44 protein-coding genes, 1 pseudogene and 1 CRISPR repeat array (1 of these 46 running past the window's edge) are annotated in these 57,671 nt (G+C 56.3%); of the genes and pseudogenes, 31 read left to right on the top strand and 14 right to left on the bottom strand.

The genetic code is table 11. From position 1 onward, the window contains the following. Window positions 1-255, top strand: partial view of a type I-F CRISPR-associated endoribonuclease Cas6/Csy4 gene (gene cas6f / locus ACMWKK_RS10740; RefSeq protein ID WP_181663671.1) — the 3' portion only. It extends 300 nt beyond the left edge of the window; 255 of the gene's 555 nt are visible here — the last part of the coding sequence; its start codon lies beyond the left edge, outside the window; its stop codon occupies window positions 253-255. Window positions 256-276: 21 nt separating this feature from the next. Here the strand turns inward: cas6f and ACMWKK_RS10735 are convergent, their stop codons facing one another. From ACMWKK_RS10735 to trxB, 7 genes are all read right to left on the bottom strand, one after another. Beyond that, window positions 277-750 carry an RES family NAD+ phosphorylase gene (locus ACMWKK_RS10735; protein ID WP_112781225.1) on the bottom strand — a complete coding sequence of 158 codons (474 nt, stop codon included), beginning with the start codon at window positions 748-750 and terminating at the stop codon, window positions 277-279. Beyond that, window positions 747-1,190 carry an antitoxin Xre-like helix-turn-helix domain-containing protein gene (locus ACMWKK_RS10730; protein ID WP_112781224.1) on the bottom strand — a complete coding sequence of 148 codons (444 nt, stop codon included), beginning with the start codon at window positions 1,188-1,190 and terminating at the stop codon, window positions 747-749. The genes ACMWKK_RS10735 and ACMWKK_RS10730 overlap by 4 nt, the downstream gene beginning before the upstream one ends. A gap of 239 nt (window positions 1,191-1,429) precedes the next feature. After that, window positions 1,430-1,997: direct repeats of the CRISPR family, unit length 28 nt; unit sequence GTGCACTGCCGTATAGGCAGCTTAGAAA. A 164-nt stretch (window positions 1,998-2,161) separates the two neighbouring features. Continuing rightward, the gene (gene infA, locus ACMWKK_RS10725; protein WP_002211347.1) at window positions 2,162-2,380 is read right to left on the bottom strand and encodes a translation initiation factor IF-1; all 219 of its coding nucleotides are present in this window, start codon (window positions 2,378-2,380) and stop codon (window positions 2,162-2,164) included. Window positions 2,381-2,664: 284 nt separating this feature from the next. Continuing rightward, on the bottom strand, window positions 2,665-3,369 hold the full coding sequence (gene aat, locus ACMWKK_RS10720) for a leucyl/phenylalanyl-tRNA--protein transferase (protein WP_045327275.1): 705 nt from the start codon (window positions 3,367-3,369) through the stop codon (window positions 2,665-2,667). Window positions 3,370-3,414: 45 nt separating this feature from the next. Further along, window positions 3,415-5,136 carry a heme ABC transporter ATP-binding protein/permease CydC gene (cydC, locus tag ACMWKK_RS10715; RefSeq protein ID WP_112781223.1) on the bottom strand — a complete coding sequence of 574 codons (1,722 nt, stop codon included), beginning with the start codon at window positions 5,134-5,136 and terminating at the stop codon, window positions 3,415-3,417. After that, window positions 5,136-6,902 carry a heme ABC transporter permease/ATP-binding protein CydD gene (gene cydD / locus ACMWKK_RS10710; protein WP_112781222.1) on the bottom strand — a complete coding sequence of 589 codons (1,767 nt, stop codon included), beginning with the start codon at window positions 6,900-6,902 and terminating at the stop codon, window positions 5,136-5,138. Before cydD ends, cydC begins: the two co-directional genes overlap by 1 nt. 114 nt (window positions 6,903-7,016) lie before the next feature. Then, a complete protein-coding gene (gene trxB / locus ACMWKK_RS10705) occupies window positions 7,017-7,985 on the bottom strand; it encodes a thioredoxin-disulfide reductase (RefSeq protein WP_112781221.1) in 969 nt (322 codons plus the stop codon). Between the two features lie 544 nt (window positions 7,986-8,529). On the opposite strand from trxB, the gene lrp reads away from it, so the two are divergent. The 10 genes from lrp to ACMWKK_RS10655 all read left to right on the top strand — a co-directional run bounded on the left by lrp (window position 8,530) and on the right by ACMWKK_RS10655 (window position 22,528). Beyond that, on the top strand, window positions 8,530-9,024 hold the full coding sequence (lrp, locus tag ACMWKK_RS10700; protein WP_000228469.1) for a leucine-responsive transcriptional regulator Lrp: 495 nt from the start codon (window positions 8,530-8,532) through the stop codon (window positions 9,022-9,024). Window positions 9,025-9,159: 135 nt separating this feature from the next. After that, window positions 9,160-12,831, top strand: a complete 3,672-nt coding sequence (locus ACMWKK_RS10695) for a DNA translocase FtsK 4TM domain-containing protein (protein WP_112781219.1) — start codon at window positions 9,160-9,162, stop codon at window positions 12,829-12,831. Window positions 12,832-12,959: 128 nt separating this feature from the next. Continuing rightward, the gene (gene lolA / locus ACMWKK_RS10690) at window positions 12,960-13,574 is read left to right on the top strand and encodes an outer membrane lipoprotein chaperone LolA (protein ID WP_032639238.1); all 615 of its coding nucleotides are present in this window, start codon (window positions 12,960-12,962) and stop codon (window positions 13,572-13,574) included. A gap of 9 nt (window positions 13,575-13,583) precedes the next feature. Continuing rightward, the gene (gene rarA / locus ACMWKK_RS10685; protein WP_045327269.1) at window positions 13,584-14,927 is read left to right on the top strand and encodes a replication-associated recombination protein RarA; all 1,344 of its coding nucleotides are present in this window, start codon (window positions 13,584-13,586) and stop codon (window positions 14,925-14,927) included. 92 nt (window positions 14,928-15,019) lie between these two features. After that, entirely contained in the window at window positions 15,020-16,312 is a 1,293-nt protein-coding gene (serS, locus tag ACMWKK_RS10680) for a serine--tRNA ligase (protein WP_048994017.1), read from the top strand. Between the two features lie 211 nt (window positions 16,313-16,523). Then, a complete protein-coding gene (dmsA, locus tag ACMWKK_RS10675; RefSeq protein ID WP_112781218.1) occupies window positions 16,524-18,968 on the top strand; it encodes a dimethylsulfoxide reductase subunit A in 2,445 nt (814 codons plus the stop codon). Between the two features lie 10 nt (window positions 18,969-18,978). Further along, window positions 18,979-19,596 carry a DMSO/selenate family reductase complex B subunit gene (locus ACMWKK_RS10670; protein ID WP_112781217.1) on the top strand — a complete coding sequence of 206 codons (618 nt, stop codon included), beginning with the start codon at window positions 18,979-18,981 and terminating at the stop codon, window positions 19,594-19,596. Window position 19,597: 1 nt separating this feature from the next. After that, a complete protein-coding gene (locus ACMWKK_RS10665) occupies window positions 19,598-20,461 on the top strand; it encodes a dimethyl sulfoxide reductase anchor subunit family protein (RefSeq protein ID WP_045327260.1) in 864 nt (287 codons plus the stop codon). 274 nt (window positions 20,462-20,735) lie between these two features. Then, complete coding sequence (locus ACMWKK_RS10660) at window positions 20,736-21,884, top strand: MFS transporter (protein ID WP_112781216.1); 1,149 nt, start codon at window positions 20,736-20,738, stop codon at window positions 21,882-21,884. A 122-nt stretch (window positions 21,885-22,006) separates the two neighbouring features. After that, the gene (locus ACMWKK_RS10655) at window positions 22,007-22,528 is read left to right on the top strand and encodes an anti-virulence regulator CigR family protein (RefSeq protein ID WP_112781215.1); all 522 of its coding nucleotides are present in this window, start codon (window positions 22,007-22,009) and stop codon (window positions 22,526-22,528) included. A gap of 35 nt (window positions 22,529-22,563) precedes the next feature. Here ACMWKK_RS10655 and pflA read toward each other — a convergent pair whose 3' ends face one another. From pflA to ycaO, 4 genes are all read right to left on the bottom strand, one after another. Continuing rightward, the gene (pflA, locus tag ACMWKK_RS10650) at window positions 22,564-23,304 is read right to left on the bottom strand and encodes a pyruvate formate lyase 1-activating protein (protein ID WP_112781214.1); all 741 of its coding nucleotides are present in this window, start codon (window positions 23,302-23,304) and stop codon (window positions 22,564-22,566) included. A gap of 202 nt (window positions 23,305-23,506) precedes the next feature. Then, window positions 23,507-25,789 (bottom strand): formate C-acetyltransferase, encoded by a 2,283-nt coding sequence (pflB, locus tag ACMWKK_RS10645; protein ID WP_023332542.1) that lies wholly within the window; start codon window positions 25,787-25,789, stop codon window positions 23,507-23,509. A gap of 51 nt (window positions 25,790-25,840) precedes the next feature. Next, on the bottom strand, window positions 25,841-26,698 hold the full coding sequence (gene focA, locus ACMWKK_RS10640) for a formate transporter FocA (protein ID WP_008499974.1): 858 nt from the start codon (window positions 26,696-26,698) through the stop codon (window positions 25,841-25,843). 406 nt (window positions 26,699-27,104) lie between these two features. After that, the gene (ycaO, locus tag ACMWKK_RS10635; protein ID WP_112781213.1) at window positions 27,105-28,865 is read right to left on the bottom strand and encodes a 30S ribosomal protein S12 methylthiotransferase accessory factor YcaO; all 1,761 of its coding nucleotides are present in this window, start codon (window positions 28,863-28,865) and stop codon (window positions 27,105-27,107) included. Between the two features lie 127 nt (window positions 28,866-28,992). Here ycaO and ACMWKK_RS10630 point away from each other — a divergent pair, with 127 nt between their 5' ends. From ACMWKK_RS10630 to ACMWKK_RS10570, 13 genes are all read left to right on the top strand, one after another. Beyond that, the gene (locus tag ACMWKK_RS10630) at window positions 28,993-29,685 is read left to right on the top strand and encodes a DUF421 domain-containing protein (RefSeq protein WP_112781212.1); all 693 of its coding nucleotides are present in this window, start codon (window positions 28,993-28,995) and stop codon (window positions 29,683-29,685) included. Window positions 29,686-29,847: 162 nt separating this feature from the next. After that, the gene (gene serC, locus ACMWKK_RS10625) at window positions 29,848-30,936 is read left to right on the top strand and encodes a 3-phosphoserine/phosphohydroxythreonine transaminase (RefSeq protein WP_406542791.1); all 1,089 of its coding nucleotides are present in this window, start codon (window positions 29,848-29,850) and stop codon (window positions 30,934-30,936) included. Window positions 30,937-31,005: 69 nt separating this feature from the next. After that, the gene (aroA, locus tag ACMWKK_RS10620; protein WP_112781210.1) at window positions 31,006-32,289 is read left to right on the top strand and encodes a 3-phosphoshikimate 1-carboxyvinyltransferase; all 1,284 of its coding nucleotides are present in this window, start codon (window positions 31,006-31,008) and stop codon (window positions 32,287-32,289) included. A gap of 185 nt (window positions 32,290-32,474) precedes the next feature. Continuing rightward, window positions 32,475-33,158, top strand: coding sequence for a (d)CMP kinase (gene cmk, locus ACMWKK_RS10615; RefSeq protein WP_045327246.1), 684 nt, complete (start codon window positions 32,475-32,477; stop codon window positions 33,156-33,158). A 111-nt stretch (window positions 33,159-33,269) separates the two neighbouring features. Then, entirely contained in the window at window positions 33,270-34,943 is a 1,674-nt protein-coding gene (gene rpsA, locus ACMWKK_RS10610) for a 30S ribosomal protein S1 (RefSeq protein ID WP_008499966.1), read from the top strand. 170 nt (window positions 34,944-35,113) lie between these two features. After that, window positions 35,114-35,401 (top strand): integration host factor subunit beta, encoded by a 288-nt coding sequence (gene ihfB, locus ACMWKK_RS10605; protein WP_008499965.1) that lies wholly within the window; start codon window positions 35,114-35,116, stop codon window positions 35,399-35,401. Window positions 35,402-35,614: 213 nt separating this feature from the next. Beyond that, entirely contained in the window at window positions 35,615-37,879 is a 2,265-nt protein-coding gene (locus tag ACMWKK_RS10600) for a ComEC family protein (RefSeq protein ID WP_112781209.1), read from the top strand. A gap of 36 nt (window positions 37,880-37,915) precedes the next feature. After that, window positions 37,916-39,664, top strand: coding sequence for a lipid A ABC transporter ATP-binding protein/permease MsbA (msbA, locus tag ACMWKK_RS10595; protein WP_045327241.1), 1,749 nt, complete (start codon window positions 37,916-37,918; stop codon window positions 39,662-39,664). Next, the gene (gene lpxK / locus ACMWKK_RS10590) at window positions 39,661-40,638 is read left to right on the top strand and encodes a tetraacyldisaccharide 4'-kinase (protein WP_112781208.1); all 978 of its coding nucleotides are present in this window, start codon (window positions 39,661-39,663) and stop codon (window positions 40,636-40,638) included. The genes msbA and lpxK overlap by 4 nt, the downstream gene beginning before the upstream one ends. Before the next feature lie 44 nt (window positions 40,639-40,682). Continuing rightward, window positions 40,683-41,912 carry a winged helix-turn-helix domain-containing protein gene (locus ACMWKK_RS10585; RefSeq protein WP_112781207.1) on the top strand — a complete coding sequence of 410 codons (1,230 nt, stop codon included), beginning with the start codon at window positions 40,683-40,685 and terminating at the stop codon, window positions 41,910-41,912. 45 nt (window positions 41,913-41,957) lie between these two features. Further along, on the top strand, window positions 41,958-42,140 hold the full coding sequence (gene ycaR / locus ACMWKK_RS10580) for a protein YcaR (RefSeq protein WP_006174474.1): 183 nt from the start codon (window positions 41,958-41,960) through the stop codon (window positions 42,138-42,140). Continuing rightward, the gene (gene kdsB, locus ACMWKK_RS10575) at window positions 42,137-42,883 is read left to right on the top strand and encodes a 3-deoxy-manno-octulosonate cytidylyltransferase (protein WP_045327236.1); all 747 of its coding nucleotides are present in this window, start codon (window positions 42,137-42,139) and stop codon (window positions 42,881-42,883) included. The genes ycaR and kdsB overlap by 4 nt, the downstream gene beginning before the upstream one ends. A 138-nt stretch (window positions 42,884-43,021) precedes the next feature. Then, window positions 43,022-43,915 (top strand): YcbJ family phosphotransferase, encoded by an 894-nt coding sequence (locus ACMWKK_RS10570; RefSeq protein WP_045327234.1) that lies wholly within the window; start codon window positions 43,022-43,024, stop codon window positions 43,913-43,915. Here the strand turns inward: ACMWKK_RS10570 and elyC are convergent. Further along, window positions 43,892-44,671, bottom strand: coding sequence for an envelope biogenesis factor ElyC (gene elyC, locus ACMWKK_RS10565; protein WP_112781206.1), 780 nt, complete (start codon window positions 44,669-44,671; stop codon window positions 43,892-43,894). The two genes, ACMWKK_RS10570 and elyC, sit on opposite strands and share 24 nt — an antisense overlap. 124 nt (window positions 44,672-44,795) lie before the next feature. Between elyC and cmoM the strand changes: the two genes are divergently transcribed. From cmoM to ACMWKK_RS10530, 7 genes are all read left to right on the top strand, one after another. Continuing rightward, window positions 44,796-45,575, top strand: coding sequence for a tRNA uridine 5-oxyacetic acid(34) methyltransferase CmoM (gene cmoM / locus ACMWKK_RS10560; RefSeq protein WP_023311004.1), 780 nt, complete (start codon window positions 44,796-44,798; stop codon window positions 45,573-45,575). Window positions 45,576-45,578: 3 nt separating this feature from the next. Then, complete coding sequence (mukF, locus tag ACMWKK_RS10555) at window positions 45,579-46,901, top strand: chromosome partition protein MukF (RefSeq protein ID WP_041910621.1); 1,323 nt, start codon at window positions 45,579-45,581, stop codon at window positions 46,899-46,901. Then, a complete protein-coding gene (gene mukE / locus ACMWKK_RS10550; protein WP_008499954.1) occupies window positions 46,882-47,586 on the top strand; it encodes a chromosome partition protein MukE in 705 nt (234 codons plus the stop codon). The genes mukF and mukE overlap by 20 nt, the downstream gene beginning before the upstream one ends. After that, window positions 47,586-52,037 (top strand): chromosome partition protein MukB, encoded by a 4,452-nt coding sequence (gene mukB, locus ACMWKK_RS10545; RefSeq protein WP_045327228.1) that lies wholly within the window; start codon window positions 47,586-47,588, stop codon window positions 52,035-52,037. The genes mukE and mukB overlap by 1 nt, the downstream gene beginning before the upstream one ends. Window positions 52,038-52,215: 178 nt before the next feature. Next, window positions 52,216-54,039, top strand: a complete 1,824-nt coding sequence (gene ldtD / locus ACMWKK_RS10540) for a L,D-transpeptidase (protein ID WP_112781205.1) — start codon at window positions 52,216-52,218, stop codon at window positions 54,037-54,039. A gap of 174 nt (window positions 54,040-54,213) precedes the next feature. Then, window positions 54,214-54,765 (top strand): YcbK family protein, encoded by a 552-nt coding sequence (locus ACMWKK_RS10535; protein WP_045327223.1) that lies wholly within the window; start codon window positions 54,214-54,216, stop codon window positions 54,763-54,765. A gap of 20 nt (window positions 54,766-54,785) precedes the next feature. Next, window positions 54,786-55,433, top strand: a complete 648-nt coding sequence (locus ACMWKK_RS10530; RefSeq protein WP_112781204.1) for an MBL fold metallo-hydrolase — start codon at window positions 54,786-54,788, stop codon at window positions 55,431-55,433. Between the two features lie 49 nt (window positions 55,434-55,482). Here ACMWKK_RS10530 and aspC read toward each other — a convergent pair whose 3' ends face one another. Both aspC and ACMWKK_RS10520 read right to left on the bottom strand, forming a co-directional pair. Next, the gene (gene aspC / locus ACMWKK_RS10525) at window positions 55,483-56,673 is read right to left on the bottom strand and encodes an aspartate transaminase (protein WP_045327220.1); all 1,191 of its coding nucleotides are present in this window, start codon (window positions 56,671-56,673) and stop codon (window positions 55,483-55,485) included. Between the two features lie 184 nt (window positions 56,674-56,857). After that, window positions 56,858-57,553: pseudogene (locus tag ACMWKK_RS10520) on the bottom strand (porin); the annotation flags it as partial. Window positions 57,554-57,671: the final 118 nt, after the last annotated feature.

The raw sequence follows: 57,671 nt of genomic DNA, 5'->3' as shown, positions 1-57,671 counted from the left end.
CAGGTGAAAAGCAGCGCGCAGAGGCTTCTGCGACGTTCGGTTAAAAAAGGATGGTTAACAGAGGAGGAGGCGCAGCAGCGTCTTCTGACGATGCAGGAGGCGAGGACGGATCTGCCCTGGCTTAACGTGCGCAGCCTCTCTACGGGCCAGTCTTTTAAGCTCTTTATCCGCCACGGGGATGTGCTCTCTGCGCCTGTCTCGGGGACATTTACGACCTACGGGCTCAGCGCTTCGGCAACGGTTCCCTGGTTCTGAGACGCATAACCGCATCCGCATTCAGGGTGCGGTTTTTTCCGCCAGCCGGACATCAAATATAAAGGGCAGTTGCTGTACTGAGTTCAGCGCCGTGTGGAACGCCGGATGTAAGGGGTTAAGGATGGCGTTGTTCTCATAAGGGATGATGCAGGACGGTAAGATAAGCGCGAGGGCGCTGTTAGCCTGTAACCATCCGGTTCCCAGATCCATCGTGGATACCGGCGCTGGATTTTCCTGCCAGTCGTCGGGGAGCCACGCTTTATCCAGGTAATCAATCTGGTCATCCGGGATATCGATGCTGAAAAGCTGGTACTGATTCAGCACGCTATCTTTCCGAACGTGCACCAGAATCTCCAGTGAGGCCAGCGAGATGGACGTGGACACATATACGGCAGGATGCCCTTTATGGTTCCAGCGTCCGCCATACTGGTTTGCACCGCTTCCGCTCCACGCTTCGCTGGCATAGCGTCCCGTCACCAGACGATAAAAAATCATGCGAACACGCCATGTTCGAGTCGACCAATCAAGTCGGTGACTTCCAGGGCACCGGTTTCCGTCGCGATCAGGTCGACAGGGGCAACATTTCCCAGCCCGCGCACCGAAGCCTGCAGCCAGTTCCATGCCTCTTCTTTACTGCCAAAATAGCCAACGGCAGCATCCAGCACCCGCACGAAACGGGCCACGCGTTCGCTTTCATCCGGCGTCAGCGTCCGTCCCGCGCTTTTGCGGCGGGCCACGTTACGTTCGTTAATTCCGGTGACGCGCAAAATGTCCGCTTTCGACATCGCCGTCCACTCATGAATGTTGTCGAGGACGCTGACGGGTAATCCCTGATTGAGAAACTCAATCAGCCGCATCCCCCTGTTTGCAGGTAAACCGGCGTAGCGCCAAAGCGCGTTATCAGCAGGTTGCTGGGCGGGGATCCATGTTCTCATGTTACCTCCGGATTGATGTCATTTGTCATGGTTAAGTATAGTCATTTGTCAGGTAGAGTGGAATGGCGTTTTTTTATACTGGGTGGTTTGAGAGAAGAAGGGGGTTTGACCCTAATTTTTAGAGTGTTTGTAATGCATTGATATTAAATGGATATTTTGAGAGGGTAAAAAAGAGGGTAAAAGAAGGGATTTTAGCTTTTTTTGTATGAAAATCATAATGGTGTGGAGATATTATTTCAGTGCACTGCCGTATAGGCAGCTTAGAAAAGGCACTTCAGCCGCTACTGGATGACGGACGGGTGCACTGCCGTATAGGCAGCTTAGAAAACGCAGCCAGTGGCGGCGGCCTACGATATCGAGTGCACTGCCGTATAGGCAGCTTAGAAATCCCCGCGCGGCCTCGACGTACACCGCAGCATGTGCACTGCCGTATAGGCAGCTTAGAAATTTGAGCTGTATGTCAGCCTCCGTATCAAAGAGTGCACCGCCGTATAGGCAGCTTAGAAATCACGGTCGCGAGCTTTCGGAGACCTGTTATTGTGCACTGCCGTATAGGCAGCTTAGAAACTTTAAATCCATCGTCGCATAGACGGGAGGGAGTGCACTGCCGTATAGGCAGCTTAGAAAGGTCGTGTCGATGCATCCACCGTTCGGGCCAGGTGCACTGCCGTACAGGCAGCTTAGAAAAGAGAGGCTTGAACATCCTGCTGGTGGCTGCTGTGCACTGCCGTAGAGGCAGTTTAGAAAGCCCAATGAGCAACATCGACAAACGCGCTTTTGTGCACTGCCGTACAGGCAGCTTAGCAAAATAGAAAATAAGGTCTCTCCCCCTTACTTTCTAAACTGTCGAACAGACAGCCTGAAACGAACCGCCAATTAATTGTTCAAATAATCAACTGCACCACAAAAAAATAAGACCGGGAAAATCCCGGCCTTATTTAATATTCATCTGCCATTACAGGCGAAAACAATTAGCGACTACGGAAGACAATGCGGCCTTTGCTCAGGTCGTACGGGGTCAGTTCAACAGTCACTTTGTCGCCCGTCAAAATGCGGATGTAGTTTTTGCGCATTTTACCGGAGATGTGCGCAGTTACCACGTGACCGTTTTCCAGCTCTACGCGAAACATGGTATTAGGTAACGTATCAAGTACGGTACCCTGCATTTCAATATTGTCTTCTTTGGCCATCTAATCCTCTGGGGTATCACTACCAAGTTTTGAACCGGCAAGATAATGCCGAAATTCATCAATTAAGTAAAGAATTGCGCGATTAAAACGCAGCAAAACAGTTTCGGCGCATTGCCCAAGCGTCACGGTACAACCGAACAGGAAGCGCATTCGTAAAGGGGAGACGACAGGATAAACGTCAGGACGTTATCTGAAGCGAGGGTCCCAAACGGCGGCGGGGCAACAGGCAGAAGCTACTCTGCGGCGTAATTATAACACCCTCACAAAAAATATGCGGAAAACATTTAGGCATTGGGCACAAAGAGCGTTTTCGGTATCCAGAAGTCGCGCGGGAGCTTCTCCTGACGGCTGGCATCCAGCTGTTCGATGTACTGGCGTCGCGGGATTTCAACAGCGCCCAGCGAGGCCGTGTGCTCGTTGAGCACCTGACAATCGATCAGGCGTCCGCCGCGCTGGGCAAACGCCTCGCAGAAGACCAGCAGCGCGGTTTTCGAGGCGTTAACCGCACGAGAAAACATTGATTCACCACAAAACAGCGTCCCCTGCGCCACGCCGTACATGCCGCCAACGAGCGCTGCGCCTTCCCACACCTCGATAGAGTGGGCGTAGCCAAGCTCATGAAGCTGGTGGTAGGCGGTAATGATATCGCGGGTTATCCACGTCCCTTCATAGCGGTCTTCGGCACAGCCTTCAATGACCTGACCAAAAGCGTGATTGAGGGTAACGCGATAGGGTGATTTGGCATGGAAACGCTTCATGCTGCGGCTCAGGTGAAACTGCTCAGGCCACAGCACGGCACGCGGATCGGGGGACCACCATAAAATCGGGTCGCCGGGGGAAAACCACGGAAAGATACCGCGCTGGTACGCCATTAAAAGCCGAGCGGGACTGAGGTCACCGCCCAGGGCCAGCAGCCCATTGGGCTCACGCAGCGCCCCTTCCGGAGAAGGGAACGCAATGTTATGACGAGAAAGCTGGACCAGGCGCATGACAGCAAAACTCCAGTACGCGAGTGAAGACGCTACAAATATAGTCTACAGACGCTGTTTAAACTGGTAGTAGCGACCCTGTTTCGCCAACAGCTCTGCGTGATTACCTTGCTCAATAATGTGCCCGTTGTCCATCACAATTATCCGATCAAAACTCGCCAGTCCACGCAGGCGATGCGTGACCATCAATACGGTTTTGCCCGTCATGACATTGGCCAGTAAATCAAGGATTTGGCTCTCGGTTGTGGCGTCCAGCCCTTCGGTGGGCTCGTCGAGCAGCATCAGCGGTGCATCGTGCAGCAGCGCGCGCGCTATCGCCAGACGGCGCAGCTCACCGCCGGAGAGCTGGCGGCCGCCTTCGCCCAGCCAGGCGTTCAACCCATCGTCCTCAAGCAGTTTTTGCAGGCCGACCTGTTCAAGCACGGCGCGAAGCGCATCGTCAGAGGCCTCTGGTGCGGCCAGCAGCAGGTTGTCGCGCAGCGTGGCGCTAAACAGATGCACGCGCTGTGGAACGACGCTGACGGTCTTGCGCAGGGCCTGCTCGCTGAAATCAGTCAGCAACGTATTATTGAAACGAATCTGACCGCGCTGCGGATCCCAGGCGCGGGTCAGCAGCTGCAGCAGCGTCGATTTACCGCAGCCGGTACGGCCGAGGATCGCTATCCGCTGACCTGCATTGACCGAAAGGGTGATGCCGTCCAGCGCGTTCTGCGCCTGCTTGTCATAGCTGAAGGTGACATCTTCAAGCGTCAGCGCAACCTGCGCGGGTACAGCGGTCTGCCCGGCGCTGAACGTCACTTCAGGCTCCTGCTCGGCAATTTGCGTGATGCGCAGGGCGGAGGCGATCACCTGGCCCAGATGCTGGAAGGCACCCGTCACCGGGGCCAGCGCTTCAAACGCGGCCAGCGCGCAGAAGACGAAAAGGGCGATAAGGGGGCCCGGCTGGGTATTTCCGCCGATATCGCCGGAAGCCAGCCACAGCATAGCAATGACCGCCACGCCGCCGATTAACATCATCAGCGCCTGAGAGAAGGCCGTCAGCTCCGACTGGCGGCGCTGGGCCTCATGCCAGTTCAGCTCCGTACTTTCCATGCGGGCGCGGTAGCGCTTGCTGGCGCCAAAAATGGTCAGCTCTGCCTGTCCCTGAAGCCAGGAGGTCAGCTGCTGGCGGTAGTCCCCGCGCAGGCGCGTCAGGTTTTCCCCGGTGGATTTTCCGGCGCGGTAAAACAGCGGCGGCAGAATAATGAGCGTCAGCAGCATGATCCCGCCGAGCGTCAGCGCAACGGGAACATCGAGAACAGACAGCCCCAGCGTAACCACCACAATCACCACAAACGCGCCCACGATCGGGGAGATCACGCGCAGATACAGGTGATCCAGCGTGTCGACATCGGCAACGACGCGGTTAAGCAGCTCGCCCTGACGAAAACGCGCCAGCCCGGCAGGGGAGAGGGGCAGCAGCTTGCTGAAGGTGTAGATACGCAGGTGCTGCAGCACGCGGAAAGTGGCGTCGTGGCTGACCAGACGTTCGAAATAGCGTCCGGCCGTGCGGGTGATGGCGGTACCGCGAACGCCTGCCGCCGGAAGCATATAGTTGAAGCTGTATAACCCGGCGAACCCCGCGACGGCAGAGGCCGACAGGAACCAGCCGGAAAGCGTGAGCAGGCCGATGCTGGCGAGCAGCGTGACAATCGCCAGCACAATCCCCAGCGTCAGCATCCATTTGTGGCGTTTATAGAGCGCCAGATAAGGCAGCAGAGCACGCATCAGATGTCCTCCTGACGGTTCGCCAGCAGGGCGGCAAACGGCCCCTGCGCGGCAACGAGAGAGGCGTAATCGCCTTGCTCAACAATACGACCATTCTCCATGACCCAGATCTGGTCCCAGTCGGCAATGCCCTCCAGCTGATGGGTGACCATCAGGGTGGTTTGCTGCCGGGAGGCGGCGTTCAGGGCCTCCATTACGCGCTGCTCGCTGTGGGCGTCCAGGCTGGCGGCGGGCTCGTCCAGCAGCATCAGCTGGCATGGGTTGAGCAGCGCGCGGGCAACGGCCACACGCTGCGCCTGACCGACCGACAACCCGGCTGACTGGTCGCCGACCACGGTATCGACGCCCTGCGGGAGCAGCGGCAGAAACTCGCTGACCCAGGCGCGGTCGAGAACCGATTGCAGTTCATCTTCACGCGCGTCCGGGCGCGCCAGCAGGACGTTTTCACGCAGCGTAGCGGCAGGAAGCTGCGGGTTTTGCCCGACCCAGCTGAGCTGTTTGCGCCAGGCGTCAGGATCGAGGTTGCGCAGTTCGGTTTTGTTGATCCGCAGCGAGCCCGTGTAGGCCATAAAGCCGGATAGCGCGTTCAGCAGAGAACTTTTCCCGGAACCGCTGGTGCCGACGAGCACCACGCGCTGTCCGGCAGGTAAGGTAAAGTTCAGCGGACCGGCGAGCACTTTGCCTTCGGGCGACAGAATGGAAAAGTCCTGCGCTTCAATGGTCACGGGTTCATTAGCGTTCAGCGTCACGTCACCCCGCTCCGGGTGGGCCAGCGGCGTTTCAAGGAACGTTTTCAGGCTGTCGGCAGCGCCAACCGCCTGCGCTTTGGCGTGATAGAAGGTCCCCAGATCGCGAAGCGGCTGGAAAAACTCCGGGGCCAGGATCAGCGCCAGGAACCCGGCGGAAAGGGTCACCGCCGTGCCGTAATGGCCGAAATCCAGCGCGCCAAGATAGGAGAAGCCGAAGTAGACCGCCACGAGGGCAATCGACAGCGAGGTAAAGAATTCCAGAACGCCGGAAGACAGGAAGGCGAGGCGGAGCACCTCCATGGTGCGCTGACGGAAGTCCTGCGATGCCCGGCGAATGTTTTCGGTTTCCGCTTCACCGCGGCCAAAAATGCGCAGCGTCTCCATGCCGCGAAGGCGATCGAGGAAATGGCCGCTCAGGCGACCCAGTGCCAGGAAGTTACGGCGGTTGGCATCCGCCGCCCCCATGCCGACCAGCGCCATAAACAGCGGGATCAGCGGGGCGGTGCCTATCAGAATCAGCGCCGCCATCCAGTTCACCGGGAAGATGGCGATGACGATCAGCAGCGGAACGAACACGGCAAGCGCCATTTGCGGCAGGTAGCGCGCGTAGTAGTCGTGCATATCGTCAATCTGCTCGAGGATCAGCGTCGCCCAGCTTCCGGCAGGTTTCCCCTGGATCCACGCGGGCCCGGCTTCCTGAAGCCTGTCGAGCACCTGACGGCGGATCTCGTAGCGGATATGCTGTCCGGCGTGAAACCCGACGCGCTCACGCAGCCACACCACCCAGGCGCGCAGGATAAAAACCAGGATCAGGACAATAAAGGGCAGCAGGAGCGCTTCGCGCGGGATGTTCTCCATGATCATGTGATTAAGAATGCGGGCCAGCAGCCATGCCTGGGCAACAATCAACAGACCGCTAACGAACCCCAGGAGACGGGAAATCATAAGCCAGCGGCGGGAAATAACGCTTTGCTTTTTCAGCCAGCGTGTTAACTCTTGTTGACGGGTTTTTTCCATTGCGTACTTTGCAGGTGACGTTATTAGAAATTGGGCAGCGCAATGTTACAACGGGGAGACAATAAAGGCGACTTATCGCCGCCTTTATTTACGTTTGTTACTGACTTGTAAAGATTATTTGCCTTGTTCAGCCAGCCCGTCGAGGTAGCGCTCAGCGTCCAGCGCGGCCATGCAGCCGGTGCCCGCAGAGGTGATCGCCTGACGGTAGATATGGTCCATCACGTCGCCAGCCGCGAACACGCCCGGGATGCTGGTCTGGGTCGCGTTACCGTGAATGCCGGACTGCACTTTGATGTAGCCGTTTTCCAGCTCCAGCTGGCCGTCGAAGATGGCGGTGTTCGGGCTGTGGCCGATCGCCACAAACAGACCCGCCACTTCCAGCGTTTCGACCTTATCGGTGTTCTGGGTGTCACGGATGCGCAGACCGGCAACGCCCATCTGGTCGCCCGTCACCTCTTCCAGAGTACGGTTGGTGTGCAGCACGATGTTGCCGCTTGCCACTTTATCCATCAGACGCTTGATCAGGATCTTCTCCGCGCGGAAGGTCTCGCGACGGTGGATCAGGTGCACCTCAGAGGCAATGTTCGCCAGGTAGAGCGCTTCTTCCACCGCGGTGTTACCGCCGCCGATGACCGCGACCTTCTGATTGCGGTAGAAGAAGCCGTCGCAGGTGGCGCAGGCAGAGACGCCGCGGCCTTTGAACGCCTCTTCGGATGGCAGACCGAGGTAACGGGCAGAGGCGCCGGTGGCGATGATCAGCGCGTCGCAGGTGTATTCGCCGCTGTCGCCCGTCAGGCGGAACGGACGGTTCTGCAGATCGACCTTATTGATGTGGTCGAACAGAATTTCGGTTTCGAATTTCGCGGCATGCTCGTGCATACGCTCCATCAGCAGCGGCCCGGTCAGGTCGTTCGGGTCCCCTGGCCAGTTTTCCACTTCGGTGGTGGTGGTCAGCTGACCGCCTTTTTCCATGCCGGTGATGAGTACCGGGTGCAGGTTAGCGCGTGCAGCGTAGACCGCTGCGGTGTATCCCGCAGGTCCAGAACCAAGGATTAGCAGCTTACTGTGTTTGGCCGTGCCCATGAGATCCCCATTGTTGTTGGCAGACATTTGGCTGGATTGTAGGGAATTTGTTGCCGTAAAAAAAGAGCACAGCAATTTTGATATCAATCCGTGTAATAGCCACAGACGATGAATGATGCGCTATAACATCACGTTTTCTCCTGAGAAGTGGTCGTTTGTAAGGCAATAAAATGAGGATTAATACCCCAGCGTAATGAATATCCGGCATGTTGTACTAAAAAACGATGTTTTGCTTTGACAATCCCCTGCGCTTTTGCGAAAACATTCAAGGAAGAAAAAAAACCGCGTTAACCGTATGCCGCATAGGCATGCACGTAAATGCCATTTTTACCGGGTCAGTGAAATCTACGCATGGCGTGGACAGACGCCATACGTGATGTCGGTGACGGCCTTCGGGCAACGGTCTTCTTACCAACAGAACCCGAATCCGCATCGCGTCTAATACAAAATCAGGCGATGTGATGACTAACGGGTACAGGCTCTGAACAGTGATGTGCACAGGGTCCAGGCAGGAGTAGGGAAGGAATACAGAGAGACAATAATAATGGTAGATAGCAAGAAGCGCCCTGGCAAAGATCTCGACCGTATCGATCGTAACATTCTTAATGAATTGCAAAAGGATGGGCGTATTTCCAACGTCGAGCTTTCAAAACGTGTGGGACTTTCCCCGACGCCGTGCCTTGAGCGTGTGCGCCGACTGGAAAGACAGGGTTTCATTCAGGGCTATACGGCTCTGCTGAACCCGCATTATCTGGATGCCTCACTTCTGGTATTTGTTGAGATTACTCTGAATCGTGGTGCGCCGGATGTGTTTGAGCAATTTAACGCCGCTGTACAAAAACTTGAAGAGATTCAAGAGTGTCACCTGGTTTCCGGTGATTTCGACTACCTGTTGAAAACCCGTGTGCCTGATATGTCCGCCTACCGTAAGCTGCTGGGTGAAACCCTGCTGCGTCTGCCAGGCGTGAACGACACCCGTACTTATGTGGTGATGGAAGAGGTCAAACAGAGCAATCGTCTGGTTATTAAGACGCGCTAACACGGAACAGGTGCAAAATCAGCGTAGTTTGATTACACTCCTGTTAATCCATACAGCAACAGTGCCGGGGAGCCCCGGCGCTGTTGTCCGTTTTAGCAAACAGGCAGGATATGCCTGATACCTGGAGAGCCTTTCTTGAGCCAGGAATACACTGAAGACAAAGAAGTCACACTATCGAAGCTAAGCAGCGGACGTCGTCTCCTCGAGGCTTTGCTGATCGTTATTGCCCTTTTTGCCGTCTGGCTGATGGCAGCCTTACTCAGTTTCAACCCCTCAGATCCTAGCTGGTCACAAACTGCATGGCATGAGCCCATCCATAATTTAGGCGGCGTCCCCGGTGCCTGGCTTGCGGACACGCTGTTTTTCATTTTCGGTGTGATGGCCTATACGCTTCCCGTGATTATCATAGGCGGATGCTGGTTTGCGTGGCGTCATCGTCAGAACGACGATTACATCGACTATTTCGCCGTGTCGCTGCGCCTGATTGGCGCGCTGGCGCTGATCCTCACCTCCTGCGGGCTGGCCGCAATTAATGCGGATGATATCTGGTACTTCGCCTCAGGCGGGGTCATCGGCAGCTTATTAAGTTCTGCGCTGCAACCGATGCTGCATAGCAGCGGCGGCACGCTGGCGTTGCTGTGCATCTGGGCGGCCGGTCTGACGCTGTTTACCGGCTGGTCCTGGGTGAGCATTGCCGAGAAAATCGGCAGCTTTATCCTCACCATTCTGACCTTCGCCAGCAACCGTACCCGCCGTGACGATACCTGGGTTGATGAAGAAGAGTACGAAGATGACGAGGAGGATGACGCGCCTGTGCAGCGTCGCGAGTCTCGTCGTGCCCGTATTCTGCGCGGCGCGCTGGCGCGCCGTCAGCGTGTTGCGGAGAAATTTGCCAACCCGCTGGGCCGTAAAACCGATGCGGCGCTCTTCTCCGGTAAACGCATGGATGAAGACGAGCAGGTGGCGTATCGCGCTGCGGGTGTCGCCGTCGATCCTGACGATGTGCTCTTCTCCGGCAGCCGGGCCACGCCGGGTGATTTCGACGAATACGATCCGCTCTTAAACGGCCACTCGGTCACCGAACCGGTTGCCGCAGCCGCAGCCGCGACGACCGCTGCGCAGGCGTATGCCGCGCCTGTCGACGCCGTGACGCCATCCGCGCCGGTGTCGCCGCCGGAGTCCGTTATTCAGCAGCCTCAGGTTGACTGGCAGACCGCGCCAGGCGTTCATACGCCGGAGCCGGTTATCGCGCCTGAACCTGAAAGCTACATCCCAGTTCAACAGGAGCAGTGGCAGCAGCCTTATCAGCCGCCGCAGCCTGAGTATGAACCGCAGCCATATCAGCAGCCTGTTGCTCAGCCTTATCAGGAATATGTCCCTGAGCCGGTCGAGCCTGTGCAGCCTTATGCCGCACCGCAGCCTGAACCTGAAATCGTGGAAGAGGTGAAGCCTGCGCGTCCACCGCTGTACTATTTTGAAGAGGTCGAAGAGCGCCGTGCGCGTGAACGCGAGCAGCTGGCGGCCTGGTATCAGCCTGTGCCTGAACCGGTACAGGAGCCGGTGACGAGAACGTCTTCTGTTTCAGTGCCACCGAACGACCCGACGCCTGCCGTTGCCCCCGTAGCGGAAAGCGTGAAGCAGGCTACTGCGGCCGCTGCCGCGGCAGCACCTGTCTTTAGCCTGGCAACGGGCGGCGCGCCGCGTCCTCAGGTGAAGGAAGGCATTGGTCCACAGCTGCCTCGCCCTAACCGCGTTCGCGTGCCAACCCGTCGCGAGCTTGCTTCTTATGGTATCAAGCTGCCTTCCCAGCGTATGGCCGAAGAGAAAGCGCGCGAGTCTGAGTATGAAGACGATGCCGATGACATGCAGCAGGACGAGCTGGCCCGCCAGTTCGCCGCGCAGCAGAATCAACGCTACGGTGAAGACTATCAGCACGATGAACCTGTGGTGGAAGACGAAGATGACGCGGCAGAGGCCGAGTTAGCGCGCCAGTTTGCCGCCACCCAGCAGCAGCGCTATTCCGGTGAACAACCGGCTGGTGCAAATCCGTTCTCGCTGTCTGATTTCGAATTCTCGCCGATGAAGGATCTGGTGGATGATGGCCCGAGCGAGCCTTTATTTACCCCGAGCGTGATGCCGGAAGCAGAGCCGGTGCGCCAGCAGCCAGCGCCGCAGGCCTACGCGCAGCCGCAGCAGCCTGTTCAACAGCCGTATGCACAACCGCAGCAGGCGCCGCAGTTCCAGCAGCCTGCACCTCAGCCGCAGGAGAGCCTGATTCACCCGCTGCTGATGCGTAACGGCGACAGCCGTCCGCTGCAGCGTCCAAGCACGCCGCTACCGTCTCTGGATCTGTTAACGCCACCGCCGTCAGAAGTGGAACCCGTTGATACCTTCGCGCTGGAGCAGATGGCGCGTCTGGTGGAAGCCCGTCTGGCTGACTTCCGCATTAAGGCGGACGTGGTGAACTACTCGCCGGGTCCCGTTATCACCCGTTTCGAACTGAACCTGGCGCCGGGCGTGAAGGCCGCGCGCATTTCCAACCTGTCCCGCGACCTGGCGCGTTCGCTGTCGACCGTTGCGGTGCGCGTGGTGGAAGTGATACCGGGCAAACCGTACGTGGGTCTTGAGCTGCCGAACAAGAAACGTCAGACCGTCTACCTGCGTGAAGTGCTGGATAACACCAAATTCCGCGATAACCCATCTCCGCTGACCGTGGTGCTGGGTAAAGATATCGCCGGCGATCCGGTGGTGGCCGATCTCGCGAAAATGCCTCACCTGCTGGTGGCGGGTACCACCGGTTCCGGTAAATCCGTCGGCGTGAACGCCATGATCCTCAGCATGCTCTACAAAGCGCAGCCGGAAGATGTGCGTTTCATCATGATCGACCCGAAAATGCTTGAACTGTCGGTCTACGAAGGCATCCCGCATCTGCTGACCGAAGTCGTGACCGACATGAAGGACGCTGCCAACGCGCTACGCTGGAGCGTCAACGAGATGGAGCGCCGCTACAAGCTGATGTCTGCGCTGGGCGTGCGTAACCTGGCCGGCTATAACGAGAAAATCGCCCAGGCGATGCGTATGGGGCGTCCGATTCCGGATCCTTACTGGAAGCCGGGCGACAGCATGGATGCCCAGCATCCGGTGCTGGAAAAACTGCCTTACATCGTCGTGCTGGTTGATGAATTCGCTGACCTGATGATGACCGTCGGTAAAAAAGTGGAAGAGCTGATTGCCCGTCTGGCGCAGAAAGCGCGTGCGGCCGGTATTCACCTTGTGCTGGCGACCCAGCGTCCTTCCGTGGACGTGATTACCGGTCTTATCAAAGCGAACATTCCGACGCGTATCGCCTTTACCGTATCAAGTAAAATTGACTCCCGCACCATTCTTGACCAGGGCGGCGCTGAGTCGCTGCTGGGTATGGGTGATATGCTCTATTCCGGCCCGAACTCCACCTCTCCGGTGCGCGTCCACGGTGCGTTCGTTCGCGATGAGGAAGTTCACGCCGTCGTGCAGGACTGGAAGGCGCGCGGTCGTCCACAATACGTTGACGGCATTACCAGCGATACGGAAAGCGAAGGCGGCGGCGGTGGCTTCGACGGCGGTGAAGAGCTGGATCCGTTATTCGATCAGGCGGTTAACTTCGTTACCGAAAAGCGCAAAGCGTCCATTTCTGGCGTGCAGCGCCAGTTCCGCATCGGCTATAACCGTGCAGCGCGCATCATCGAGCAGATGGAAGCGCAGGGCATCGTGAGCGAGCAGGGGCACAACGGCAACCGCGAGGTGCTGGCGCCGCCGCCGTTTGATTAACCTTCAGCGATTGCAAAGAAGGGTAAATCAGCCAAAATTAAGCATTTTCTTCTGTCGCCTGCCTGCGGGCAGGTCCAGAATAGAAGACGGAAACCCCATATCGGGAAGACGTATTTTAAGGAATAACAATGAAAAAAATCGCCATCGCCTGTGCATTACTCACCAGTTTTGTCGCCAGCAGCGTCTGGGCTGATGCGGCTAGCGACCTTAAAAGCCGACTGGATAAGGTAAGCAGCTTCCACGCCAGCTTCACGCAAAAAGTGACTGACGGCAGCGGCAACGCGGTGCAGGAAGGTCAGGGAGATTTGTGGGTTAAACGCCCGAATCTGTTCAACTGGCACATGACCCAGCCGGATGAAAGCATCCTGGTGTCAGACGGTAAAACCTTATGGTTCTTCAACCCGTTCGTTGAGCAGGCTACGGCGACCTGGCTGAAAGATGCCACCAGCAATACGCCGTTTATGCTGATTGCCCGTAACCAGGCCAGCGACTGGCAGCAGTACAATATTAAACAGACGGGTGACGAGTTTGTCCTGACGCCGAAAGGCAGCAACGGCAACCTGAAGCAGTTCACCATTAACGTAAGCACCAACGGTACCATTAATCAGTTCGGCGCGGTTGAGCAGGACGATCAGCGCAGCAGCTACCAGCTCAAGTCTCAGCAGAACGGCGCCGTGGATGCATCGAAATTCACCTTTACCCCGCCGCAGGGCGTAACGGTGGATGACCAACGCAATAAGTAAGAGGCGTGAGTGAGCAACCTGTCGCTCGATTTTTCGGATAACGCGTTTCAACCTCTGGCCGCTCGTATGCGGCCAGAAAATTTAGCGCAGTACATCGGCCAGCAGCACCTGCTGGCTGCCGGTAAGCCATTGCCCCGGGCCATTGAGGCCGGGCATCTTCACTCCATGATCCTCTGGGGGCCACCCGGCACCGGCAAGACCACACTTGCAGAAGTGATTGCCCGCTATGCCAACGCGGACGTTGAACGCATCTCGGCGGTGACCTCCGGCGTGAAGGAGATCCGTGAAGCGATCGAGCGTGCGCGGCAGAACCGCAATGCCGGACGGCGCACCATCCTCTTCGTGGACGAAGTCCACCGCTTCAACAAAAGTCAGCAGGATGCCTTCCTGCCGCATATTGAAGACGGCACGATCTTCTTCATCGGTGCGACCACCGAAAACCCGTCGTTTGAGCTGAACTCGGCGCTGCTTTCCCGCGCGCGCGTTTACCTGCTCAAATCGCTGACGACCGAGGATATCGAAAAGGTTCTCACCCAGGCGATGGACGACAACGCGCGCGGTTACGGCGGGCAGGATATCGTTCTGCCTGACGAGACGCGTCGGGCGATTGCGGAACTGGTCAACGGCGATGCGCGTCGGGCGCTGAACACGCTGGAGATGATGGCCGATATGGCCGAAGTCGACGATGCCGGAAAGCGGGTGCTGAAACCGGAACTGCTCACCGAAATAGCCGGGGAACGCAGCGCGCGTTTCGATAACAAAGGCGACCGTTTTTACGACCTGATCTCGGCGCTGCATAAGTCCGTGCGCGGCAGCGCGCCGGATGCGGCGCTCTACTGGTACGCGCGTATTATCACGGCGGGTGGCGATCCGCTCTACGTCGCGCGTCGCTGTCTGGCGATAGCCTCAGAAGATGTCGGTAATGCCGATCCGCGCGCCATGCAGGTCGCGCTGTCGGCCTGGGACTGCTTCACCCGCGTTGGACCCGCGGAAGGCGAACGCGCCATTGCGCAGGCCATTGTCTATCTGGCCTGTGCACCGAAAAGCAATGCGGTTTATACCGCATTCAAAGCCGCAATGTCCGACGCCCGCGAACGGCCGGACTACGATGTGCCGGTTCACCTGCGTAACGCGCCGACCAAACTGATGAAAGAGATGGGGTATGGGCAGGAGTACCGTTACGCTCATGATGAACCCAATGCCTACGCCGCCGGGGAAGAATATTTCCCGCAGGAGATGGCACAAACGCGCTATTATCGCCCCACAAACAGAGGTCTTGAAGGCAAGATTGGTGAAAAGCTCACCTGGCTCGCCGGACAGGATCAAAATAGCCCTATAAAACGCTACCGTTAGTTCAGTCGTTGCGGTAATGTTTGCAATTGTATCCTTGTGGCCGCAGGCTGTGGTCACATTTCCTATTTTAATTCGATAAGCACAGGATAAGCATGCTCGATCCCAATCTGCTGCGTAATGAGCCAGACGCAGTCGCTGAAAAACTGGCACGCCGGGGCTTTAAGCTGGATGTAGATAAGCTGCGCGCTCTTGAAGAGCGTCGTAAAGTTCTGCAGGTACAAACTGAAAATCTGCAGGCAGAGCGTAACTCTCGATCGAAATCCATCGGCCAGGCGAAAGCACGCGGGGAAGATATTGAGCCATTACGCCTGGAAGTGAACAAACTGGGTGAAGAGCTGGATCAGGCGAAAGCCGAGCTGGATGTTCTTCAGGCCGAAATTCGCGATATTGCCCTGGCTATCCCGAACATTCCTGACGACAGCGTGCCTGTCGGTAAAGATGAAAACGACAACGTTGAAGTGAAACGCTGGGGCACGCCTCGCGAGTTTGACTTCGAGGTGCGCGATCACGTGACGCTGGGCGAAATGCACGCGGGGCTGGACTTTGCGGCCGCGGTTAAGCTGACCGGCTCCCGCTTCGTGGTGATGAAAGGCCAGATTGCCCACCTGCACCGCGCGCTGGCGCAGTTCATGATTGATCTGCACACCGAGCAGCACGGCTATAGCGAAACCTACGTGCCGTATCTGGTCAACCACGATACGCTGTACGGTACGGGCCAGCTGCCGAAATTTGCTGGCGATCTGTTCCATACCCGTCCGCTGGACGAGGAAGCTGACAGCAGCAACTACGCGCTGATCCCAACCGCGGAAGTGCCGCTGACTAACCTCGTGCGCGATGAGATCATCGACGAAGACGATCTGCCAATCAAGCTGACCGCGCACTCTCCGTGCTTCCGTTCTGAAGCAGGATCTTACGGTCGCGACACGCGCGGTCTGATCCGTATGCACCAGTTCGATAAAGTTGAAATGGTGCAGATCGTTCGTCCTGAAGAGTCCATGGACGCGCTGGAAGAGATGACCGGCCACGCTGAGAAAGTGCTGGAGCTGCTGGGTCTGCCGTACCGTCGTATGGCACTCTGCACCGGTGATATGGGCTTTAGCGCCTGCAAAACCTTCGATCTGGAAGTGTGGGTGCCTGCGCAGAACACCTACCGTGAGATCTCCTCCTGCTCTAACGTCTGGGATTTCCAGGCGCGCCGCATGCAGGCTCGCTGCCGCAGCAAGTCAGACAAGAAAACCCGTCTGGTGCATACCCTGAACGGTTCGGGTCTGGCCGTGGGACGTACGCTGGTTGCCGTGCTGGAAAACTATCAGCAGGCGGATGGCCGTATTGAGATCCCTGAAGTGCTGCGCCCATACATGAAAGGCCAGCAGTACATTGGCTAATAATTTGTCATAAAACAAAAAAGCGCCTCAGGGCGCTTTTTTTATGCCTTTGATTTGATACGAAGCAATAACCTCTCCCACTAAAGTAGTAATACTCCTCCGAATGAAAGCCAGCATAAAAAGCTGAAAACGAAGAAATTCGTTATATATAAAACTATATAGCGGCTTGCGCCGCCTCTCTTTTCTTTGTGAGCAACCAAAGTGAGTTTCTATGAAAATCAACGCGCCTGAAGAATTACTGGCTGCCGAGGTCACTCGCCGTGGGTTGATGAAAACCACGGCAATTGGCGGCCTGGCCATCGCCAGCAGCGCCTTCACGCTCCCCTTTGCCCGACTGGCGTCAGCGGCGGATGCGTTATCTCCAGCCTCAGCACCGGAAAAAGTGGTCTGGAGCGCCTGTACGGTAAACTGCGGTAGCCGCTGCCCGCTGCGTATGCACGTGGTGGATGGCGAAATTAAATATGTCGAAACCGACAATACCGGAGACGATAATTACGAAGGGCTGCACCAGGTTCGCGCCTGCCTGCGCGGCCGCTCCATGCGTCGCCGCGTCTATAACCCGGATCGCCTGAAGTATCCGATGAAGCGCGTCGGTAAGCGTGGAGAAGGGAAGTTCGAGCGCATCAGCTGGGACGAAGCCTACGACATCATCGCTACCAACATGCAGCGTTTGATCAAAGAGTACGGCAACGAGTCCATCTACCTGAACTACGGCACCGGGACGCTCGGCGGCACGCTGACCCGCTCCTGGCCACCGGGAAAAACGCTGGTGGCGCGCCTGATGAACTGCTGCGGCGGTTATCTCAATCACTACGGCGACTACTCTTCCGCGCAGATTGCCGCTGGTCTGAACTATACCTACGGCGGCTGGGCGGACGGCAACAGCCCGTCCGATATCGAAAACAGCAAGCTGGTCGTCCTGTTCGGAAACAACCCGGGCGAGACGCGCATGAGCGGTGGCGGGGTGACCTACTACCTCGAACAGGCGCGCGCTAAATCCAATGCCCGCATGATCATTATCGATCCGCGCTATACCGACACCGGTGCAGGGCGCGAAGACGAGTGGATCCCCATCCGTCCCGGTACCGATGCGGCGCTGGTCTCCGCCCTGGCGTGGGTGATGATCACCGAAAACCTCGTCGATCAGCCTTTCCTGGATAAATACTGCGTCGGCTATGACGAGAAAACCCTGCCAGCCAGCGCGCCTGCCAACGGCCATTACAAGGCCTATATCCTTGGCCAGGGCAGCGACGGCGTGGCAAAAACGCCGGAGTGGGCCTCCACCATCACCGGCATCCCGGTCGAGCGTATTGTTCAGCTGGCGCGTGAGATTGGCTCCGCGAAACCGGCCTACATCAGCCAGGGCTGGGGCCCGCAGCGTCATGCGAACGGTGAAATCGCGACCCGCGCCATCTCCATGCTCTCCATTCTGACCGGTAACGTCGGCATTCACGGTGGTAACACTGGCGCGCGCGAAGGCTCATATGAGGTGCCGTTCGAACGTATGCCGACGCTGGATAACCCGGTTCAGACCAGCATCTCTATGTTTATGTGGACCGATGCGATTGAACGCGGCCCGGAAATGACCGCCCTGCGCGACGGCGTGCGCGGCAAGGATAAGCTGGACGTGCCGATCAAGATGATCTGGAACTATGCCGGTAACTGTCTGATCAATCAGCACTCAGAAATCAACCGTACCCATGAAATCCTGCAGGATGACAAGAAGTGCGAGATGATTGTGGTCATCGACTGCCACATGACCTCCTCGGCGAAATATGCCGATATCCTGCTGCCGGACTGCACCGCTTCTGAGCAGATGGATTTCGCGCTGGACGCCTCCTGCGGCAACATGTCCTACGTGATCTTCACCGACCAGGCCATCAAACCGCGCTTCGAGTGCAAAACCATTTATGAAATGACCTCGGAGCTGGCGAAACGTCTTGGCGTTGAGCAGCAGTTTACCGAGGGACGTACTCAGGAAGGGTGGATGCGCCATCTGCATGAACTCTCCCGCAAGGCGATCCCAGACCTGCCGGACTTTGACACCTTCCGCAAGCAGGGAATGTACAAACAGCGCGATCCGGAAGGGCACCACGTGGCGTATAAAGCGTTCCGTGAAGATCCGCAGGCGAACCCGCTGACCACGCCGTCGGGCAAAATCGAAATTTACTCCGAAGCGCTGGCAAAAATCGCGTCGACCTGGGAGCTGCCGGAAGGGGACGTCATCGATCCGCTGCCGATCTACACGCCGGGCTTTGAAAACTATAACGATCCGCTGACGGCGAAATTCCCGCTGCAGTTGACCGGCTTCCACTACAAAGCGCGCGTGCACTCTACCTACGGTAACGTCGACGTGCTGAAAGCCGCCTGCCGTCAGGAGATGTGGATCAACCCGATGGATGCCAAAGCGCGCGGTATCAGCAATGGCGATCGCGTACGTATCTTCAACGGACGCGGTGAGGTGCACATTGAGGCTAAAGTGACGCCGCGCATGATGCCCGGCGTGGTGGCGTTAGGGGAAGGGGCCTGGTACAGCCCGGATGCCAACCGCATCGACCAGGCGGGCAGTATTAACGTGCTGACCACGCAGCGTCCGTCGCCGCTGGCGAAGGGCAATCCATCCCACACAAACCTTGTTCAGGTTGAAAAGGTTTAAGGAGTAACCGATGACAACCCAGTATGGATTTTTCATTGATTCCAGCCGTTGCACCGGTTGCAAAACCTGCGAGCTGGCCTGTAAAGATTACAAAGATCTCACCCCGGACGTGAGCTTCCGCCGCATCTACGAATACGCCGGGGGCGACTGGCAGGAAGATAACGGCGTCTGGCATCAGAACGTCTTTGCCTATTACCTGTCGATTGCCTGTAACCACTGCGAAGATCCGGCCTGTACCAAGGTTTGCCCGAGCGGTGCGATGCACAAGCGCGAAGACGGTTTTGTGGTGGTGGATGAAGATGTCTGTATCGGCTGCCGCTACTGCCATATGGCCTGCCCATACGGCGCCCCGCAGTACAACGCCGCTAAAGGCCATATGACCAAGTGCGACGGTTGCCACACCCGCGTCGCGGACGGCAAAAAGCCGATCTGCGTCGAGTCCTACCCGCTGCGCGCGCTGGACTTTGGTCCCATTGAAGAGCTGCGCCAAAAACACGGTCAGCTTGCCGCAGTGGCGCCGCTGCCGTCTGCGCACTTCACGAAGCCGAGTATTGTGATTAAACCTAACGCCAACAGCCGTCCTACAGGTGACACCACCGGCTACCTGGCAAACCCGAAGGAGGTGTGAGATGGGAAGTGGATGGCATGAATGGCCGCTGATGATCTTCACGGTCTTTGGTCAGTGCGTGGCGGGCGGCTTCATTGTGCTCGCGCTGGCGCTGTTAAAAGGGAACCTCAATGCCGAACAGCAGCAGCGTTTAGTGTTGAGCATGTTTGGCCTGTGGGTGCTGATGGGGATTGGCTTTATCGCTTCTACGCTGCACCTGGGTTCACCGATGCGCGCGTTTAACTCTCTGAACCGCGTGGGGGCATCGTCCCTCAGTAACGAGATTGCCAGCGGGGCAATTTTCTTTGCCGTCGGTGGGCTGGGCTGGCTGCTGGCCGCGTTGAAGAAGCTGCCGGCGGGCCTGCGCAGCCTGTGGCTGATCGTAACCATGGTTCTGGGCGTGGTGTTCGTGTGGATGATGGTGCGCGTCTATAACACCATCGACACCGTACCAACCTGGTACAGCGTCTGGACGCCGATGAGCTTCTTCCTGACGATGTTTATCGGCGGGCCGCTGCTCGGCTACCTGCTGTTGCGCGTGGCGGGCGTAGACGGCTGGGCAATGCGTTTGCTCCCCGCGGTTTCGCTGCTGGCGCTGGTGGTGAGTGCGATAGTCGCCCTGATGCAGGGGGCCGAGCTGGCAACTATTCACAGCTCTATCCAGCAGGCTTCTGCCCTGGTGCCGGACTACGGTGCTCTGATGGCCTGGCGCATCGTTCTGCTGGTCGCCGCGCTGGTATTCTGGATCGCTCCTCAGCTCAAGGGCTATCAGCCCGCGCTGCCGCTGCTGTCACTGGCTTTTGTGCTGGTCCTGGCGGGTGAGCTGATTGGCCGCGGCGTGTTCTACGGGTTGCATATGACTGTAGGTATGGCTGTCGCCAGCTAACGCTGCTTTTGGTTATATCAAGCCGGGCCTGAGTGCCCGGCTTTTTCTTTTTCGATCATGAAATTTTTCGACTGTCGTTTTGTTTTAATTTTACCCATTAATAAATGAAAACAGAGACATAATTAATATCTATAGCAGGCGTGGCATTAGCAGGATAAGTTTTTTAAATCGACAGGGAACATATTGTGCGAGGCGGCTAAATCCGTGGATTGACTTTGTTTTTGCCAGTGGCATGATGCGCACGAAATCTGAACTTCCGCACGGTTTTTAATCCATGACCACCTATAACCGGCCAGTGCTGCTGTTGCTCTGTGGCCTGCTTTTGTTGACCCTGGCGATCGCAGTGTTAAATACGCTCGTCCCGCTGTGGCTCGCCCATGAAAACTTACCGACCTGGCAGGTGGGTATGGTCAGCTCGTCCTTTTTTACCGGCAACCTGCTGGGTACGCTGGTGACCGGTAACCTGATTAAACGCTTTGGCTTTAATCGCAGCTATTATCTGGCTTCGCTGATTTTCGGTGCCGGATGTGCCGGGCTGGGACTGATGGTCGGCTTCTGGAGCTGGATGGCATGGCGCTTTATCGCTGGCGTAGGCTGTGCGATGATTTGGGTGGTGGTTGAAAGTGCGCTGATGTGCAGCGGTACTTCCCGCAACCGTGGACGCCTGCTGGCTGCGTATATGATGGTTTACTACGTCGGCACCGTGCTGGGGCAACTGATGGTCAGCAAGCTGCCAACCGACCTGATGAGCGTTCTGCCGTGGGTGACGGGCATGGTGCTGGCCGCGATCCTGCCGCTGCTCTTCACGCGCATTGTGAACCAGAACAGCGAGCATCAGGAAGCGACTCACGTCTGGCCCATGCTGAGACTGCGTCAGGCGCGTCTGGGCGTTAACGGCTGCATTATCTCCGGGATTGTACTCGGCTCGCTCTATGGCCTGATGCCGCTCTATCTGAATCATCAGGGCGTCAGCGATTCCGGCATCGGTTTCTGGATGGCGGTCATGGTGAGTGCGGGTATTGTCGGACAGTGGCCGATTGGCCGCCTGGCGGACCGCTTTGGCCGTCTGCTGGTGCTTCGCGTTCAGGTTTTCGTGGTGATCATGGGCTGTCTTGCCATGCTCAGCAACGCCGCGATGGCGCCTGCGCTGTTCATTCTCGGGGCGGCCGGCTTTACGCTCTATCCGGTGGCGATGGCCTGGGCCTGTGAGAAAGTCGAGCATCATCAGCTGGTGGCAATGAACCAGGCGCTGTTGCTGAGCTATACCATCGGCAGCTTATTAGGGCCGACGTTTACCGCGATGCTGATGCAGAATTACTCCGATAATTTACTGTTTATCATGATCGCCAGCGTGTCGTTTATTTATCTCTTAATGCTGCTGCGCAAAGCGGGCGAGCATCCAACGCCTGTGGCACATGCCTGATTAAATAAAAGCCTGTCAATGACAGGCTTTTTTGTCCCCATCACAACTCAGAGTTTTACTTATTGTGTGTTTATTGCGCCAGACGATAATTCATGTGAGTCCTACCACTTAAGGCAGCAATCATGTCTATTCGTCGTTTTTCCACTACCGCACTTGCCGTAGTGTTGTCTTTAACGTTTGCAACGTCTCCGGTCATGGCTAATCCTGGAAACGGGAATGGCAATGGTCACGGAAACGGTGGCGGACAGGGTAACAGCGGCAATCATGGTAACGGGAATTCTGGTAACCATGGTAGTAAGCAAAATAACGGTCAGGATAACCCTGGCAATTCGAATAAGAGCGTTAAAAACAGCAAAGATGTCGGTAACGATGTCGATGCTCGCGTGAGTTTCGATCGTGCCCGTCATCTGGCGCTGAATTACGGCTTAACGGGCTATAAGTCTCTGCCTCCGGGGATCGCAAAAAACCTGGCGCGCGGTAAACCACTGCCTCCGGGTATTGCGAAGAAAACCGTGCCGGCCTCTATGCTGGGTCAGCTTCCTTCCTATCCGGGCTATGAATGGCGGGTAGTGGGTGACGACCTGGTCTTAATTGCGCTGAGTACTGCCATTGTGACGTCCATTATTAACGGCGTCTTTAAATAGAATATAAAAAGGCCCGGTTCTCACCGGGCCTTTCTTTAATACATGACCTTGTGGCCGTACTGCTCAAGAATACCTTTGACGCGTTCCATCGTCTCTTTTTTCGGCGGCTTCACGCCATCAAGCTTGTACTCTTCACCCAAGGCCACCCATTTGTGTTTACCCAGCTCGTGATAGGGCAGAAGCTCAATTTTCTCGACGTTGCCCATGTCGCGGGTAAATTCACCCAGGCGGTGCGCGGAGTCATCGTCATCTGACCAGCCTGGCACCACCACGTAGCGGATCCAGGTTTTAATGCCTTTATCGGCAATATATTTGGCAAACTCCAGCGTACGGTGGTTTGACACGCCAACCAGGTTCTGGTGGATCTCATCGTTCATCTGTTTGAGATCGAGCATCACCAGATCGGTCACTTCAAGCAGCTCGTCAATGACCGGATCGTAGCGGCGCACAAAGCCGTTGGTGTCGAGGCAGGTATGAATGCCTTCTTTGCGGCAGGCGCGGAACCAGTCGCGGACAAATTCAGCCTGAAGAATGGCTTCGCCACCGGAGGCGGTCACGCCGCCGCCGGACGCGTTCATAAAGTGACGGTAGGTCACCACCTCTTTCATCAGGTCTTCAACGGTGACTTCTTTACCGCCGTGGGTGTCCCAGGTGTCGCGGTTGTGGCAGTACAGGCAGCGCATCAGGCAGCCCTGGAAGAAGGTGATAAAGCGGATGCCCGGGCCATCGACGGTGCCACAGGATTCAAAGGAGTGAATGCGACCAATAGTTGACATTGCGGTGATATCTCCGAATTTGGCCCATCCGGGGCCTATGTAGATGCACAGCTCAAAGGCTATGTCGAGTCTGTTTTGGCTGTTATCCATTCAGTATAGATAGCGGACAAAAGAGACTGATAAAGCGAGGGTGTTAAAAAGGCCCCACTTGCGTGGAGCCTTTATTGTACGCCTTTTAACGCGTGATTTCAGTCAATTCCACTTACATGGACTGAGTGAAAGTACGGGTGATAACGTCCTGCTGCTGTTCTTTAGTCAGGGAGTTAAAACGTACTGCGTAGCCAGATACGCGGATGGTCAGCTGAGGATATTTCTCAGGGTGTTCCATCGCGTCGAGCAGCATTTCACGGTTCATGACGTTCACGTTCAGGTGCTGACCACCTTCGATGGACGCTTCGTGGTGGAAGTAACCATCCATCAGGCCTGCCAGGTTAGTCTTACGAACTTCGTCATCTTTACCCAGCGCGTTTGGCACGATAGAGAAGGTGTAAGAGATACCATCTTTCGCGTAAGCAAACGGCAGTTTAGCAACGGAAGTCAGAGAGGCAACTGCACCTTTCTGGTCACGACCGTGCATTGGGTTAGCACCTGGGCCGAATGGCGCGCCAGCACGACGACCGTCTGGGGTGTTACCGGTTTTCTTACCGTACACCACGTTAGAGGTGATAGTCAGAACAGACTGAGTCGGGATAGCGTTACGGTAGGTAGTGAGTTTCTGAATTTTCTTCATGAAACGTTCTACCAGGTCAACCGCCATGTCATCAACGCGAGAATCGTTGTTACCAAACTGCGGATATTCGCCTTCGATTTCGAAGTCTACGGCCAGGCCGTCTTCGTCACGAATGGGTTTAACTTTCGCATATTTGATTGCAGACAGGGAGTCAGCAGCAACGGACAGGCCTGCGATACCACACGCCATGGTGCGGATAACGTCACGGTCGTGCAGCGCCATCAGAGAAGCTTCGTAGCTGTACTTGTCGTGCATGTAGTGGATAACGTTCAGCGCAGTGACGTACTGTTTCGCCAGCCAGTCCATGAAGTGATCCATACGTTCCATGACTTCGTCATAGTTCAGCACGTCGCCTTTGATTGGCTCAGACTTAGGACCAACCTGCATTTTCAGTTTTTCATCAACGCCGCCGTTGATAGCGTACAGCATGGTTTTCGCCAGGTTTGCACGCGCACCGAAGAACTGCATTTGTTTACCAACAACCATTGGGCTTACGCAGCAAGCGATAGCGTAATCGTCGTTGTTGAAGTCCGGACGCATCAGGTCATCGTTCTCGTACTGCAGAGAAGAGGTGTCGATGGACACTTTAGCGGCGAATTTCTTGAAGTTCAGAGGCAGTTTTTCAGACCACAGAACGGTGATGTTCGGCTCCGGAGAAGGACCCATGGTGTACAGGGTATTCAGGAAGCGGAAGCTGTTTTTGGTTACCAGAGTACGGCCGTCAACGCCCATACCGCCGATAGATTCAGTAGCCCAGATTGGGTCACCGGAGAACAGCTCATCGTATTCTGGGGTACGCAGGAAGCGAACCATACGCAGTTTCATGACCAGGTGGTCAATCATTTCCTGAGCGTCTTGCTCGGTGATTTTGCCTGCTTTCAGGTCACGTTCGATGTAGGCATCCAGGAAGGTGGATACGCGACCGAAGGACATTGCTGCGCCGTTCTGAGACTTAACAGCGGCCAGGTAGCCGAAGTAGGTCCACTGGATAGCTTCCTGAGCGTTGGTAGCCGGACCAGAGATATCGCAGCCGTATTTCGCCGCCATCTCTTTGATCTGACCCAGCGCACGGTGCTGTTCAGCGATCTCTTCACGCAGACGGATAGTCGCTTCCAGGTTTACGCCGTTTTCCAGATCGGACTGCAGGGAAACAAACTGCGCGTACTTGTCTTTCATCAGGAAGTCGATACCGTACAGCGCAACGCGACGGTAGTCACCGATGATACGGCCACGGCCATACGCATCTGGCAGACCGGTCAGAACGCCAGACTTACGGCAGTTCAGAATGTCTTTGGTGTAAACATCGAATACGCCCTGGTTGTGGGTTTTGCGGTATTCGGTGAAGATTTTTTTCAGCATTGGATCCAGCTCGCGGTTATACGCTTTGCAGGAACCTTCAACCATTTTGATACCACCGAACGGGATGATTGCGCGTTTCAGTGGTGCTTCAGTCTGCAGACCAACGATTTTCTCAAGGGCTTTGTTGATATAGCCAGCATCGTGAGAAGTGATGGTGGAAGCAACGGAGGTGTCAAAATCAACTGGCGCGTGAGTGCGGTTTTCCAGTTTAACGCCTTCCATTACGCTGTCCCACAGCTTGGTGGTCGCGTCAGTGGCGCCAGCCAGGAAGGATTCGTCACCTTCATACGGGGTATAGTTTTTCTGAATAAAGTCACGGACGTTGACTTCATTCTGCCAGTCACCTTTCGCAAAACCTTCCCAGGCTGTGGCTAACTTTTCATTAAGCTCGGACATGTAACACCTACCTTCTTAAGTGGATTTTTTATTTACTGCCTGAGAAAACCATCAATGATGATCGTCGCCACGCAGGTAAATGACCCAGTATGTCAACCCAACTAACAGACCCCCACCGATAATGTTCCCGATAGTGACAGGGATCAGGTTATCAGTAATGAAATTCATAATAGTCAGGTGAGAGAAACTTTCCGGGGATGAACCAACTGCGGTCCAGAACTCCGGGCTCGCAAAGTCGCGGATAACAATGCCCATTGGGATCATGAACATATTCGCGATACTGTGCTCAAAGCCGCTGGCAACAAACATCGCAACCGGCAGAACCATAATTAAGGCTTTGTCCATCAGGCTACGACCCGAGTAGCTCATCCATACAGCCAGGCAGACCATCAGGTTTGCGAGGATGCCAAGAGCAACGGCTTCGATAAATGTGTGGTGCATTTTGTGGTCGGCGGTTTGCAGGACGTTGAGGCCCCAGCCGCCGTTGGCGGTCATGTACTCGCCAGAAAGCCACATCAACAAAACAAAGAGCAGACAGCCAACCAGGTTACCCACGTAGACGTTAAGCCAGTTACGTGCCAGTTGACCCCAGGTAATCCTTCCGCTGGCCTTTGCCACGACAATCAGCACCGTTGAGGTGAAGAGGTCGGCGCCGCAGATGACGCAGAGAATCAGACCCAGTGAGAAGCAAATGCCGCCAATCAGTTTGGCCATGCCGAAAGGCATTCCGGCAGTACCGGTGGTGGCGGTGATGTAGAAGACGAAAGCGATAGAGATGAACACACCAGCCGTGATCGCCAGATAGAACGTCTTCATCGGGTGTTTCGTTGCTTTATAGACACCCGCTTCTTCGGCCACTTTGGCCATCGCGGCGGGGAGTAAAAGATCAAAAGGGTTGTCAGCTTTCACACTAACTCTCTCTTTATTAAGTCGGCGACGAGATACTAACAAAGCATTATAGAAGAGAAATTGATATAGATCATATCTCGCCTGGCTTATAGGCCCGCAGTGTGTATGGTTTTACGACAAATGCGGAGTAAGTATTTGATTATCCGTATAAAAATAAATTTTAAAAGTTATGAAAAGAGTTGAATTTTTTCGTTCAGCCACCTCTGAAACAGTTAATTAATATGGAGTATTAACCATAAAAAGTAACAGTAAAGCCCAGGTGAATATTATTATATTTACCCATGTTTAACTTTATTATTACAATCAACAGTCATTGCCGAAGAAAATAAAAAACGGGGCAATGAAATTGCCCCGTAATATAGCCCAGACGATTGAATACGCCTACTGCTGGTAATGTTATGTGCGCTTATTTTGACCAGTAAGCGGCTTTTGCTTTCTGCAGCTTCTCATAGGCTTTCAGCAACGACTGATGCGCCGGGAAGGCGTGAAGGTCGCTGTCGACAGCCTGCAAACCGTAGAATGGCTCTTCACCGCTCAGCGCCGCGCTGGCGGCTTCTACCGCCTCTGCGCCGTACATACGCACGAAGGCATTAAGATACTGCAGCGGCTCGCGGTCTTCTTCCTGAGAGAGCAGCAGCAGCGTCTGCAGGCAGCGGTAGTAGTTAGTGCGCTCGGCAGAGAAGACGGACTGGTTGAATTCCATCGTCCATTCCGTCCACGCAAGCGCCTGATCCAGGTCGCCGCCTGCCAGCGCCAGCATGGCCTTCAGCTCGCCAATGCGCAGGGTATACCAGCCGTTGTCTTTTCCGGTGGCCAGACCCAGCAGTTCACGCACGCGGGTGAAGTCATCGTGACCTTCTTCGTCCAGCTGGGCGATCAGGTTCAGATAATCTTCTTTCTCCCACTCGCTGCCCGGCAGGGACAGGAGCGTTTCGCGCAGGTGCGCACCCATGCTGTTATTCGCCAGCCACAGATCTTCGGCCGGATAGATGTCGGACATGCCCGGAACAATAATGCGGCACGCGTAGACGCCAAGGTGTTCGTAATCCGCGATGTAAACTTCCTGGTCTTCCGCTTCAAAGATGGCCATTAAGGTGGCGAACTCTTCTTCAGTGGTACCCGCAAAGCTCCAGTCCACGAACGGATAGTCCGCGTCCTGCTTGAACATATCCCAGGAGATCAGGCCGCTGGAGTCGATGAAGTGCGTTTCGAGGTTAGTGTGCTCGGCCACTTCTTCGTCATCAAACGTCGGCGGGGTGAAGACGTCGAGATCTTTCAGGCTACGGCCCTGCAGCAGCTCGGTGACGGTACGCTCCAGCGCCACGCCGAAGTCCGGGTGCGCGCCAAAGGAAGCGAAGCAGGTGCCGTTTTCTGGGTTAAACAGCACCACGCAGATAACCGGGTACTTGCCGCCCAGCGAGCCATCGTAGGCAAAGATAGGGAAACCTTCAGCTTCGAGCTTGGCGATGGACTCCACCACGCCCGGGTAGCGCGCCAGCACGTCGGCCGGAATTTCAGGCAGGCTGATAGATTCGGCAATAATGCGGTTTTTAATATGGCGCTCAAACACTTCAGACAGGCCCTGAACGCGCGCTTCGTTACGGGTGTTTCCGGCGGACATCCCGTTGGATACGTACAGGTTGCCGACGATGTTCATCGGGATATAGACGGTCTGTTCATCCGACTGGCGGGTGAACGGCAGGGCGCAGATCCCCCGATCTTCATTACCTGACTGCAGGTCGATCAGCATGCTGGCGGTCAGCTCGTTTTCCGGATCGTAAAAGGCGCGCAGGCGCGGATCCAGAATGCCCTCCGGCAGTTCGTCGTCTTCGGTCAGCGGGAACCATTTTTCGTTCGGATAGTGCACGAACGGGCCGTTCGCGATGGTTTCGCCCAGCCAGAAGTCAGCGAAGAAGTAGTTGGTGGACAGACGCTCAAAATACTCACCCAGCGCGGAGGCCAGTGCCGCTTTTTTTGTCGCGCCTTTACCGTTGGTAAAGCACAGGGCACAGTCTTTATCGCGAATATGCACGGACCAGACATGAGGCACCGGATTGAGCCAGGAGGCTTCTTCGATGTTAAAACCCAGGTCGGTCAATTTCTGCTGGAAGCGAGCGATGGAATCTTCCAGAGCGGCGTCTTTGCCGGGGATAAACGTTTGAGTCATGGCGTTCACTTTTATCGTACGTAAAGCGCGCAATGATACGGGTTTTGCGTGACGGGTGCTATCTTCGGCGAAAATAAATGGCTGGGCTATGCTTAGTGGCAGTAACTGACTGTTAAGGCATAGAAAAATGAAAGCATTTGATCTCCATCGGATGGCGTTTGATAAAGTTCCTCCTGAATTTCTGGGCGAAGTGGCGCTGCGCAGCCTGTATACCTTCGTACTCGTCTTCCTGTTTCTTAAAATCACCGGCCGTCGCGGCGTACGGCAAATGTCGCTCTTTGAGGTGTTGATCATCCTGACGCTGGGGTCAGCGGCGGGAGACGTCGCCTTTTATGACGACGTGCCGATGGTGCCGGTCTTCGTCGTTTTTGTTTCCCTGGCGCTGCTTTATCGTCTTGTCATGTGGCTGATGTCGAAAAGCGAGAAGCTGGAAGATTTGCTTGAAGGGAAGCCGGTCGTGATCGTCGAGGACGGACAGCTGGCCTGGGATAATGTACGAAGCGCCAATATGACGGAGTTTGAGTTCTTTATGGAGCTACGCCTGAACAGCGTTGAACAGTTGGGGCAGGTGCGTCTTGCGATCATGGAAACCAACGGGCAGATCAGCGTCTATTACTATTCTGACGACGAGGTAAAGCCGGGACTCTGCATCCTGCCGGATATGCTCATCGAGCGTTTCAGAACCGTACCGGAATCAGGCGAGTATGCTTGCGTAAGATGCAGCCATGTGGTTGCGATGCAGCCGGGGGATCGTCAATTATGCCCCCGCTGTGCAAATCCGGAATGGACGAAGGTTAGCCGGGCCAAACGTATCAGCTGACAGCCATTTTGTCGGTTTTGTCTTAGCGAGGCGGCAGATTGTTTTGTGTGATGCAGGGCACATTTCCCCGGTCATAAGTTTTAGACATTGCGGCGCGTGTCACTGAATGATAAAACCGATATCCACAGTTATAACTTATGGCTTTTAGCGTGGTGAGGGGAAATGGCTCAGGTCTTTAATTTCAGTTCAGGTCCGGCAATATTACCGGCAGACGTGCTTAAACAGGCTCAACAGGAACTTTGTGACTGGAACGGTCTCGGTACGTCGGTGATGGAAATCAGCCACCGGGGTAAAGAGTTTATTCAGGTGGCGGAAGAGGCAGAAAAGGATTTTCGCGATCTGCTGAATATCCCCTCCAACTACAAAGTATTGTTCTGTCACGGCGGCGGGCGCGGCCAGTTTGCTGGCGTTCCGCTGAATATCCTCGGTGATAAAACGACGGCTGACTACGTTGACGCGGGCTACTGGGCGGCAAGCGCCATTAAAGAAGCGCATAAATACTGCGCGCCGAATGTGATCGACGCCAAAGTGACCGTTGACGGTCTGCGCGCCGTGAAGCCAATGCGCGAGTGGCAGCTTTCTGATAACGCAGCGTATCTGCACTACTGCCCGAACGAAACCATCGACGGGATCGCCATCGACGAAACGCCAGACTTCGGCAGCGATGTTGTGGTTGCCGCCGACTTCTCCTCCACCATACTCTCTGCGCCCATTGACGTCAGCCGCTACGGTGTGATCTATGCCGGCGCGCAGAAAAATATCGGTCCGGCCGGTTTGACTATCGTCGTCGTGCGTGAAGACCTGCTGGGTAAAGCGCATACATCCTGCCCGTCCATTCTCGATTACACCGTGCTGAACGATAATGACTCTATGTTCAACACCCCGCCGACGTTTGCGTGGTACCTCTCTGGCCTAGTCTTCAAATGGCTGAAGCAAAACGGCGGCGTGGCGCAGATGGACAAGGTGAATCAGCAGAAAGCCGAACTGCTGTATGGCGTGATCGACAAGAGCGATTTCTACCGCAACGATGTGGCGAAAGCGAACCGTTCCCGCATGAACGTGCCGTTCCAGCTGGCGGACAGCAACCTGGATAACGTGTTCCTGGAAGAGTCCTTCGCGGCAGGCCTGCACGCGCTTAAAGGCCATCGTGTTGTTGGCGGCATGCGTGCTTCCATCTATAACGCGATGCCGCTGGAAGGCGTTAAGGCCCTGACGGATTTCATGATCGACTTCGAACGTCGTCACGGTTAATGTGCTGTTTTTCACCCCCGCAGCATCCCTGCGGGGTTTTTATTATGTTGAGTTGAGAGTTTAGTTTTCATGGAATCCCTGACGTTACAACCTATCGCGCGGGTAGATGGCACCATTAATCTGCCTGGTTCAAAAAGTGTCTCGAACCGCGCTCTGCTGCTGGCAGCTCTGGCAAACGGCACCACCGTCCTTACAAACCTGCTGGACAGCGATGACGTGCGCCATATGCTCAATGCGCTGAAAGCGTTGGGCGTTCATTACACTCTCTCCGACGATCGTACCCGCTGTGAAGTGACCGGCAACGGCGGCGCGCTGCGCTCGGGCGAAGATCTTGAGCTGTTTCTGGGGAATGCGGGTACCGCGATGCGTCCGCTGGCGGCAGCGCTGTGTCTGGGCAGCAACAACATCGTGCTGACCGGCGAGCCGCGCATGAAAGAGCGTCCAATTGGTCACCTGGTGGATGCCCTGCGTCAGGGCGGCGCGCAGATTGCGTATCTGGAGCAGGAAAACTATCCGCCACTGCGTCTGCGCGGGGGCTTTACCGGCGGTCACGTCGAGGTTGACGGCAGCGTCTCCAGCCAGTTCCTCACGGCGCTGCTGATGACCGCGCCGCTGGCCCCGCAGGACACGGTTATCACGATTAAAGGGGAGCTGGTCTCCAAACCGTACATTGATATCACGCTGCACCTGATGAAAACCTTCGGCGTTGAGGTGGAAAACCAGTCTTACCAGCGCTTTATTGTGCGCGGGGCGCAGCAGTACCAGTCTCCGGGCAACTACCTTGTTGAAGGGGATGCCTCATCCGCGTCCTACTTCCTGGCCGCAGGGGCGATTAAAGGCGGCACGGTCAAAGTGACCGGTATTGGCCGTAACAGCGTGCAGGGCGACATCCGTTTTGCGGACGTGCTGGAAAAAATGGGCGCCAAAGTTACCTGGGGCGACGACTTCATCTCCTGTACCCATGGCGAGCTGAACGCCATCGACATGGACATGAACCATATCCCGGATGCGGCGATGACCATTGCCACGGCGGCGCTGTTTGCCAAAGGCACGACCACGCTGCGTAACATCTATAACTGGCGCGTCAAAGAGACGGACCGCCTGTTCGCAATGGCCACCGAATTGCGTAAGGTGGGTGCCGAGGTGGAAGAGGGCGAGGACTACATTCGCGTGACCCCTCCGAAAAAACTGCAGTTTGCGGAAATTGGCACCTACAACGATCACCGTATGGCGATGTGCTTCTCGCTGGTGGCGCTGTCGGACACGCCTGTCACCATTCTTGATCCGAAATGTACCGCGAAAACCTTCCCGGACTACTTCGAACAGCTGGCACGCATTAGCACGCTGGCCTGATAACGTATTGCCGCATCACCCGATGCGGCATTTGCTTACGCTTCATTACGCACATCTTCGCTCATTTCTTCTACACTCTGCTTCAATCATTCCGTAATTTGCACGCAAAGGTAACAGTTGCGCACGTTGGCGCGTATAATGCGCGGCGTTCATGTAAACGGTATGCCTTATTTAAGGAGAAAAAGATGACGGCAGTTGCCCCGGTAATCACCATTGATGGGCCGAGTGGCGCAGGGAAAGGGACTCTGTGCAAAGCGATGGCGGAAGCATTGCAATGGCATCTTTTAGATTCGGGAGCAATCTATCGCGTGCTGGCGCTGGCTGCGCTGCATCATCATGTGGACGTGGCGTCTGAAGAAGCGCTGGTTCCGCTGGCTGCGCATCTGGATGTGCGTTTCGTGTCAACCAATGGCAACCTGGAAGTCATCCTTGAAGGGGAAGACGTGAGCGGGGAAATCCGCACTCAGGAAGTGGCCAATGCGGCCTCTCAGGTGGCGGCTTTCCCGCGCGTTCGTGAGGCGCTATTACGTCGCCAGCGCGCGTTCCGTGAAGCCCCGGGGTTGATTGCGGACGGACGCGATATGGGAACCGTGGTGTTCCCTGATGCACCGGTGAAAATTTTCCTTGACGCCTCTTCGGAAGAACGTGCTCAACGCCGCATGCTTCAGTTGCAGGAAAAGGGGTTTAGTGTTAACTTTGATCGCCTTTTATCCGAGATAAAAGAGCGCGATGACCGCGATCGTAACCGCGCCGTCGCCCCACTTGTTCCCGCAGAAGATGCGTTAGTTCTGGATTCAACCAGTTTAACTATTGAGCAAGTGATTGAAAAAGCGCTACAATATGCGCGCCAAAAACTGGCACTCGCGTAATCGCGACCGATTTAGCAGTACCCCCGCTGCAATGGATTGACGGCGGGTATGTGAAACAACCCCATCCGGCACGGAGCCAGGTGGACGTTAATATTAACCTGAAGATTAAACATGACTGAATCTTTTGCTCAACTGTTTGAAGAATCCTTAAAAGAAATCGAAACCCGCCCGGGTTCCATCGTTCGCGGTGTTGTTGTTGCTATCGACAAAGACGTAGTACTGGTTGACGCCGGTCTGAAATCTGAGTCCGCCATTCCGGCAGAGCAGTTCAAAAACGCCCAGGGCGAGCTGGAAATCCAGGTTGGTGACGAAGTTGACGTTGCGCTGGACGCAGTAGAAGACGGCTTCGGTGAAACCCTGCTTTCTCGTGAGAAAGCGAAACGTCACGAAGCATGGATCACCCTGGAAAAAGCTTACGAAGAAGCTGAAACTGTGGTCGGTGTTATCAACGGCAAAGTTAAAGGTGGCTTCACTGTTGAGCTGAATGGTATTCGTGCGTTCCTGCCAGGTTCACTGGTAGACGTTCGTCCAGTCCGTGACACTCTGCACCTGGAAGGCAAAGAGCTTGAGTTCAAAGTAATCAAGCTGGACCAGAAGCGTAACAACGTTGTTGTATCCCGTCGTGCCGTTATCGAATCCGAAAACAGCGCAGAACGCGATCAGCTGCTGGAAAACCTGCAGGAAGGCATGGAAGTCAAAGGTATCGTTAAGAACCTCACTGACTACGGCGCATTCGTTGACCTGGGCGGCGTTGATGGCCTGCTGCACATCACCGACATGGCGTGGAAACGCGTTAAGCACCCAAGCGAAATCGTGAACGTGGGCGACGAAATCACTGTTAAAGTGCTGAAGTTCGACCGCGAGCGTACTCGTGTATCCCTCGGCCTGAAACAGCTGGGCGAAGATCCATGGGTAGCTATCGCTAAGCGTTACCCAGAAGGTACTAAACTGACTGGTCGCGTAACCAACCTGACTGACTACGGCTGCTTCGTTGAAATCGAAGAAGGCGTTGAAGGTCTGGTGCACGTTTCCGAAATGGACTGGACCAACAAAAACATCCACCCATCCAAAGTTGTTAACGTTGGTGATGTAGTGGAAGTGATGGTTCTGGATATCGACGAAGAACGTCGTCGTATCTCCCTGGGCCTGAAACAGTGCAAAAACAACCCATGGCAGCAGTTCGCGGAAACCCACAACAAGGGTGACCGTGTTGAAGGTAAAATCAAGTCTATCACTGACTTCGGTATCTTCATCGGCCTGGACGGCGGCATCGATGGCCTGGTTCACCTGTCTGACATCTCCTGGAACGTTGCAGGCGAAGAAGCAGTTCGTGAATACAAAAAAGGCGACGAAATCGCTGCAGTTGTTCTGCAGGTTGACGCAGAGCGTGAGCGTATCTCCCTGGGCGTTAAACAGCTCGCAGAAGATCCGTTCAACAACTGGGTTGCACTGAACAAGAAAGGCGCAATCGTAAACGGTAAAGTGACTGCAGTTGATGCTAAAGGCGCAACCGTAGAACTGGCTGACGGCGTTGAAGGTTACCTGCGCGCTTCTGAAGCTTCCCGTGACCGCGTTGAAGATGCGACTCTGGTTCTGAACGTAGGCGACGATGTTGAAGCTAAGTTCACCGGTGTTGACCGTAAGAACCGCGCAATCAGCCTGTCTGTTCGTGCTAAAGACGAAGCTGATGAGAAAGATGCAATCGCAACTGTTAACAAACAGGAAGATGCAAACTTCTCTAACAACGCAATGGCTGAAGCTTTCAAAGCAGCTAAAGGCGAGTAATATCAGGTTCTCAGCATCATTTGCGCGGTAATGCATTTACAGCGTGAAGAATGAGGAGCAAACTTGACAGATTGCAGGATTCGTCCTGTAATCAATAACAAAGGGCGGCTACGGCCGCCCTTGTTTAATGAGCTGTTCAGCTAATTGGTTTGAAAGGAACCGGAGGAATCATGACCAAGTCAGAATTGATTGAAAGACTTGCCAGTCAGCAACCGCATATCCCTGCTAAGGCAGTGGAAGATGCCGTAAAAGAGATGCTGGAGCATATGGCTTCCACTCTTGCCCAGGGCGAGCGCATTGAAATCCGCGGTTTCGGTAGTTTTTCTCTGCACTATCGTGCTCCACGTACCGGGCGTAACCCGAAAACGGGTGATAAAGTCGAGCTGGAAGGTAAGTACGTTCCACACTTTAAACCGGGTAAAGAACTGCGCGATCGCGCCAATATTTACGGCAACTGAGTTTAGCCAGCCGGTTAAACTGGGTTCGAAAGAAAGCACCTGCGGGTGCTTTTTTTGTGCCTGTCACAGTCATTCTGAAGATGCCCCGCATTTTTCGTTTCATTTTCTGCAAGGCATTAAAAACATCACAGCGCGCGCCGTAAAACACACTTTTGTCATCTGACAACCCGCACGGCCTGCTTTCATACTGCCCACCTGAACAGGGAGGTAGCAATGGGAATTCCCGCGCTGGGTGTCTGCGCCATTCTGGCAATAGCCCCGTTACTTTGGTTACCGGAACTGCCATCACGTCATACCGTATGGATAATGATTGTTGGCGGGATCGCGCTGGCCGCACGGCGGAACGTAAGGCTGAAGTATGTCGGTATCACACTGTTATTTTGCGTGTGGGGCGTTCTGGCCGCGCAGGAGAGCGTCTGGCCGATGCAGCATCTCACCACCGGTGCCGTGCAGGCTGAGGTAGCGATCGCTGCGACCGATGGCGCCACTCTGCATCAGGCGCGTATTCTCAGCGTCGATGGCAAGCGCTGGTGGGCATCAACCGGCGTCACGCTGTATGGCAATTATCTCCCACAGAAAGCGTGTGCCGGTCAACGCTGGAACATGACGCTCAGGCTCAGGCCTGCCCACGGCGAACTGAACGACGGGGGTTATGATTCTCAGCGCAGCGCTTTTGCTCAGCATCAAACGCTGAGCGGGCGCTTCACCCGTGCTGAACTCGTCGACGGGCGCTGCAGCCTGCGCGCGCAATATCTCGCGTCATTGCAAACCCGCCTGTCAGCCTATCGATGGGGGGCGGTTATCCTCGGGCTGGGAATGGGTGAACGCCTGAATGTTCCCCGGGAGATAAAAGACCTGATGCGTGAAACCGGGACGCTGCATTTGATGGCGATTTCGGGTCTGCATATCGCGCTGGCGGCCTCCCTCGTCTGGCTACTCGCCCGTGGTTTCCAGTTTTTCTTGCCCAGCCAGCGTATCCACTGGCAAATGCCTCTCCTGGCCGGGCTGTGCTTTGCCGCCTTCTACGCCTGGCTTACCGGGCTGCAACCTCCTGCGCTACGAACGGTTATCGCGCTTGCTGTGATTGCAATGCTTCGGATCGCAGCCCGTCAATGGTCCCCCTGGCAGGTATGGGTTTGCTGTATTGCGGCGATCCTGATAAGCGATCCGCTGGCCGTACTCTCGCAAAGTCTGCTCTTGTCTGCCTTTGCTGTCGCCGCGCTGATTTTCTGGTTTCAGTGGTTGCCGCTTCCCGACTGGCACCGGGCGCGACGTATACGACCTTTACTGAACCTGATTTATCTGCAGGTCGGCATGTTGCTGCTGCTCATGCCGTTACAGGTTCTGATTTTTCATGGTTTCAGCCTCTCTTCCCTGGTAGCGAATCTCTTTGCCGTGCCCCTGGTGACGTTTGTCTCCGTGCCGCTGATCCTGCTCGGTATGCTGCTCCATCTGCTACCGCTAGCGACGCTGGAAAGCATCGTCTGGTTTGCAGCCGATAAGTCGCTTGCGGGACTCTTCTGGTTACTGATGCGCCTGCCTGACGGCTGGCAAAATGTCGATCAGCGCTGGCAATACATGGCGTTGCTGCCGTGGATGAGCATCATTGCCTGGCGTTTTCGTGCCTGGAAAATCCTTCCAGCCGTTTGTCTTGCAGGCAGCGTCTTGCTGACATTTCCCCTCTTGCGCACGGCAAAAAACGAGAGCTGGACCCTGCATATGCTGGACGTGGGGCAGGGGCTGGCAATGGTCATTGAGCGGCAGGGGAAAGCCATACTCTATGATACCGGGCTTGCCTGGCCGGACGGGGACAGCGCGCAGCGGCTGATTATCCCGTGGCTTCGCTGGCATCACCTCCGCCCGGAAGGCGTGATCCTCAGTCATGAGCATCTCGACCATGCGGGAGGCCTCGCGTCGTTGCAAAAAGCATGGCCTGAGGTATGGGTAAGAAGCCCATTGCGCCTGGCGGGACATCGCCCCTGTTTTCGCGGGCAGAACTGGAGATGGCAGGGGCTCACCTTCACCGTCCACTGGCCCCCTGCAAATTACCCGGCCCAGGGAAATAACCGCTCCTGCGTGGTTAAAATTGACGACGGTGAACAGAGTGTTCTGCTTACCGGGGACATTGAAGCGCAAGCGGAACAGGCTATGCTTAGCCATTACTGGCGTTATCTGACGTCCACGCTCATCCAGGTGCCCCATCACGGCAGCAATACCTCGTCTTCACTGCCGATGGTACAGCGGGTGGAAGGTCAGATCGCCCTGGATTCAGCGGCGCGCTATAACGCCTGGCATTTCCCGTCGGCAAAGGTTGTCCGACGCTATCGAAAAGAGGGGTATATCTGGCACGATACCCCTCACTCTGGACAAATATCGGTGACATTCTCGCAACATCACTGGCAAATCCGGCGCTTGCGAGAGCAAATTTTATCCGTTTGGTATCATCAGTGGTTTGGCGCGCCCGTCGATAACGGGTAGAATATGCGGCTATTTCAACGAATGCTGGTTTTTTGAATGCATAACGACAAAGATCTCTCCACGTGGCAAACCTTCCGCCGACTCTGGCCGATGATTGCACCTTTTAAAGCAGGCTTGATCGTGGCGGGCGTAGCGTTAATCCTCAACGCAGCCAGCGATACTTTTATGTTATCGCTCCTCAAACCGTTACTGGATGACGGTTTTGGTAAAACGGATCGCTCAGTGCTGCTATGGATGCCGCTGGTGGTTATCGGGCTGATGATCTTACGCGGCATCACCAGCTATATTTCCAGCTACTGTATTTCCTGGGTATCCGGGAAAGTGGTGATGACCATGCGCCGTCGGCTGTTCAGCCACATGATGGGCATGCCGGTCTCATTCTTTGATAAGCAGTCTACCGGGACGCTGCTCTCCCGTATTACCTACGACTCCGAGCAGGTTGCCTCCTCGTCCTCAAGCGCGCTGATCACCGTTGTGCGTGAAGGTGCGTCAATCATCGGCCTGTTTGCGATGATGTTCTACTACAGCTGGCAGCTGTCGATCATCCTTATTGTTCTGGCACCGATCGTTTCTATTGCTATCCGTGTCGTCTCAAAGCGCTTCCGCAATATCAGTAAGAATATGCAGAACACCATGGGGCAGGTGACGACCAGTGCGGAACAGATGCTGAAAGGGCATAAGGAAGTGCTGATCTTCGGCGGTCAGGACGTCGAAACCAAACGCTTTGATAAAGTCAGCAACAAGATGCGTCTGCAGGGGATGAAAATGGTCTCGGCCTCGTCCATCTCTGACCCGATTATTCAGCTGATTGCGTCCCTGGCGCTGGCGTTCGTTCTCTATGCGGCAAGCTTCCCGAGCGTGATGGAGACCCTGACCGCGGGGACCATCACCGTGGTCTTCTCCTCGATGATCGCCCTGATGCGTCCGCTGAAATCTCTGACGAACGTGAACGCGCAGTTCCAGCGCGGTATGGCCGCCTGCCAGACCTTGTTCAGCATTCTGGATTCCGAGCAGGAGAAAGACGAAGGTACGCGTGAAATTGAACGTGCCCGTGGCGATGTTGAATTCCGCAACGTCACTTTCGCCTATCCTGGTCGCGAAACCCCTGCGCTGCGCAATATCAACCTGTCTATTCCGGCGGGTAAAACCGTTGCGCTGGTAGGCCGTTCCGGCTCCGGTAAATCGACCATTGCCAGCCTGATCACCCGTTTCTACGATATTAACGAAGGTGAGATCCTGTTAGACGGTCACGACCTGCGGGAGTATACCCTGCAGTCGCTGCGTAACCAGGTGGCGCTGGTCTCCCAGAACGTACACCTGTTCAACGATACGGTGGCCAACAACATTGCCTATGCGCGCACGGATGAGTACAGCCGCGAGCAGATTGAGAACGCGGCGCGTATGGCCTATGCGATGGACTTTATCAACAAGATGGATAACGGTCTGGACACCATTATCGGTGAGAACGGGGTGCTGCTCTCCGGTGGTCAGCGTCAGCGTATTGCCATAGCGCGTGCGCTGCTGCGCGACAGCCCGATTCTGATTCTGGACGAAGCGACATCTGCGCTGGATACCGAATCTGAACGCGCCATTCAGTCCGCGCTGGATGAGCTGCAAAAGAACCGTACCTCGCTGGTGATTGCCCACCGCCTGTCGACTATCGAGCAGGCCGATGAAATCGTTGTGGTTGAGGATGGCATCATCGTTGAACGCGGAAGCCATGCTGATTTGCTGGAGCACCGCGGGGTTTACGCCCAGCTTCATAAGATGCAGTTCGGCCAATGATTGCACGCATCTGGTCCGGTGAATCCCCGCTGTGGCTGCTGCTTTTGCCGCTCTCCTGGCTCTACGGCCTGGTGAGCGGCATTATCCGCCTGCTTTACCGTCTGGGGATCAAGCGTGCCTGGCGCGCGCCGGTACCGGTTGTGGTTGTCGGTAATCTTACGGCGGGTGGCAACGGTAAAACGCCGGTCGTCATCTGGCTGGTGGAGCAGTTGCAAAAACGCGGTATTCGCCCCGGGGTGGTATCGCGCGGATATGGCGGTAAAGCGGCGCATTACCCGCTGCTGCTGACGGCGGAAACCACGACCGCCGAAGCGGGTGATGAACCGGTACTTATTTTCCAGCGTACGGGTGCGCCAGTTGCGGTCTCCCCGGCGCGCAGCGGCGCCGTTCAGGCGCTGCTTGCCGAACACGCGGTACAAATCATTATCACTGACGATGGCCTACAGCATTACGCCCTGGCGCGTGATAAAGAGATTGTCGTCATCGACGGCGTTCGCCGTTTTGGTAACGGCTGGTGGCTGCCGGCTGGCCCCATGCGCGAACGCGCTTCGCGTCTTAACTCCGTTGATGCGGTGATTGTGAACGGCGGTGAGGCAAGCGCGGGTGAAATCCCGATGCACCTGCGGCCGGGTCTGGCGATCAACCTGGTGACGGGCGAACGCCGGTCGGTTGCAGAGCTGCCTTCACTGGTGGCGATGGCGGGGATTGGTCACCCGCCGCGCTTTTTCGCGACGCTGGAACAGTGTGGTGCCCGGCCAGAAAAATGCGTTCCGCTGGCCGACCACCAGGCGCTGATGGAAGAGCAGGTAGACGCCCTGACTCTACCCGGGCAGACGCTGATCATGACCGAAAAAGATGCGGTGAAATGTCGCGCCTTTGCGAAAGATAGCTGGTGGTATCTGCCGGTTGACGCTGAACTCAGCGGCGAGCAGCCGGAACATTTGCTCAAGGAACTGATTGCGTTAGTGCAGTAAAGGCTTACGCGGTTCTGGTGGCGCTCTGACTGACAGGAAAACGCATGTCTTTACCGCACCTCTCGCTAACAGCTGCACGTCATTTACACCTTGCCGCGCAGGGGTTGCTCAAAAAGCCCCGCCGCCGCGCGCAGCCTGCCGATATTCTCTCTACCGTCCAGCGCATGTCGCTGCTTCAAATCGACACCATTAACATTGTGGCGCGCAGCCCTTACCTGGTGCTGTTTAGCCGTCTCGGGAATTATCCTTCGCAGTGGCTGGACGAGGCGCTCAGCAAGGGGGAGTTGATGGAGTACTGGGCGCACGAAGCCTGTTTCCTGCCCCGCAGCGATTTTGCCCTGGTGCGTCACCGCATGCTTGCCCCGGAAAAGATGGGCTGGAAATACCGGCAGGCGTGGATGCAGGAACATGCGGCTGCAATAGAGCAGCTCATCGCGCATATTCAGGAAAACGGTCCTGTACGCTCCGCCGATTTTGAACACCCGCGCAAGGGCACCAGCGGCTGGTGGGAGTGGAAACCGCATAAGCGTCATCTCGAAGGGCTGTTCACCTCGGGCAAGGTCATGGTGATTGAGCGACGTAATTTTCAGCGCGTCTACGACCTGACGCATCGCGTGATGCCGCACTGGGACGACGCGCGTGACCTGCTTACCCAGGAGGCGGCCGAGGCCATCATGCTGGAGAACAGCGCCCGCAGCCTGGGGATTTTCCGCCCCCAGTGGCTGGCTGATTATTATCGCCTGCGCCAGCCCGCGCTGAAACCGCTGCTGGAGATATGGCAACGTGAACAGCGCGTCATCCCCGTTACGGTAGAAACCCTGGGCGAAATGTGGCTGCATGCGGATCTCCTCCCGCTACTGCCTCAGGCCCTGGAGGGGAAACTTCAGGCAACCCACAGCGCGGTGTTGTCGCCTTTCGACCCGGTCGTCTGGGACAGAAAACGAGCCGAGCAGCTCTTTGATTTCAGCTACCGGCTGGAATGTTACACCCCGGCACCGAAGCGCCAGTATGGCTACTTTGTTTTACCTCTGCTGCATAAGGGGCAATTGGTCGGGCGGATGGATGCCAAAATGCACCGCAAGACCGGCACGCTTGAAGTCATTGCGCTTTATCTGGAAGAGGGCGTCAGGGTGACGGCGAGCCTGGAAAAAGGGTTAACGACCGCCATTAGCGAATTCGCGCGCTGGCAGGGTGCTCGCGATGTGACGCTGGGTCGGGTGCCCGACGGACTGTTTACATCCTGTCGAAGTGGCTGGGAAACAGGCACGCCCTGAAAAGGGAATGTGTTAAGCTTTAGCGATTACCCATACGGAGGAACTATGGATCACCGTTTACTTGAAATAATTGCCTGCCCGGTGTGCAACGGCAAACTCTACTACAGCCAGGACAAGCAGGAGCTGATTTGCAAGCTGGACAGCCTCGCTTTCCCGCTGCGCGACGGCATTCCGGTACTGCTGGAAAATGAAGCGCGTTCCCTGGTGGCAGAAGAGAGCAAACCATGAGTTTTGTTGTCATTATTCCTGCGCGTTATGCCTCAACGCGCCTGCCGGGTAAACCGCTGGTGGACATCAACGGCAAGCCGATGATTGTGCACGTCCTTGAGCGTGCGCGTGAATCCGGTGCCGACCGCGTGATTGTCGCGACCGATCATCCTGACGTCGCCCGTGCGGTTGAGGCGGCAGGCGGTGAGGTGTGCATGACCCGCGCCGATCACCAGTCCGGCACCGAGCGTCTGGCGGAAGTGGTTGAGAAATGTGGCTTCAGTGACGATACGGTCATCGTAAACGTGCAGGGTGACGAGCCGATGATCCCGGCGGTGATTATCCGTCAGGTGGCAGAAAACCTGGCTCAGCGTCAGGTCGGAATGGCGACGCTCGCGGTGCCCATTCACCACGCGGAAGAGGCATTCAATCCGAATGCGGTGAAGGTGGTCATGGATGCCGAAGGCTACGCGCTCTATTTCTCCCGCGCCACGATCCCCTGGGATCGCGATCGCTTTGCGCTCTCTAAAGAGACCATCGGTGAAACCTTCCTGCGTCACATTGGGATCTACGGCTATCGGGCCGGTTTTATTCGTCGGTATGTGACCTGGGCGCCGAGTCCGCTTGAACATATCGAAATGCTGGAGCAGCTTCGCGTGCTCTGGTATGGCGAAAAAATTCACGTTGCCGTTGCCAGCGAAGTCCCTGGAACGGGCGTTGATACGCCGGAAGATCTTGAGCGCGTCCGCGCCGAACTGCGCTAATTTCGCCTTCATCCCTCCTGTCGGGGGGATGTTCTCTCTCTTTTCCCCCTTTCTTTCCCCTAATTGATCGCTTCCGGGTGACATCTTCCTTCAGGACGCTCATTATAAAAGCAGTAGTCTTAATGGGGGTAATCTCATATGGAACAGCTGCGTGCCGAACTTAGCCATCTGCTGGGTGAGAAATTAAGCCGGGTCGAATGCGTGAGCGAAAAGGCCGATACCGCGCTTTGGTCGTTATATGACAGTCAGGGCAACCCGATGCCGCTGATGGCCAGAAGCTTCACGTCACCCGGCGTTGCCAGGCAGCTTGCGTGGAAAATGTCGATGCTGGCGAGGGAGGGGACCGTCCGAATGCCGACGGTGTACGGCGTGATGACCCACGAGGAACACCCCGGTCCGGACGTACTGCTGATTGAGCGTTTACGGGGCGTGCCCGTTGAAGCACCCGCGCGCACGCCGGAGCGCTGGGAGCAGTTGAAAGATCAGATTGTTGAGGCGCTGCTGGCCTGGCACCGTCAGGATAGCCGCGGGCTTGTCGGCCCGGTCGACAGCACGCAGGAAAACCTGTGGCCGCTGTGGTATCGCCAGCGGGTGGAGGTCCTGTGGGGAACGCTAAACCAGTTCAACAATACCGGTTTGACCATGCAGGATAAACGCATTCTGTTTCGCACCCGCGAGTGCTTACCGGCGCTGTTCGACGGTTTTAATGACAACTGCGTTCTAATCCACGGTAATTTCACCCTGCGCAGCATGCTCAAAGACTCCCGCAGCGATCAGCTTCTGGCGATGTTAGGGCCGGGCATCATGCTGTGGGCGCCGCGCGAATATGAGCTGTTCAGGCTCAGCGACAGCGGGGCGGCGGAAGGTCTGCTGTGGCATTACCTTCAACGCGCCCCCGTTGCAGAAGCATTTCTCTGGCGGCGCTGGCTTTACCTGCTCTGGGACGAAGTCGCGCAGCTGGTAAACACCGGACGTTTTAACCGCGCAAACTTCGATCTGGCAGCAAAATCACTCCTGCCCTGGCTCGCCTGACGATCCTTTCAGCCACTGCCAGAGGCGTCCGAGCGTCTCGTAGCCGACGCGATCGCTATGCATCAGCCACGCCGGGGAGGGGATCGCCCGCTCCCACGGGTTGAGCGGTGCGTCGATGGCCATCTGGTTTGCCGGTGCCGGAAGCGGGTGCAGGCCCTGCTTCTCAAAGAAAATCATCGCGCGCGGCAGGTGCGAGGCGGAGGTCACCAGCAAGAACGGAACATCGCCAATCGCCTGCTTCACCGCAGCGGCCTCTTCTTCGGTATCTTTCGGGCTCTCCAGCGTGATGATTGAGGAGCGCGGTACGCCGAGGGATTCCGCGACCCTGGCACCCGCTTCAGCCGTGCTCACCGGGTTCGTTTTGGCCGCCGCGCCGGTGAAGATCATTTTTGATCCCGGGTTCGCCAGCCACAGGCGAATCCCTTCGTTTAGCCGCGGCAGGCTGTTATTGATCAGGTTCGAACTGGGCGCCCAGTCAGGGTCCCAGGTATATCCGCCGCCCAGCACCACGATGTACGCCACCTTCTGATTTCCCTGCCATGTCGGGTACTTATTTTCGATGGGACGTAACAGGCCATCCGCGACCGGTTGCAGGCTCAACAGCAGCAACACAAGCCAGCCGAGCGTGATAAGCGTTTTGCCACTTCTCTGAAAGCGGCTGAACCACACCAGCACCAGCCCCAGCGCGATGATAATGAGCAGCAGCGGAAGGGGAAGCATCATCCCTCCAATGTATTTCTTAAGGGTAAAAAGCATCCTTTTTGGTTCCTTTTTTGACCATATAGCAGGTGATTACCCGTGATATTACACCAGAGAGGTTCATTCTCCGCGCGGGTATGACAAAATAGCGGTTTTGCAGTTAGCGAGTGGAACTCTCCCAATGCGGGATCGCAATTTTGATGACATCGCGGAAAAGTTTTCGCGCAACATTTACGGCACCACGAAAGGGCAGCTCCGTCAGACGATCCTCTGGCAGGATCTGGACACCATTCTTGCCACCTTTGGCGGCCAGACGTTGCGCGTGCTGGACGCCGGTGGCGGTGAAGGGCAGACGGCGATAAAAATGGCCGAGCGCGGTCATCACGTCACGCTTTGCGATCTTTCTGCTGAAATGGTCGCCCGCGCGACCCGTGCGGCAGAAGAGAAAGGTGTGAGCGACAACATGCATTTTATACAATGCGCCGCTCAGGACATCGCCCAGCATTTGGAAACCCAGGTTGATCTGATATTGTTTCATGCGGTGCTGGAGTGGGTTGCCGATCCGCAAAGCGTGTTACAAACCCTGTGGTCGATGCTTCGCCCGGGCGGCACGCTGTCGCTGATGTTCTACAATGCTAACGGCTTCCTGATGCACAACATGGTTGCAGGAAACTTCGACTATGTTCAGGTCGGGATGCCCAAAAAGAAAAAGCGCACGCTTTCCCCGGACTATCCGCGCGATCCGCAGCAGGTTTACGGCTGGCTGGAAGCGATTGGCTGGCAGATTGTCGGGAAAACGGGCGTCAGGGTGTTTCATGATTATCTGCGTGAAAAACACAAACAGCGTGACTGTTTTGACACCTTAACAGAATTAGAAACGCGGTATTGCCGTCAAGAGCCTTTTATCAGCCTTGGCCGCTATATTCACGTCACCGCGCACAAGCCGCAGATGCAAGGATAACCTATGAGTGAATTTTCCCAGACAGTCCCCGAACTGGTTGCCTGGGCCAGGAAAAACGATTTCTCCATCTCGCTGCCGGTAGACAGACTCTCTTTCCTGCTGGCGGTTGCCACGCTGAACGGCGAACGGCTGGATGGCGAAATGAGCGAGGGTGAACTGGTGGATGCGTTCCGCCACGTCAGTGATGCGTTTGAGCAAACCAGCGAAACCATTAGCGTGCGTGCCAACAACGCGATCAACGATATGGTGCGTCAACGTCTGCTGAACCGCTTTACCAGCGAGCAGGCGGAAGGAAACGCCATCTATCGCCTGACGCCGCTGGGCATCGGCATCACCGATTACTATATTCGCCAGCGTGAATTTTCCACGCTGCGTCTTTCCATGCAGCTGTCGATCGTGGCGGGTGAGCTTAAGCGCGCCGCCGACGCGGCGGATGAAAACGGTGACGAATTCCACTGGCACCGTAACGTCTATGCCCCGCTGAAATATTCGGTGGCGGAAATCTTCGACAGCATCGATCTCACCCAGCGCCTGATGGACGAACAGCAGCAGCAGGTGAAAGACGATATCGCCCAGCTGCTGAACAAAGACTGGCGAGCGGCCATCTCCAGCTGTGAGCTTCTGCTGTCAGAAACCTCCGGCACGCTGCGTGAACTCCAGGATACGCTGGAAGCGGCAGGGGACAAGCTGCAGGCGAACCTGCTGCGCATTCAGGACGCGACGCTGGCGCATGACGATCTGCATTTTATCGACCGCCTGGTGTTCGACCTGCAGAGCAAGCTTGACCGCATCATCAGCTGGGGCCAGCAGTCTATCGACCTGTGGATCGGCTATGACCGACACGTGCATAAATTTATCCGTACCGCGATCGATATGGATAAAAACCGCGTCTTTGCCCAGCGTCTGCGCCAGTCGGTACAGACCTACTTCGATGCGCCGTGGGCGCTGACCTACGCCAACGCCGATCGTCTGCTGGATATGCGCGACGAAGAGATGGCGCTGCGCGATGAAGAGGTGACCGGTGAACTGCCGCCGGATCTGGAGTACGAAGAATTTAACGAAATTCGCGAGCAGCTTGCGGCGATGATCGAAGAACAGCTCGCGGTCTACAAAACCAGACAAGCGCCGCTGGATCTTGGGCTCGTGGTGCGCGACTATCTGGCGCAATATCCTCGCGCGCGCCACTTCGACGTTGCCCGCATTGTGGTAGACCAGGCGGTTCGCCTGGGTATCGCGCAAGCAGATTTCACCGGACTGCCGCCGAAGTGGCAGCCAATTAACGATTATGGAGCCAAGGTACAGGCGCATGTCATTGACAAATATTGAACAAGTGATGCCGGTTAAGCTGGCACAGGCGCTGGCGAATCCGTTATTTCCGGCGCTGGACAGCCAGCTGCGTGCCGGTCGTCACATTGGCTTAGACGAGCTGGATAATCACGCCTTTTTGATGGACTTCCAGGAGTACCTGGAAGAGTTTTACGCCCGCTACAACGTGGAGTTGATCCGCGCGCCGGAAGGCTTTTTCTACCTGCGCCCGCGCTCCACGACGCTGATCCCGCGTTCCGTGCTCTCCGAGCTGGATATGATGGTCGGCAAAATTCTTTGCTACCTCTACCTCAGCCCGGAACGTCTGGCGAATGAAGGCATCTTCACCCAGCAGGAACTTTACGACGAGCTGCTGACGCTGGCGGATGAGAGCAAGCTGCTCAAGCTGGTGAACAACCGCTCCACGGGGTCGGATCTTGACCGTCAGAAATTACAGGAAAAGGTGCGCTCTTCCCTGAACCGCCTGCGTCGCCTGGGGATGGTCTGGTTTATGGGCCACGACAGCAGCAAATTCCGCATCACGGAATCTGTCTTCCGCTTCGGCGCCGACGTGCGTGCTGGCGATGACGCGCGTGAAGCGCAGCTTCGCATGATCCGCGACGGTGAAGCGATGCCGGTGGAAAACCATTTGCAGCTCAATGATGAGCATGAAGAGAATCTGCCGGATAGCGGGGAGGAAGAGTAATGATTGAACGCGGTAAATTTCGCTCACTGACGCTGATTAACTGGAACGGCTTCTTCGCCCGAACGTTCGATCTGGACGAGCTGGTGACAACCCTCTCCGGCGGTAACGGTGCGGGTAAATCCACCACCATGGCGGCGTTTGTCACGGCGCTGATCCCTGACCTGACGCTGCTTCACTTCCGTAACACCACCGAAGCGGGCGCGACAAGCGGCTCTCGCGATAAGGGCCTGCACGGTAAGCTGAAAGCGGGCGTCTGTTATTCGGTTCTGGACGTCATTAACTCCCGTCATCAGCGCGTGGTCGTGGGCGTGCGCCTGCAGCAGGTTGCCGGTCGTGACCGTAAAGTGGATATCAAACCGTTTGCCATTCAGGGGCTGCCAACGTCCGTGCAGCCGACGGCGCTGCTGACGGAAACCCTGAACGAACGTCAGGCGCGCGTGCTGACGCTGCAGGAGCTGAAAGATAAGCTTGAAGCGATCGAAGGCGTGCAGTTCAAACAGTTCAACTCGATTACCGACTACCACTCGCTGATGTTCGATCTGGGCGTGGTGGCGCGTCGCCTGCGCACGGCATCAGACCGTAGCAAATACTACCGCCTGATCGAAGCGTCCCTGTACGGCGGGATCTCCAGCGCCATTACCCGCTCCCTGCGCGACTACCTGCTGCCGGAAAACAGCGGCGTGCGTAAGGCCTTCCAGGATATGGAAGCGGCGCTGCGTGAAAACCGCATGACGCTGGAAGCGATTCGCGTGACCCAGTCGGACCGTGACCTCTTTAAACACCTGATCAGCGAAGCCACCAACTACGTGGCCGCAGACTACATGCGCCACGCCAACGAGCGCCGCGTGCATCTCGATCAGGCATTAGAATACCGTCGCGAGCTGTTTACCTCCCGCAAACAGCTGGTGGCCGAGCAGTACAAGCACGTCGAAATGGCGCGCGAGCTGGGCGAGCACAACGGTGCCGAGGGCGATCTGGAAGCCGACTATCAGGCCGCCAGCGATCACCTGAACCTGGTGCAGACCGCGCTGCGTCAGCAGGAAAAAATCGAGCGCTATGAAGCGGACCTCGACGAGCTGCAGATCCGTCTCGAAGAGCAGAATGAAGTGGTGGCCGAAGCCGCCGAGATGCAGGAAGAGAACGAAGCCCGCGCCGAAGCCGCCGAGCTGGAAGTGGATGAGCTGAAAAGCCAGCTTGCCGATTACCAGCAGGCGCTTGACGTGCAGCAGACGCGAGCGATTCAGTACAATCAGGCACTGCAGGCGTTACAGCGCGCGAAAGAGCTGTGCCATCTGCCTGACCTGACGCCGGAAAGCGCCGACGAGTGGCTGGACACCTTCCATGCCAAAGAGCAGGAAGCGACCGAGAAACTGCTGTCCCTCGAACAGAAAATGAGCGTTGCGCAAACGGCGCACAGCCAGTTTGAGCAGGCCTATCAGCTGGTGGTGGCGATTAACGGCCCGCTGGCGCGTAACGAAGCCTGGGACGTTGCCCGTGAACTTCTGCGCGACGGCGTCAACCAGCGCCATCTGGCGGAACAGGTTCAGCCGCTGCGCATGCGTCTGAACGAGCTGGAGCAGCGCCTGCGCGAGCAGCAGGAAGCCGAGCGTCTGCTGGCGGAATTCTGCAAGCGTCAGGGAAAACATTACGATTTCGACGAGCTCGAGGCCCTGCATCAGGAACTCGAGGCGCGTATTGCGGCCCTGTCCGATACCGTATCAAACGCCAGCGAACAGCGCATGACGCTGCGTCAGGAACTGGAGCAGATTCAGGCTCGTTCGAAGAGGCTCCTGGAGCGTGCGCCGGTCTGGCTGGCAGCGCAAAGCAGCCTGAACCAGCTTGGCGAACAGTGCGGCGAGCAGTTCGAATCCAGTCAGGAAGTGACCGAATACCTTCAGCAGCTGCTGGAGCGCGAGCGCGAGGCCATCGTTGAGCGTGACGAGGTGGGCGCCCGCAAGCGCGACGTCGACGACGAAATTGAGCGCTTAAGCCAGCCGGGTGGCTCGGAAGATCCGCGCCTGAATGCGCTGGCCGAGCGTTTTGGCGGCGTGCTGCTGTCCGAGATTTATGACGATGTTGGCCTTGACGATGCGCCGTACTTCTCCGCGCTGTACGGTCCATCCCGTAACGCGATTGTGGTTCCGGATCTGTCGCTGATTTCCGAGCAGCTTGCCGGTCTGGAAGATTGCCCGGAAGATCTCTACCTGATCGAAGGGGATCCGCAGTCGTTCGATGACAGCGTATTCAGCGTCGACGAGCTGGAAAAAGCGGTGGTAGTGAAAATCGCCGACCGTCAGTGGCGTTACTCCCGCTTCCCCGAGCTGCCGCTGTTTGGCCGCGCCGCGCGCGAAAGCCGCATCGAAAGCCTCCACGCCGAGCGTGAAACGCTGTCGGAACGTTTTGCGACCCTGTCGTTTGACGTGCAGAAAACCCAACGCCTGCATCAGGCGTTCAGCCGCTTTATCGGCAGCCATCTTGCCGTAGCGTTTGAAGCAGACCCGGAAGCCGAAATCCGCAAGCTCAACACCCGCCGTGGCGAGCTGGAGCGGGCCATTGCCAGCCATGAAAGTGACAACCAGCAAAGCCGCGTTCAGTTTGAACAGGCGAAAGAGGGCGTCGCTGCCCTTAACCGCATCCTGCCGCGCCTGAATCTGCTGGCGGATGACACGCTGGCCGATCGCGTGGATGAAATTCAGGAGCGTCTGGATGAAGCGCAGGAAGCCGCGCGCTTCGTCCAGCAGCACGGCAATCAGCTGGCGAAGCTGGAGCCCGTCGTCTCTGTCCTGCAGAGCGACCCGGAACAGTTCGAGCAGTTAAAAGAGGATTACGCCTGGTCGCAGCAGGTGCAGCGTGAAGCGCGTCAGCAGGCGTTTGCCCTGACGGAAGTGGTGCAGCGTCGGGCCCACTTTGGCTACTCCGATTCGGCTGAAATGCTGAGCGGTAACAGCGACCTGAACGAAAAACTGCGTCAGCGCCTTGAGCAGGCGGAAGCGGAACGTACTCGCGCCCGCGAAGCAATGCGCAGCCATTCTGCGCAATTGAACCAGTACAACCAGGTGCTGGCCTCGCTGAAAAGCTCCTTCGACACCAAGAAAGAGCTGTTAAACGACCTGCAGAAAGAGCTTCAGGATATCGGCGTCCGTGCAGACAGCGGGGCGGAAGAGCGCGCGCGTATTCGTCGTGACGAGCTGCATTCACAGCTCAGCAATAACCGTGCGCGTCGTAATCAGCTCGAAAAAGCGTTGACCTTCTGCGAAGCGGAAATGGATAACCTGACCCGTCGCCTGCGCAAGCTGGAGCGCGATTATCACGAAATGCGCGAGCAGGTCGTGACCGCGAAGGCGGGCTGGTGCGCGGTGATGCGCATGGTGAAAGACAACAACGTTGAGCGTCGCCTGCACCGTCGCGAGCTAGCGTATCTCTCCGCCGATGAGCTGCGCTCCATGTCGGATAAGGCGCTGGGTGCGCTGCGTCTGGCGGTGGCGGATAACGAACATCTGCGCGATGTGCTGCGCATGTCGGAAGATCCAAAACGTCCGGAACGTAAAATTCAGTTCTTTGTGGCGGTTTATCAGCACCTGCGCGAGCGTATTCGTCAGGACATCATCCGTACCGACGATCCGGTTGAAGCCATCGAACAGATGGAAATCGAGCTGGGGCGTCTGACGGAAGAGCTGACCTCCCGCGAGCAGAAGCTGGCGATCAGCTCCCGCAGCGTGGCGAACATCATTCGCAAAACCATTCAGCGCGAGCAGAACCGTATCCGCCAGCTGAACCAGGGGCTGCAGAGCGTGTCGTTTGGCCAGGTGAACAGCGTGCGCCTTAACGTCAACGTGCGCGAAGCCCACGCGACGCTGCTGGACGTGCTTTCTGAACAGCACGAGCAGCATCAGGACCTGTTCAACAGCAACCGTCTGACCTTCTCCGAAGCGCTGGCGAAGCTGTATCAGCGCCTGAACCCGCAAATTGATATGGGGCAACGTACGCCGCAAACCATCGGTGAAGAGCTGCTCGACTACCGTAACTACCTGGAAATGGAAGTTGAGGTAAACCGTGGCTCAGACGGCTGGCTGCGGGCGGAATCCGGGGCGCTCTCTACCGGTGAAGCGATCGGTACCGGGATGTCCATTCTGGTGATGGTCGTGCAGAGTTGGGAAGATGAAGCGCGCCGCCTGCGCGGGAAAGACATCTCCCCATGCCGACTGCTGTTCCTGGATGAGGCGGCGCGTCTTGACGCCCGCTCCATTGCCACGCTGTTCGAGCTGTGCGAACGTCTCGATATGCAGCTCATTATCGCGGCGCCGGAAAACATCAGCCCCGAGAAGGGCACCACCTACAAGCTGGTACGTAAAGTGTTCCAGAACAGCGAACACGTTCACGTTGTGGGGCTGCGTGGCTTCGCGCCGCAGCCGCCAGAATCATTGCCGGAAACCACGGCTGACGCTTCCTGAAGCGTCTTCTGACCCTAAGCGGCGCTCTGGCGCCGCTTTTTTTTTAAACTTAACTTGTGCTTAGGGCTGCGTTATCTTTAAACTTCTTTACATAAGGTAAGGCAACAGCTTAGCCGTCTACCTATAATGAAAGAAAGCCCCAACGTGATGGGCATGTCGTGAAAACAGGGGGCAAGGGATGTTGCTTAAGAAAAAATGTGGTCGTCAGCTGTCTGCGCTGAGCTTATGCCTGGCAGTGACGTTTGCTCCACTGTTAACCGCCCAGGCCGACGAGCCTGAAATTGTGCCGAATGACAGCTCGGCAACGACTGGCGCGCAGCCAACGTCGTTGTCCCAGCCGCTGGAGCAGTCTCCGGCGACGGCCATCATGGCCGGGATTAAGCCGCTGCCGGAAGGCATCGACGCCGAATCGCTCAGCCAGCAGCTGCAGTCAGGGCTGCCGTCAGGCTACACGCCTGTCTATATCAATCCGCTCACGCTCCTTTACGCTGCCCGCGATATGAAACCGATGTGGGAAAACCGTGATGCCGTGCGCGCCTTCCAGCAGCAGCTGGCGGAGGTCGCCATCGCAGGGTTCCAGCCGCAGTTTACAAAGTGGGTTGAGCTGTTAACCGATCCTGCCGTTACCGGGCAGGCGCGGGACGTGGTGCTTTCCGATGCCATGATGGGCTATCTGCAGTTCGTGGCGGGCATTCCGGTCAACGGCAACCGCTGGCTCTACAGCGATAGGCCATACAAGCTGGCGACGCCCGCGCTGTCGGTGATTAACCAGTGGCAGTTAGCTCTGGACAATGGCGATCTGCCGCGCTTTATTGCCAGCCTCGCACCGGCGCATCCACACTATGCCACCCTTCACCAGTCGCTCCTCGCGCTGGTGGGCGACTCGCGTCCGTGGCCGCAAATGCGCGGCACCGCGACGCTGCGTCCGGGACAGTGGAGCAGCGACGTGCCAGCCCTGCGCGAGATCCTGACGCGCTCCGGTCTTCTTGATGGCGGGCCGCATATCGCCTTACCCGGCGACGATCCGCAAAGCGCGGTGGTGAGTCCGTCAGCCCCCGTGAAAGAGAAAAAAGTGATTGCCGTCAGCAATAAACCTGCGGCATACGATCGCGAGCTGGTTGCGGCGGTTAAACAATTCCAGGCCGCCCAGGGGCTGGGTGCCGATGGCGTCATTGGCCAGACGACGCGCGACTGGCTGAACGTATCGCCTGCGCAGCGGGCAGGGGTGCTGGCGCTCAACATTCAGCGTTTGCGCCTGCTGCCGGGAACGCTCTCGACCGGGATTATGGTTAACATTCCGGCGTATTCCCTGGTTTATTATCAGGATGGTAGCGAAAAGCTGGCGTCGCGCGTGATTGTCGGGCGTCCGGATCGTAAAACACCGATGATGAGCAGCGCGTTAAATAACGTGGTGGTTAACCCGCCGTGGAACGTGCCGCCGACCCTGGCGCGTAAAGACATTCTGCCGAAGGTCTGGAACGATCCGGGGTATCTGGAGCGTCATGGCTATACGGTGATGCGCGGCTGGAACAGCAAAGAGGCCATCGATCCTTATATGGTCGACTGGTCGACGATCACCGCGTCGAATCTGCCGTTCCGCTTCCAGCAGGCTCCCGGGGCGCATAACTCGTTAGGGCGCTACAAATTCAATATGCCGAGTTCAGATGCTATCTATCTGCACGATACGCCGAACCACAACCTGTTCCAGAAAGATACGCGCGCGCTGAGCTCTGGCTGCGTGCGCGTGAACAAAGCCTCGGAGCTGGCCAATATGCTGTTGCAGGATGCGGGCTGGAACGATACGCGCATCTCGGATGCCCTGAAGCAGGGGGACACGCGTTACGTTAATATTCGCCACAATATTCCGGTCAATCTTTACTATCTGACGGCGTTTGTGGGCGAAGACGGGCGCACCCAGTATCGTACAGATATTTACAATTATGATCTCACCGCGCGATCCGGCGCACAAATTTTGCCAAAAGCGGAACAATTAATCAGGTAAATGAAGTAGTTCGGGAAAAATGATTGTCGTAAGTTATGGTGAATAAGGGGCGATATCGCTGCAAGCCGCGTATTCACTGGGGTTGGGCGCCTTGACGTACCCGGTTTTGCCAGTTAAGGTGCCCTTCGTGCGCTAAGCATATTACGATTTCTTTTACCTGTAGACCTGATTATCATGGACAAATTTGACGCTAATCGCCGCAAACTGCTGGCGTTAGGTGGTGTTGCGCTTGGCGCAGCGGCCATCTTGCCGACGCCAGCATTTGCCACCCTCTCGACACCTCGTCCGCGAATTTTAACGCTCAACAATCTGCATACCGGTGAGTCGTTAAAAGCGGAGTTTTTCGATGGCAGAGGCTATATTCAGGATGAATTAGCAAGACTTAACCATTTTTTCCGTGATTTCCGCGCGAATAAAATAAAAGCCATCGATCCAGGACTGTTTGATCAGCTTTTCCGCCTTCAGGGCCTGCTGGGCACCAGCAAGCCGGTGCAGCTCATTTCTGGCTATCGCTCGATTGATACCAATAATGAACTGCGCGCCCGTAGCCGTGGGGTAGCAAAACAAAGCTATCACACGAAGGGACAGGCAATGGATTTCCATATTGAAGGCGTTTCGTTAGCCAATATTCGCAAAGCCGCGTTATCTATGCGCGCAGGTGGTGTAGGATATTACCCCAGCAGCAACTTTGTGCATATTGATACCGGTCCGGTTCGGCACTGGTAATAACGAAACACAGGAGCAGTATGAACTATCGTATTATTCCGGTTACCGCGTTCTCCCAGAATTGTTCACTCATCTGGTGCGAACAGACTAAACTGGCCGCGCTTGTCGATCCCGGCGGTGACGCTGAGAAAATCAAGCAGGAAGTCGCCGACAGCGGCGTGACGCTCATGCAGATTCTACTGACGCATGGCCATCTCGACCATGTAGGCGCAGCGGCTGAACTGGCTGCACACTACGGCGTGCCGATTATCGGTCCGGAAAAAGAAGATGAGTTCTGGCTGCAGGGGTTACCTGCTCAAAGCCGCATGTTTGGCCTGGATGAGTGTCAACCGCTGACGCCCGATCGCTGGCTGAATGAGGGAGAGCGTATTAACGTAGGGAATGTGACTTTACAGGTGTTGCATTGTCCTGGGCATACGCCAGGCCATATCGTCTTCTTTGATGACCAGTCCCGTCTGCTGATTTCCGGCGATGTGATTTTCAAAGGTGGCGTAGGACGCAGCGATTTCCCGCGCGGCGACCACGGGCAGCTGATACAGTCGATCAAACAGAAGTTGTTGCCGCTGGGCGATGACGTGACGTTTATCCCTGGGCACGGCCCGATGTCGACGCTGGGCTATGAACGGCTCCATAATCCGTTCCTTCAGGATGAAATGCCTGTCTGGTAACCAGAATAAAAAAAAGCCTGCATAACGCAGGCTTTTTTATGAGCGCAAATTACAGTACGGCGACAATCGCTTCGCACAGTGGCGCCATGTTGTCAGGCGTCATGCCTGCCACGTTCACGCGACCAGACGCCACGGCGTAAACGCCAAACTCTTCACGTAGACGCAGAACCTGCTCTTTGGTCAGGCCGCTGAAAGAGAACATGCCGTTCTGTTTGATGATAAAGCTGAAGTCGCGGTTCGCGCCTTTCTCAGCCAGGGTGTTCACAAACAGCAGGCGCATGCGCTGAATACGCTGACGCATATCGTTCAGCTCTTGTTCCCAGATCGCGCGCAGCGCATCGTTGCTCAGGATAGTGGCAACAACCGACGCACCGTGTGCCGGTGGGTTAGAGTAGTTCGCGCGGATAACCGATTTCATCTGGCTGAACGCGCGGTCAACGGTCTCTTCGTTAGCGGCAACCAGCGTACAGGCACCCACACGCTCGTTGTACAGACCGAAGTTCTTGGAATAGGAGCTGGCAACGATCAGCTCCTGATGCACAGCGGCGAACGCGCGCAGGCCTTCAGCATCTTCTTCCAGACCGCGGGCGAAGCCCTGATAGGCGAAGTCAAACAGCGGCAGCCAGCCTTTTTCTACGGACAGCTTCGCCAGGTGTTCCCACTGCTCAAGCGTAGGATCGATACCGGTTGGGTTGTGGCAGCAGCCGTGGAACAGCACCACGTCGCCCGCCTGCGCTTCGCTCAGGCTTGCCAGCAGGCCGTCAAAGTCGAGAGCGTGGTTTGCCGCGTCGTAGTAGGCATATTCACGCACGTCCAGACCCGCAGAGTTAAACACGCTCTTGTGGTTTGGCCAGCTTGGGTTGCTTACCCAGACACGCTTAACCGAGGTGTTTTTCGCCAGGAAATCCGCCGCCACGCGCAGCGCACCGGTACCGCCTGGGGTCTGTGCTGTACGGGCACGTTTGTCACTCACAATTGCGCTACCTTTACCGAACAGCAGCTCCTGAGTGCAGCGACCAAATTCAGGGATACCATCAATACCGAGGTAGTTTTTGGTGGTTTCGTTTTCCAGCAGATACTGCTCGGCTTTCTTAACGCTGGTCAGTACCGGAGTTTTGCCGGTTTCATCTTTATATACACCAATACCCAGGTTGATTTTGCCAGGGCGGTCGTCGGCACGAAACAGATCGGCCAGGCCCAGAATCGGGTCGGCAGGAGCGGCGGTAATGTTCTCAAACATGACGAAGTTCCATTGTGATTACAGAAGTGAAATCCGCTATCAGGTTAACGGTAGATTTACAAAATGCCAACCGTTTGCGACGAAAAGCGTGCGGCTTTTCAAAAGTCGCCATTATTTTCTGTCACGCATAAAAAAACAGGGCCGAAGCCCTGTTCATTAAGCATATAACATCGTGGTGTACGGATTAGAACTGGTAGGTAACAGCCATTGCAACCTGGTCGTCTTTACCGTTCACGATACCAACGCTACGAGAGTAGTCGGTGTCGTCGATCAGGTTCAGCTGGTAGTCAACATAGATGTTGAAGTTTTTGTTGAAGTAGTAGGTCGCACCCAGTTCAACAAATTTCTGCAGGTCGGCATCGCCGCCGGAGAAGGTGCCACGCTGAGACAGGTTTTTACCTTTAGACTGAACGTAGGACACGGAAGGACGCAGACCGAAGTCAAACTGGTACTGAGCGATCACTTCGAAGTTCTGAGTTTTGTTCGCGAAGGAGCCGTCAGCTTCACGGGTCATGTTGCGGGTTTCCGCGTAGGTGGTTGCCAGGTAGATGTTGTTCGCATCGTACTTAGCACCCACAGCCCATGCCTCTGCTTTCTCGCCTTTATCATCAAGGGTCTGCAAGTTAGTACGGTCGGAGTTGCTGTATGCACCGATCAGGCCAAAACCTTCACCGAATTCATAGCCCAGAGAAGTACCGAAACCGTCACCGTTAGCGGTTCTAACGTCGGTACGCTCGTTTTTACCCTGATACTGCAGACCCAGGCTCAGACCGTCAACCAGACCGAAGAAGTCAGAGTTACGGTAGGTCAGAACGCCAGTGGTACGGCCAGTCATGAAGTTATCAGAGTAGTTAGCCCAGGTCATACCGGAGAAGGATGTACTGCACCCATTTTGTTGGACGATGAAATGGAATAGTCCCTGATATGTCAAAGCCAAAATACCCCTTCGAAAAGCGCCTTGAAGTCGTGAATCACTACTTCACAACTGATGATGGTTA

It is taken from the genome of Enterobacter sp. 01-M-03-SI-ECC (genome assembly GCF_047530215.1).
In the GTDB taxonomy this organism is placed as follows: domain Bacteria; phylum Pseudomonadota; class Gammaproteobacteria; order Enterobacterales; family Enterobacteriaceae; genus Enterobacter; species Enterobacter chengduensis.
The sequence above is the reverse complement of the archived record's forward strand: the minus strand, read 5'-3'. Positions and strand labels throughout refer to the sequence as shown.

What these genes read in the sequence shown, in the direction of transcription:
- ACMWKK_RS10670 (WP_112781217.1), top strand. Translation starts at nt 18,979, where the DNA reads ATGACAACCCAGTATGGATTTTTCATTGATTCCAGCCGTTGCACCGGT.
- ACMWKK_RS10665 (WP_045327260.1), top strand. Translation starts at nt 19,598, where the DNA reads ATGGGAAGTGGATGGCATGAATGGCCGCTGATGATCTTCACGGTCTTT.
- serS (WP_048994017.1), top strand. Translation starts at nt 15,020, where the DNA reads ATGCTCGATCCCAATCTGCTGCGTAATGAGCCAGACGCAGTCGCTGAA.
- serC (WP_406542791.1), top strand. Translation starts at nt 29,848, where the DNA reads ATGGCTCAGGTCTTTAATTTCAGTTCAGGTCCGGCAATATTACCGGCA.
- lpxK (WP_112781208.1), top strand. Translation starts at nt 39,661, where the DNA reads ATGATTGCACGCATCTGGTCCGGTGAATCCCCGCTGTGGCTGCTGCTT.
- ACMWKK_RS10530 (WP_112781204.1), top strand. Translation starts at nt 54,786, where the DNA reads ATGAACTATCGTATTATTCCGGTTACCGCGTTCTCCCAGAATTGTTCA.
- ihfB (WP_008499965.1), top strand. Translation starts at nt 35,114, where the DNA reads ATGACCAAGTCAGAATTGATTGAAAGACTTGCCAGTCAGCAACCGCAT.
- kdsB (WP_045327236.1), top strand. Translation starts at nt 42,137, where the DNA reads ATGAGTTTTGTTGTCATTATTCCTGCGCGTTATGCCTCAACGCGCCTG.
- pflB (WP_023332542.1), bottom strand. Translation starts at nt 25,789, where the DNA reads ATGTCCGAGCTTAATGAAAAGTTAGCCACAGCCTGGGAAGGTTTTGCG.
- ACMWKK_RS10600 (WP_112781209.1), top strand. Translation starts at nt 35,615, where the DNA reads ATGGGAATTCCCGCGCTGGGTGTCTGCGCCATTCTGGCAATAGCCCCG.
- ACMWKK_RS10535 (WP_045327223.1), top strand. Translation starts at nt 54,214, where the DNA reads ATGGACAAATTTGACGCTAATCGCCGCAAACTGCTGGCGTTAGGTGGT.
- mukB (WP_045327228.1), top strand. Translation starts at nt 47,586, where the DNA reads ATGATTGAACGCGGTAAATTTCGCTCACTGACGCTGATTAACTGGAAC.
- aroA (WP_112781210.1), top strand. Translation starts at nt 31,006, where the DNA reads ATGGAATCCCTGACGTTACAACCTATCGCGCGGGTAGATGGCACCATT.
- ACMWKK_RS10660 (WP_112781216.1), top strand. Translation starts at nt 20,736, where the DNA reads ATGACCACCTATAACCGGCCAGTGCTGCTGTTGCTCTGTGGCCTGCTT.
- pflA (WP_112781214.1), bottom strand. Translation starts at nt 23,304, where the DNA reads ATGTCAACTATTGGTCGCATTCACTCCTTTGAATCCTGTGGCACCGTC.
- mukE (WP_008499954.1), top strand. Translation starts at nt 46,882, where the DNA reads ATGTCATTGACAAATATTGAACAAGTGATGCCGGTTAAGCTGGCACAG.
- ACMWKK_RS10585 (WP_112781207.1), top strand. Translation starts at nt 40,683, where the DNA reads ATGTCTTTACCGCACCTCTCGCTAACAGCTGCACGTCATTTACACCTT.
- lolA (WP_032639238.1), top strand. Translation starts at nt 12,960, where the DNA reads ATGAAAAAAATCGCCATCGCCTGTGCATTACTCACCAGTTTTGTCGCC.
- lrp (WP_000228469.1), top strand. Translation starts at nt 8,530, where the DNA reads ATGGTAGATAGCAAGAAGCGCCCTGGCAAAGATCTCGACCGTATCGAT.
- dmsA (WP_112781218.1), top strand. Translation starts at nt 16,524, where the DNA reads ATGAAAATCAACGCGCCTGAAGAATTACTGGCTGCCGAGGTCACTCGC.
- elyC (WP_112781206.1), bottom strand. Translation starts at nt 44,671, where the DNA reads ATGCTTTTTACCCTTAAGAAATACATTGGAGGGATGATGCTTCCCCTT.
- ycaR (WP_006174474.1), top strand. Translation starts at nt 41,958, where the DNA reads ATGGATCACCGTTTACTTGAAATAATTGCCTGCCCGGTGTGCAACGGC.
- cmoM (WP_023311004.1), top strand. Translation starts at nt 44,796, where the DNA reads ATGCGGGATCGCAATTTTGATGACATCGCGGAAAAGTTTTCGCGCAAC.
- aat (WP_045327275.1), bottom strand. Translation starts at nt 3,369, where the DNA reads ATGCGCCTGGTCCAGCTTTCTCGTCATAACATTGCGTTCCCTTCTCCG.
- ACMWKK_RS10655 (WP_112781215.1), top strand. Translation starts at nt 22,007, where the DNA reads ATGTCTATTCGTCGTTTTTCCACTACCGCACTTGCCGTAGTGTTGTCT.
- cmk (WP_045327246.1), top strand. Translation starts at nt 32,475, where the DNA reads ATGACGGCAGTTGCCCCGGTAATCACCATTGATGGGCCGAGTGGCGCA.
- ACMWKK_RS10570 (WP_045327234.1), top strand. Translation starts at nt 43,022, where the DNA reads ATGGAACAGCTGCGTGCCGAACTTAGCCATCTGCTGGGTGAGAAATTA.
- ACMWKK_RS10735 (WP_112781225.1), bottom strand. Translation starts at nt 750, where the DNA reads ATGATTTTTTATCGTCTGGTGACGGGACGCTATGCCAGCGAAGCGTGG.
- msbA (WP_045327241.1), top strand. Translation starts at nt 37,916, where the DNA reads ATGCATAACGACAAAGATCTCTCCACGTGGCAAACCTTCCGCCGACTC.
- ycaO (WP_112781213.1), bottom strand. Translation starts at nt 28,865, where the DNA reads ATGACTCAAACGTTTATCCCCGGCAAAGACGCCGCTCTGGAAGATTCC.
- infA (WP_002211347.1), bottom strand. Translation starts at nt 2,380, where the DNA reads ATGGCCAAAGAAGACAATATTGAAATGCAGGGTACCGTACTTGATACG.
- rpsA (WP_008499966.1), top strand. Translation starts at nt 33,270, where the DNA reads ATGACTGAATCTTTTGCTCAACTGTTTGAAGAATCCTTAAAAGAAATC.
- aspC (WP_045327220.1), bottom strand. Translation starts at nt 56,673, where the DNA reads ATGTTTGAGAACATTACCGCCGCTCCTGCCGACCCGATTCTGGGCCTG.
- mukF (WP_041910621.1), top strand. Translation starts at nt 45,579, where the DNA reads ATGAGTGAATTTTCCCAGACAGTCCCCGAACTGGTTGCCTGGGCCAGG.
- cydC (WP_112781223.1), bottom strand. Translation starts at nt 5,136, where the DNA reads ATGCGTGCTCTGCTGCCTTATCTGGCGCTCTATAAACGCCACAAATGG.
- ldtD (WP_112781205.1), top strand. Translation starts at nt 52,216, where the DNA reads ATGTTGCTTAAGAAAAAATGTGGTCGTCAGCTGTCTGCGCTGAGCTTA.
- trxB (WP_112781221.1), bottom strand. Translation starts at nt 7,985, where the DNA reads ATGGGCACGGCCAAACACAGTAAGCTGCTAATCCTTGGTTCTGGACCT.
- ACMWKK_RS10730 (WP_112781224.1), bottom strand. Translation starts at nt 1,190, where the DNA reads ATGAGAACATGGATCCCCGCCCAGCAACCTGCTGATAACGCGCTTTGG.
- ACMWKK_RS10630 (WP_112781212.1), top strand. Translation starts at nt 28,993, where the DNA reads ATGAAAGCATTTGATCTCCATCGGATGGCGTTTGATAAAGTTCCTCCT.
- cydD (WP_112781222.1), bottom strand. Translation starts at nt 6,902, where the DNA reads ATGGAAAAAACCCGTCAACAAGAGTTAACACGCTGGCTGAAAAAGCAA.